This is a genomic window from Streptomyces mayonensis (assembly GCF_018982965.1).
Lineage (GTDB): Bacteria > Actinomycetota > Actinomycetes > Streptomycetales > Streptomycetaceae > Streptomyces > Streptomyces mayonensis.
This window is the reverse complement of sequence record NZ_JACBYP010000009.1, coordinates 57672-114782: the sequence shown is the minus strand read 5'-3', so window position 1 is coordinate 114782 and position 57111 is coordinate 57672. Positions and strand designations below refer to the sequence as shown.

The window sequence follows — 57111 nt, the reverse complement described above, 5'->3', positions numbered from 1 at the left end:
GGGCCAGCGGTCGGCGCCGAAGCGGGCGACCGCGGACCAGTACTGCTGGCTCAGCTCCCAGCGCAGGCGCAGCATCTCGGCGAGCTTCTGCTGGTCGGCGTCGAGCAGGCCGAGGGTGAGGGTGCGGTCGGAGAACAGGTCCTGGATGCCGTCGAGGGCGGTGACGGTGAAGTAGACGTAGGGCAGCCGGTCGGCGATGCCGTCGGGCTGGCCGGGGGCCGGGGTGTTGAGGTCGGTGATCTCGGGGGCGTCCTTGACGATGCCCCAGGCCCAGCCGCATTCGAAGAGCTGGCTCTCGTCGCGGATGCCCTCGTCGACCTGGATGCCGCGGGAGAGGCTCTCGATGATGGTGGCGCGCAGTGGGCGCAGCCTGCGGGAGAACTGCTGGAGGACGAGGCGGTCGGACTGTCCGCCCTGGCCGATGACCTCGATGAGCCGCTTGCCCTGCTCCGACTCGGCGTCGAAGACGTTCACGGTGAAGGAGCGCAGCAGGCTGATCATGGCCGCGGTCAGCCGGGCGTTGGTGGCGTCGCGCAGCTCGGCGATGGCCTTCAGGACCTCGGGGCGGGTCGTGGTGTTCTCGTAGACCTTGAGGAATCCCAGGGTGGCGAGGCACAGCGTGACGGACATGGAGTAGGAGTCGACCACGCCCAGCTGGCGCTGTTCGTGGGTGACCGTGCCGCCGGGTTCGGCGGGGCGGAAGTAGTGGCCGCCGGAGAAGGTGGGGCTGTCGTCCGTGGCGGTGTGGGTGCGCATGAACTGGGTGAGCGCGGCTATCAGGTTGGGCGGGATCTCCAGGCGGCTGCCGACCCGTTCGAGAGCGCGCAGGACGTCGCGTTCGGTGGTGTCCGGCTGGTCGAGGCGGAAGGCGGGCACCTCGGTGGCCGGGTAGAGGAGGCAGAGCAGGCGTTCTGCGTCGGCGACGCTGCTGAGCCCGTCGGTGTCCCCCCGGACGAGCTTGCCGTCGTCGAACGAATGACGCGCCATGGCCTGCCAGATGTCCAACAGGTGCTGGCGTGGCTTGATCTGCATCCCCGTACCCCTCGTACAGACCTCGTTGCCCTGTGTGGACAACGTCCCCGTTGTGCATGTCCCCGTTCCTAGGGGGCGGCAATCTCCGCGTTGCGCCGTCCCAGGGCGAGGAGCATTCCCTCGTGCCCCGGCCGCACCGAGTGGTGCAGGTCGTGGATCTCCAGCTCACCGGTGAACGGCGCCAGGCTCTGTGCGACCGTTTCCTCGTTGACCCGGTAGGCCGGGTAGTCGTGGTCGCCGACGCGGTACCCGACGGACTCCTTCATGAAGGCGGCGGCGAACGGCGCCCCTTCGCCGAGCGCACCCATGAAGCACCGCACGCCGCGGTGGAACTCCTCGGACGCCTCCGACATGGAGTCGGCGACGAAGAACATGGTCCCGAGGTCGAAGCGCCGGGTGCCGCCCTCCAGGTCGAAGAGGCTGCCCCGCTCCACCCGGGCGACCTCGCCGATCCGGTCCCTGGGCCGGTCGACGGCCCCGTAGGCGGGCGCTTCGCGCAGTACGTCCCAGAAGGGGTCCCAGGCGATGTCGTACCCGGCCGGGGAGACCTGCTTCTCCAGGTACTCGACGTTCAACGGGGCGAACTCCAGCAGGACCAGCTTCTCGCACCAGGGGAGCATGGACAGGCCCGGGTACAGGTTCGCACCGGCGCCGACGTCGATGCCGCGCGCCGAGCGCGGAAGGGTCCCGTCGAAGCAGCGGGTGAGGTAGTCGCGCAGCAACCGGACGATCAGCAGGTCGACTTCGAGCGGCGTCCGGTAATTGTTGTCGACGTACACCTCTGGATCGAACTTCGACCACGGCGCGTCGGCGTTGCGATCCATAGTCACCCTGCCACGTTCCATTCGAATTTGGACAAATCCCCAGCACTGTTCACGGTAAGTGACAATGCGACTTCGCAACAGCGGGTGAATACGCCATCCTCATCCGCCCGGCGCACGTCGGGCGCATGGTCGCACACCTTAACTCGCCCTTGCATGCGGCAAGTTGGACGCTCACTCTAGCCAGAAGCAGACACTGGCCGCCACATGAGTCCTCACTCCTTCGGGTGGGCGGCCTGGGTGCCCATGATTGACGCCGTCCGACCAGGGGGTTGCATGACCGCCGAACCGCTGGAACGTTCCCTCGACCACCACGACCAGCTCACGCGACCCGACTCCCCGCCGGACGACCAGCCACTGGACCTGCGGCCGGCCCGGGAGTCCGACCTGCCGGAGCTGCGGCGGCTGGACGAGGAGGTCTTCCAGGACTTCGCCTATCCCGGGTTCCTGCTGCGCCAGCTCTTCGACATGTACGAGGAGCACTTCCTGGTCCTCGACGACGGCACGGGCCGGCTGCGCGGATACGTGCTCGCCGCCACCCGGACGCTCGGCGCGGACAGCTGGATCCTCGGCCTGTGCGTGACGCAGGACCGGCGCCGCCACGGGCTGGGCCGGGAGCTGATGCGCGAGGTGCTGGCCCGGCTGCGACGGGACGGCATCCAGGTGGTCCGCCTCACGGTGGAGCCCGCCAACCTCGCCGCCATCTTCCTCTACCGCTCGCTGGGCTTCCGCCCGGAGGAGCCCGACGGGGGGCTGCGTCCGGACTACTTCGGTCCGGGCATGCACCGCCAGATCATGCGTCTCGACCTGCCCGGGAGCTTATGAGCCGGGCCGCACCGGTCCCGCGCGGGGCCCGTGGGGGCGTGTCGGGGCCTATGAGGGCGTGCCGGCCGACTCCAGGAGCCGGGTGACGTCGTCGGAGCAGATGGTCAGGGCCGCGCCCACGGTGGCCAGGGCGTCGCGCTCGGCGGGGGTGTAGGGGCCGTCGGCGAGGGCGATGCGGGCGCCCTGGAGCAGGATCGACTCGCGGCCCGCGGCGGCGAGGTGCGGGGCCAGCGGGTCCAGCGCCTCGTGCAGCTCTATCGCCAGGCCCGGCACGCAGGGTTCGCCGCGGACCCGGCCGGTGTCCGCCTCCAGCGCCTCGACGAGCGCGTCCAGCTGGTCCTCGGTGCAGTCGTCGAAGCCGGCCGCGCGCACGGCGACCGCCGCCGTCTCCAGCGACGTGCGGGAGCAGGTGCCGCCCGCGGTCAGGACCGCGAGGGCGACGGTGTGGACGGCGTCGCGGAGCATCGCGGAGAAGCGCGTGGTGGTCGGGTGGTCGAGGACGTCGGTGCCGTAGTGGCGGCGGCAGGCCGCGCACTCGACGGTCGGCGCGGACTCGCCGCGCGGCAGCACGGGCACACCGAGCACGGTGAACCGGCGGCGGCCGGTGAGCCGCGTGTAGTTGCGGTCGCCGCCGCAGCCGGGGCAGAAGAACTCGCCGTCGCCGACGGGCGTCCACGCGGTGCGGGTGCCCAGGATGCGTGGCAGCCGGGCAGCTCGGCTGTTTCGTCCCCGTCCAGGCAGCACGTCCCACCTCCGTAACGGCGCGACAGCATCGTCGCGCTGGCGTGATGTTAGCCACATCACCCACGTGGAGTCAGTACCCAGGACGAGACCTTTCCGTGACCATCACGGATATATGGCCGGTATATGACGGGGTCCCGCCCGCAGATTTCCTGCGGGCGGGACCCCAAACCGCCGATTCGGCTGGTCAGCGCGCCGCGCGGTTGACGGCGGAGACGACCGCCTTCAGTGAGGCGCGCGTGGTGTTCGCGTCGATTCCGATGCCCCACAGCACCTTGTCGCCGATGGCGCACTCGATGTAGGAGGCGGCCTGCGCGGAGGCACCCTCGCTCATCGTGTGCTCCTGGTAGTCCAGCAGGCGTACGTCGATGCCGACGCCCTGCAGCGCGTGGAAGAACGCCGAGATCGGTCCGTTGCCGGAGCCGACCAGGGTGGTCTCCTCGCCGTCGACCGTGGCCTCGACGGTGAGGGTGTCGACGCCGTCGCGGTCGGTGGTGGTCTGCCCGTTGGCCACCTGGATGCGGCCCCAGGGGTTGTCCGGGTTGGGCAGGTACTCGTCCTGGAAGACGTCCCAGATCGCGGTCGGCGTGATCTCGCCGCCCTCGGCGTCCGTCTTGGCCTGGATGGTCTTCGAGAACTCGATCTGCATCCGGCGCGGCAGGTCCAGGCTGTGGTCGTTCTTCAGGACGTAGGCGATGCCGCCCTTGCCGGACTGCGAGTTGACGCGGATGACCGCCTCGTAGGAGCGGCCGACGTCCTTCGGGTCGATCGGCAGGTACGGGACGGCCCACTCGATGTCGTCGACGGTGACTCCCTTGGCGGCCGCGTCGGCCTCCATGGCGTCGAAGCCCTTCTTGATGGCGTCCTGGTGGGACCCGGAGAAGGACGTGTAGACCAGGTCGCCCACGTAGGGGTGGCGCGGGTGGACGTCCATCTGGTTGCAGTACTCCCACGTGCGACGGATCTCGTCGATGTCGGAGAAGTCGATCTGCGGGTCGACGCCCTGGGAGAACAGGTTCATGCCCAGGGTGACCAGGTCGACGTTGCCGGTGCGCTCGCCCTGTCCGAACAGGCAGCCCTCGATGCGGTCGGCGCCGGCCATCAGCGCCAGCTCGGCCGCGGCCACCGCCGTACCGCGGTCGTTGTGCGGGTGGACGGACAGGCAGACGTGCTCGCGGCGGGACAGGTTGCGGCCCATCCACTCGAAGCGGTCGGCGTGCGTGGAGGGCGTGGAACGCTCCACGGTGGCGGGCAGGTTGAGGATGATCTCGCGGCCGGGGCCGGGCCGGTAGGTGTCCATCACCGCCTCGCAGACCTCCAGGGCGAAGTCCAGCTCGGTGTCGGTGAAGATCTCCGGCGAGTACTGGTACCCGAACTCCGTCTCGGGGCCCAGCAGTTTCTCGGCGTACTCCATGACCAGCCGGGTGCCGTCGACGGCGATCTGCTTGATGTCGTCCTTGGAGCCGCGGAAGACGACCCGGCGGAAGACCGGGGCGGTGGCGTTGTACAGGTGGACGGTGGCCCGCCTGGCGCCCTTCAGGGACTCCACCGTGCGCTCGATCAGGTCCTCGCGGCCCTGGGTCAGCACGGAGATCGTGACGTCGTCCGGGATGGCTTCCGGGTCCTCGATGATGGAGCGTACGAAGTCGAAGTCGGTCTGGCCGGAGGCCGGGAAGCCGACCTCGATCTCCTTGTAGCCCATCTTGACCAGCAGGTCGAACATGGCGCGCTTGCGGACGGGCGACATGGGGTCGATCAGTGCCTGGTTGCCGTCGCGCAGGTCGGTGGAGAGCCAGCGGGGAGCGGTGGTGATCCGCTGCTGCGGCCAGGTGCGGTCGGGGATGTCGACCTGCTCGTAACCGCGGTACTTGGCGATCGGCATGGGGCTGGGCTGCTGACGGTTGGCCATGATGGCGTGGGCTCCTCGTGATGTCCGCGGTGTCAGCGGGTGACAGGGGTGTCCGCGTCGTCCGCGTGTCCGGAAGGACGGCCGACGGCACCACCAAGCTCCGCGGGGAGGGAGTCGGCCTCTACAGGCCCTCGCCGCGGCAGCTAAGGAGAAGCAGCCCGAATCGCATGGTGCCCAGCACCTTAGCCGAGTCGCGCGAGACACGCGGGTCCGTCCCAGTATGCGGGACCACGGGCGGAACCGGGGCAAATGGTGCTCCATACCACTCGACCACGACGGAAGGACAGCCCGCGGACCGGTTTTTCATCAATCATGGTTGCAGCTAGTGACATTGACATTACTCAGTGCAATGGTTCTGGCATGACGACCCACGGGGGCTTCGAGCCCGTCTTCTGCACCATCGTGCCGCCGCACGTCCTCGACAAGCTCGCCCGGGACGCGAATCCCGTCCGGGCCGACCGCGCCCGCCGCACCATCCAGCGCGACGCCGCCGAGCGCACCCGCCGCGGTCTGACGACCGTGGCCGGCGCCCCGGCCGTCGCCCCACGCGCCGGCGCCGAGCCCGGGAAGCCGCACCGCACGGTCTACGACGCCCGGGGCGGCACCGACCTGCCCGGCACCAAGGTGCGCGCAGAGGGCGAGGACCCGGGCCAGGACGCCACCGTGAACCGCGCCTACGCGGGCCTGGGCGCCACCTTCGAGCACTACCTCACGGTGTACGGACGCGACTCCATCGACGGCGCCGGCCTGCCCCTCGACGCGACCGTGCACTACGACCGGGAGTACAACAACGCGTTCTGGAACGGCGAGCAGATGGTGTTCGGCGACGGCGACGGCGAGGTCTTCCTCGACTTCACCAGCTCCCTGGACGTGATCGGCCACGAGCTGACCCACGGCGTCACCCAGCACACCGCCAACCTGACCTACTACGGCCAGCCCGGCGCCCTCAACGAATCGGTGTCCGACGTCTTCGGCTCCCTCGTCAGGCAATACGCGCAGGGCCAGAGCGCCGCCGAGGCCGACTGGCTGATCGGCGCCGAACTCCTCGGGCCGGACGTGACGGGCGAGGCCCTGCGCTCCATGAAGGCACCGGGCACGGCGTACGACGACGACGTGCTCGGCAAGGACCCGCAGCCCGCCACGATGGACGACTACGTGCGCACCGGCCGCGACAACGGCGGCGTCCACATCAACTCCGGCATCCCCAACCACGCCTTCTACCTGCTCGCCACCGAGCTGGGCGGCAACGCCTGGGAGCGCGCCGGCCTGATCTGGTACGACGTGCTGACCGGCGGCGAACTGGCCCAGGACGCGTCGTTCACCGACTTCGCCAAGCTGACCCTGAAGGCCGCCCGGGAGCGCTTCGGGGACGCGGCGGAGCTGGAGGCGGTGGGCAAGGCCTGGGAGCAGGTCGGGGTGCGCACGGCGTAGTTCCGTACTAGACACGGGTCCATGCGGATTCAGGTGAGGCGCACAGGAGGCTTCGCGGGCATCGAACGCCACGCGGAGGTCGACACCTCGGGACGGCCGGACGCGGCCGAGTGGCACGCGCTGGCCGAGCGGGCCGTCGCCGACGGCCGGACCACGCCGCCGGTCGGAGTGCCGGACGGGTTCAGCTACCAGATCACGGTGGACGGCGAGACGGTGTACGCCGCCGACCCCCGGCTGACGGACGAGCAGCGCGGGTTGATCTCGCGGGTGCTGAAGGAGGGGGCGTAATCAGGAGGGGGCGTAACACCGCCCGCGTGCGCGGGCGTTGACTTCCCTCGCCGGGGGTGCGGATGATCCGCGCATGGCGACTGACGCGATGCCCCGGTTCCCGGACGGCTTCCTGTGGGGCGTGTCGACCTCGGCGCACCAGATCGAGGGCGCGGCCGAGCTGCGGGGTCCGTCCGTGTGGGACGTCTTCGCGGCCGAGCCCGGGCGGGTGAAGGACGGCTCGACGGCGGCGGTGGCCTGCGACCACTACCACCGCTACCGGGAGGACGTGGCCCTGCTCGCCGGTCTCGGCGTGGACGCGTACCGCTTCTCGGTCTCCTGGCCCCGCGTGGACTCCCCCGGCGGCCTCGACTTCTACGACCGCCTGGTGGACGAGTTGTGCGCGGCGGGCGTGCGGCCGGTGCCGACGCTCTTCCACTGGGACCTGCCCGCGGGACTCGACTGGCTGGAGCGGGACACAGCGGCCCGGTTCGCGGAGTACGTGTCGGTGGTGGCGGGGCGGCTCGGCGACCGGGTCGGCAAGTGGATCACCCTGAACGAGCCCGCCGAGCACACGCTGCTGGGCCATGCCCTCGGCACCCACGCGCCCGGCCGCGGGCTGCTGTTCGACGCCCTGCCGGTCGCCCACCACCAGCTCCTCGCACACGGCCTGGCGGTACGGGCGCTGCGCGCGGCGGGCGCCACGGACGTCGGCATCGCCAATTCGCACGGCCCGACCTGGCCCGCCTCCGACGGGCCGGCCGACCGGGAGGCCGCGGACTTCTACGACCTCCTGCTGAACCGCCTGTTCGCCGACCCGGTCCTGACCGGGCGGTACCCGGAGGGCGTCGGTGAGCTGATGCCGGGCTCCCCCGCCAGGATCGAAGCGGACCTGGAGGTCGTCGCCGAGCCGCTGGACTGGTACGGCGTGAACTACTACGCGCCGGCCCGGGTGGGCGCCCCGCAGGGCGCGGAGATCGAGTTCGGCGGGGTGACGCTCCCGGCCGAACTGCCCTTCTCGGTGCGCGCGATCGAGGGCAGGCCGCTGACCGACTTCGGCTGGCCGGTGGTCCCGGAGGGCCTGACGGAACTGCTGACCGGCTTCCGCGACCGCTACGGCGACCGGCTCCCGCCGGTCGTGATCACGGAGAACGGCTGCTCCTACGAGGGCCTGGACGACCGGGACCGCATCGCCTACCTCGACGGTCACGTGCGCGCCCTGCACCGGGCGGTCGAGGCGGGTGTGGACGTGCGCGGCTACTTCGTGTGGTCGCTCCTCGACAACTTCGAGTGGGCCGAGGGCTACGCCCGGCGCTTCGGACTGGTCCACGTGGACTTCACGACGCTGGAGCGCACCCCGAAGGCGTCGTACGGGTGGTTCCGGGACCTGGTCGCGGGCCAGCGGTGACGGGCGATGAACGGCGGGCGGCCGGCGGGGTACGGACGGTGAGCAGCGGGTGAAGGGCGCGGGCGGCGGGCGGGGGCGGCCGACGCCGGTCGGATAAAAGCCTCGGTGCTGTCGGCGGGGAGTCGTACGCTGGAGTCAGCAGACACACCCGTCACGCGGCGCACGCCGCAGAGGAGGACGAGCAGGCCTAGAGCGCCGGCCCATGACTCAGACACCCTCAGGCCACACCCCCGCGCAGGGGCAGGCGAGAGCACAGATCACCGTCCCCGCCCAGCACCCCATGGTGACCGTACTGGGCTCCGGAGACTCCCTCCTGCGCGTGATCGAGAAGGCCTTCCCGGCGGCCGACATCCACGTCCGGGGCAATGAGATCAGCGCCGTCGGCGACACGCACGAGGTCGCCCTCATTCAGCGCGTTTTCGACGAGATGATGCTGGTGCTCCGCACGGGGCAGCCGATGACGGAGGACGCAGTGGAACGCTCGATCGCCATGCTCAAGGCGAGCGAGAACGGGGAGAGCGACGGCCAGGAGACCCCGGCCGAGGTGCTCACGCAGAACATCCTGTCCTCGCGCGGCCGCACGATCCGCCCCAAGACGCTGAACCAGAAGCGGTACGTCGACGCGATCGACAAGCACACCATCGTCTTCGGCATCGGCCCCGCGGGCACCGGCAAGACCTATCTGGCGATGGCGAAGGCGGTGCAGGCCCTGCAGTCCAAGCAGGTCAACCGCATCATCCTGACCCGCCCGGCGGTCGAGGCCGGCGAGCGGCTCGGCTTCCTGCCGGGCACGCTGTACGAGAAGATCGACCCGTATCTGCGCCCGCTGTACGACGCGCTGCACGACATGCTCGACCCGGACTCGATCCCGCGTCTGATGGCGGCGGGGACGATCGAGGTCGCACCGCTGGCGTACATGCGCGGCCGCACGCTCAATGACGCGTTCATCATCCTGGACGAGGCCCAGAACACCAGCCCCGAACAGATGAAGATGTTCCTGACCCGCCTCGGCTTCGACTCGAAGATCGTCATCACGGGTGACGTGACGCAGGTCGACCTGCCCGGCGGCACCAAGTCGGGGCTGCGGCAGGTGCAGGAGATCCTGGAGGGCGTCGAGGACGTCCACTTCTCCCGGCTCACGTCCCACGACGTCGTCCGGCACAAGCTGGTGGGCCGTATCGTCGACGCCTACGAGCAGTACGACAACAGGAACGGCACCGAGAACGGCGGCCACAACGGCGGCCGGACACCGAGACGCGGTGCCAAGGCCAAGGGGAAGTAGACCAGCACGACCATGTCGATCGACGTCAACAACGAGTCCGGAACCGAGGTCGACGAGCAGGCGATCCTCGACATCGCCCGCTACGCGCTCGCGCGGATGCGCATCCACCCGCTCTCCGAGCTCTCGGTGATCGTCGTGGACGCCGGTGCCATGGAGCAGCTGCACATCCAGTGGATGGACCTGCCGGGGCCCACCGACGTGATGTCCTTCCCGATGGACGAGCTGCGCCCGCCCGCCAAGGACGAGGACGAGGCCCCGCAGGGGCTGCTCGGGGACATCGTGCTCTGTCCGGAGGTCGCCGTGAAGCAGGGCGCCGAGGCGCCGACGCAGCACTCCATGGACGAGGAGCTCCAGCTCCTGACCGTCCACGGGGTGCTGCACCTGCTGGGGTACGACCACGAGGAGCCGGACGAGAAGGCCGAGATGTTCGGCCTGCAGGCGGCGATCGTGGACGGCTGGCGTGCGGAGCGCGGCCTGACCGGCCCGTCCCCGGCCCCGACGGTCTCATGAGCCTGCCTCTCGTCGGCGGCGCCGTCGCCCTGGTGGTGGTCGCCTGGCTGGCCGCCTGCGCGGAGGCGGGACTCGCCCGGGTCTCCAGCTTCCGCGCCGAGGAAGCCGTACGGTCCGGGCGGCGCGGCGCCGAACGGCTCGCCAAGGTCGCCGCCGACCCGACGCGCTATCTGAACGTGGCGCTGCTGGTCCGCGTGGCCTGCGAGATGGCCGCGGCCGCGCTGGTCACGTACGCGTGTCTGCGGCAGTTCGACGGCACGGGCGAGGCGCTGGTGATCGCCATCGCGGTGATGGTGCTGCTGTCCTACGTCGCCGTCGGGGTGTCCCCGCGCACCATCGGCCGCCAGCACCCGCTGAACACGGCGACCGTCGCGGCGTACGTGCTGGTGCCGCTGGCCCGGGTGATGGGTCCGGTGCCGTCGCTGCTCATCCTCATCGGCAACGCGCTCACTCCCGGCAAGGGCTTCCGCCGCGGCCCCTTCGCCTCCGAGGCGGAGCTGCGGGCGCTGGTGGACTACGCGGAGAAGGAGTCCCTGATCGAGGCCGAGGAGCGCCGGATGGTGCACTCGGTGTTCGAGCTGGGCGACACGCTCGTGCGCGAGGTCATGGTGCCGCGCACCGACCTCGTGGTCATCGAGCGCTACAAGACCATCCGCCAGGCCCTCACCCTCGCCCTGCGCTCCGGTTTCTCGCGGATACCGGTGACCGGTGACAGCGAGGACGACGTGGTCGGCATCGTGTACCTGAAGGACCTGGTCCGCAGGACGCACATCAGCCGGGACGCGGAGAGCGACCTGGTGTCCACCGCGATGCGGCCCGCGTCCTTCGTGCCGGACACCAAGAACGCGGGCGACCTGCTGCGCGAGATGCAGAAGGAACGCAACCACGTCGCCGTCGTCATCGACGAGTACGGCGGCACGGCCGGGATCGTCACCATCGAGGACATCCTCGAGGAGATCGTCGGCGAGATCACCGACGAGTACGACCGGGAGCTGCCGCCGGTGCAGGAGCTGGGCGGGGACCGCTTCCGGGTCACCGCGCGCCTGGACATCGGCGACCTGGGCGAGCTGTACGGCCTGGACGAGTACGACGACGAGGACGTGGAGACGGTGGGCGGCCTGCTGGCGAAGGCCCTGGGCCGGGTCCCGATCGCCGGGGCGTCGTCCGTCGTGGAGTTGCCGGACGGCCGCGAGCTGCGGCTGACGGCGGAGGCCGCGGCCGGCCGCCGGAACAAGATCGTGACGGTGCTGGCGGAGCCGGTGGGTGCCGCGGAGCCCGCCGAGGAGGCAACTCCCGAATGACCCCGGCCGAGCTGCGCGCCTTCTGTCTGTCCTTCAACGCGGCGGCGGAGGACTTTCCCTTCGGGCCGGAGATCTCGGTCTTCAAGGTGCTGGGCAAGATGTTCGCGCTCACCCGCCTGGACGGGGACCCGCTCACGGTCAACCTGAAGTGCGACCCGGACGACGCGGTCCGGCTGCGGCACGAGCATCCCGGGCTGATCGTCCCGGGCTGGCACATGAACAAACGGCACTGGAACACGGTGACCCTGGAAGACGGGGGCTGCGGCCTGCCGGACCGGGTCGTGCGGGAGCTGGTGGAGGACTCCTACGACCTGGTGGTGGCGGGTCTCCCGCGCGCGGAGCGGCTCCGCCTCGACCGCCCCTGAGGCCGGGCGGACGGGCGGCGCTCCGTATGCTCGCCCCATGACCGAGACTCCCGACCTCGACCCCGAGGACCGCAAGATCGTCACCCTGGCCCGCTCGGCCCGGGCCCGCAACGGTGTTCCCGAGGGCGCCGCCGTACGCGACGAGACCGGCCGCACGTACGTCGCCGGGACCGTCGCGCTCGACTCCCTCCGCCTGAGCGCCCTGCGTACGGCGGTGGCGATGGCGGTGGCGTCCGGCGCGAAGTCGCTGGAGGCGGCGGCCGTCGTGACCGACGCGGAGTCGGCGTCTGCGGAGGACCTGGCGGCGGTACGGGACCTGGGCGGGCCCGCGACGCCGGTTCTGGTCGCCGGTCGCGACGGCACGGTCCGCGCCTCGGTGAGCGCGGGCTGAACGCCGCCGGCCCGGCGGGCGACCGTGGTACGGCGGGGGTTCGGGGATCAGGGACAATGGGCGCCATGAGCGTTCGTACCCAGTCATCCGAAGAACCGGCCGAGACTGTTCACCGGGCCGGCTTCGCCTGCTTCGTGGGCCGTCCCAACGCGGGCAAGTCCACTCTCACGAACGCTCTGGTCGGGCAGAAGGTGGCGATCACCTCCAACCGTCCGCAGACGACCCGGCACACCGTGCGGGGCATCGTGCACCGCGAGGACGCCCAGCTGATCCTGGTGGACACCCCCGGCCTGCACAAGCCGCGCACGCTGCTGGGCGAGCGGCTGAACGACGTGGTGCGCACGACGTGGGCCGAGGTGGACGTCATCGGCTTCTGTCTGCCGGCCAACGAGAAGCTGGGCCCCGGCGACCGTTTCATCGCCAAGGAGCTGGCGGGGATCAGGAAGACCCCGAAGGTCGCGATCGTCACCAAGACCGACCTGGTGGACTCCAAGACCCTCGCCGAGCAGCTGATCGCGATCGACCGGCTCGGGGAGGAACTGGGCATCACCTGGGCGGAGATCGTCCCGGTCTCGGCCACGGCGAACCAGCAGGTCGACCTGCTCGCCGACCTCCTGACCCCGCTGCTGCCCGAGGGCCCCGCGCTCTACCCCGAGGGCGACCTGACCGACGAGCCCGAGCAGGTCATGGTCGCCGAGCTGATCCGGGAGGCGGCCCTGGAGGGCGTACGGGACGAGCTGCCGCACTCCATCGCGGTGGTCGTGGAGGAGATGCTCCCGCGCGAGGACCGCCCCGCGGACAAGCCGCTCCTGGACATCCACGCCAACGTTTTCATCGAGCGCCCCAGCCAGAAGGGCATCATCATCGGCCCCAAGGGCAAACGCCTGAAGGACGTCGGCATCAAGTCCCGCAAGCAGATCGAGGCACTGCTCGGCACGCCGGTCTTCTTGGATCTGCACGTGAAGGTCGCGAAGGACTGGCAGCGCGACCCGAAGCAACTGCGGCGACTGGGGTTCTGAGGACGCCGCAGACCGAAGGCCCAGACCTCAGCACGCCGCCGCGCGGCGGTAGCCGCACATTGATACAGCCTGGATCTGCACGTGAAGGTCGCCAAGGACTGGCAGCGCGACCCGAAGCAGCTGCGACGACTGGGGTTCTGAGGACGCCCCGGGGCAACCGCAGGCCCAGGCACCGAAACCGCCCACCCGTCCGCCCCCCGGGCGCCGCACCCCGCGCCCGGTCCCCCGTCAGGGCGTCGGGGGGCGGAAGCCGATGGTGGGGACCGCGCGGCGCTGGGGCCAGGGGCCGGGGAGGTCGTCGGGGACGAGGCCGGCGAGGAACGCGTAGCGGCGCAGGGCCGGGTCCTCGCCCTGGACGGACTGGACCTTGCGCCACCAGGTGGCGATCTCGCCCCAGCCGGGCGCCGACAGGGAGCCGCCGAACTCCTGGACGGAGAGGGCCGCGGTCAGTCCGGCGAAGGCCAGCCGGTCGGCCAGCGGCCAGCCGGCCAGGGTGCCGGTGACGAACCCGGCGACGAAGACGTCCCCGGCGCCGGTCGGGTCGAGGGCCTCCACCTCGATGGCCGGGACCTCGGCGCTCTCCCCCGTACGCCGGTCCACCGCGTAGGCGCCCTCCGCGCCGAGCGTCACCACGGCGAGCGGCACGTGCTCGGTCAGGGCGTGCGCGGCGGCGCGCGGGCAGGTGGCGCCGGTGTAGCGCATGGCCTCCTCCGCGTTGGGCAGGAAGGCCTCGCAGTGCGCGAGGTCGGGCAGGCCCGCGAGGTCCCAGGCACCGGTGTCGTCCCAGCCGACGTCGGCGAAGACCCGGGTGCCGCGCGCCGCGGCCTGGGCGATCCAGGGGGCGCGGACGCCGGGCGCGAGGGAGGCGACGGCCGCGCGGGCGCGGGGCGGGCAGTGCGGCGACGGCTCCTGGGGCGGCGGCTCGTGGCCGTGGGAGACCATCGTGCGCTCCCCCTCGTACGCCATGGAGACCGTGACCGGCGAGTGCCAGCCGGACACGGTGCGCGAGGGGCCGAGGTCGATGCCCTCGCCCTGGGCGAGGGCGTCCCAGCAGTAGTCGCCGTAGTGGTCGTCGCCGAAGGCCGCGGCCAGCGAGGTCCGCAGGCCGAGGCGGGCCAGCGCGGTCGCCATGTTGGCGATGCCGCCCGGACTCGACCCCATCCCGCGGGCCCAGGACTCGGTGCCGCGCACCGGGGCGGAGTCGAGCCCGGTGAAGACGACGTCGAGGAAGACGGTGCCGGTCAGATACACGTCCCACGGCGGGTCCTGCGGGCCGCGCGCGGCGGCGAGGGGATCGACCAGAGGGTGGCTGTGCGCTCCCTCGGCCTGGGTGTGGCGATGCGTTCTCACGGCGGCCGGCATGGGTGGCGCGGCAGGCGCGTCGGACGCTGTGGACACGGTGGACGCTGTCACGGGCGCTCCCTGGCATGGTGCGGATCAGGCCAGTGTGCACCACGCCGCCGACAGTCCGCGGGCGTCCCGGCGCGCTAGGAGAACGTGTAGGCGTCCACCTCGGCCAGGCAGCGTGCCCGCAGTTCCTCGTCGTCCTCCAGGAAGGAGGCGAGGAACGAGTTGCGGGCCAGTTCCCGCAGCCGTTCGTCGCCGAGGCCGAGGGCACGGCGCACGGCGTCGAAGTTGTCGCCCGCGTAGCCGCCGAAGTAGGCGGGGTCGTCGGAGTTGACCGTGCACATCAGCCCGGCGTCGAGCATCGCGGGCAGCGGGTGGTCGGCGAGGGTGTCGACCGTGCGCAGCCGGACGTTGGAGAGCGGGCACAGGGTGAGCGGGACGCGCTCGCGCACCAGCCGCTCCACCAGCGCCGGATCCTCGACCGAGCGCAGTCCGTGGTCGATCCGCTCGACGCCGAGGACGTCGAGGGCCTCGACGACGTACTCGGGCGGGCCCTCCTCGCCGGCGTGCGCGACCCGGCGCAGGCCGAGCGCGGCGGCGGCCTCGTACACCTCGCGGAACTTGGCCGGCGGGTGGCCGGCCTCGGCGGAGTCCAGGCCGACGCCGGTGATCCGGTCGAGGTACGGCTTCGCGGCGTCCAGGGTCGCCAGCGCCGACTCGGCGGAGTCGTCGCGCAGGAAGCAGAGGATCAGCCGGGTGGAGACGCCGTGGTTCTCGCGGCTGCTGCCGAGCGCCCGCCACAGCCCCTCCACGACCGTGCCCATCTCCACGCCCCGGGCGAAGTGGGCCTGCGGGTCGAAGAAGATCTCGGCGTGCCGGACGCCCTGGGCGGCGGCGCGGGCGAGGTAGGCGTTGGCGAGGTCCTCGAAGTCCCGCTCGGTGCGCAGGACGGCCATCAGTTCGTAGTACAGGTTCAGGAAGGACTGGAGGTCCTCGAAGCGGTATGCCTCGCGCAGGGCGTCCTCGTCCGCGTACGGGAGGGCGACGCCGTTGCGGGCGGCCAGCGCGAAGGCCAGCTCGGGTTCCAGGGTGCCTTCGATGTGGAGGTGCAGTTCAGCTATGGGCAGGGGCATCAGAGCATCGTACGGCGGTTTCACCGACGTTTCGGAACCGGGATGCGGGTGAGGTCGCGGGCCACGGTCAGCTCGCCGTCGAATCCGGCCGCCCTCGCCTGCCGCTCGAACTCCCCGGGGTCGGAGTAGCGCTGGCTGAAGTGGGTCAGGACGAGGTGCCGTACGCCGGCGTCCCGGGCGGCGCGGGCGGCCTGGCCCGCGGTGAGGTGGCCGTGGTCGGCGGCGAGGGTCTCGTCCTCGTCGAGGAAGGTGGACTCGATCACCAGCAGGTCGCAGCCCTCGGCCAGCGCGTGCACGCCCTCGCAGAGCCGGGTGTCCATGACGAACGCGAACCGCTGGCCGGGGCGTACCTCGCTGACCTCGTCGAGCGGTACGCCGTTCAGCGAGCCGTCGCGCTGGATGCGGCCGACGTCGGGGCCCTTGATGCCGTGCGCGGCGAGGCGGTCGGGGAGCATGCGGCGGCCGTCGGGCTCGGTGAGCCGGTAGCCGTACGACTCGACGGGGTGCGAGAGCCTGCGCGCGTCCAGGGTGTAGGCGGGGGTGACGGCGAGGGGGCCGTCCGTCTCGACGGGGGCCTCGGTGAGGGCGACGGTCTCGCGGTAGGCGGTGGCGTACCGCAGGCGCTCGAAGAAGCGCTGCCCGGAGCGCGGGTAGTGGGCGGTGACCTGGTGCGGGACCCGGTCGAGGTTGACGCGCTGGATGACGCCGGCGAGTCCGAGGCTGTGGTCGCCGTGGAAGTGCGTGACGCAGATCCGGTTCAGGTCGTGGGCGGCGACCCCGGCGCGCAGCATCTGGCGCTGCGTGCCCTCGCCGGGGTCGAACAGGATGCCCTCGCCGTCCCAGCGGAGGAGGTAGCCGTTGTGGTTGCGGTGCCGGGTCGGGACCTGGCTGGCGGTGCCGAGGACGACGAGTTCGCGTACGGACACGGGTCTGTTCCGTCCCGGGCTATCCGGGGGGCCATTCGAGGCCGCGGCCGCCGAGGACGTGGGCGTGCGCGTGCCAGACGGTCTGGCCCGCGCCGGCGCCGGTGTTGAAGGTGGTGCGGTAGCTGTCCAGCTGCTCCGCGTCGGCGACGGCCTGTGTCTCGCGCAGGACGTCGGCGGCGAGCTGCGGTGCGGCGGCGGCGAGGGCGGCGGCGTCCTTGTGGTGGGCCTTGGGGATCACCAGGACGTGGGTGGGGGCCTGGGGGTTGATGTCGCGGAAGGCGACGGTGGTGTCCGTCTCGCGGACGATCGTCGCCGGGATCTGGCCTGCGACGATCTTGCAGAACAGGCAGTCGTCCTGGGGTTCCCCTGCCATGGGGTGCTCCTCACGCCGGTGATCTTCTGACGGGCATCGTATCGGCCGCGCTGTCGCGTCCGCGCAGCTGCGGTGCGCTCCGGGGCGGGCGGCCCCGCCGCTCCGGAGCGCACCGCAGCCGCGGGCAGTCGTGCCGCCCCGGGGGCAACTCCCAGGCCCTTGGGGCACTTGGGAGAGGCACGGCTGCCCGCGGCTGAGCGGCCGCAGGCTACGGCAGGCTCGGCGGGGTCTTCGCCGGGGTTTCCTCCAGGGCCGCCAGGGCCAGCGCGATCGCCTCGTCCAGTTGCGGGTCGCGGCCCGCCGCGTGGTCCTGGGGGCGCTGGGGGACCTCCACGTCCGGGTCGACGCCGTGGTTCTCCACTCCCCAGCCGTAACCCTCCAGCCAGAACGCGTACTTCGGCTGCGTGATCAGTGTGCCGTCGACCAGCCGGTAGCGGCTGTCGATGCCGATGACGCCGCCCCAGGTGCGCACGCCGACGACCGGTCCGATCCCGAGTGCCTTGATGGCGGCGTTGACGATGTCGCCGTCCGAGCCGGAGAACTCGTTGGCGACGGCGACGACCGGCCCGCGGGGCGCGTCCAGCGGGTAGCTGGACGGCCGCATGCCGCGCGGCAGGTCCCAGCCGACGATGCGCCGGGCCAGCTTCTCCACGACCAGCTGGGAGGTGTGACCGCCGCGGTTCTCGCGCACGTCGACGACCAGGCCCTCGCGGGCCACCTCGACGCGCAGGTCGCGGTGGATCTGGGCCCAGCCGGGCGCCTGCATGTCGGGGACGTGCAGGTAGCCGAGCCTGCCGCCGGACTTCTCGTGGACGTAGGCGCGGCGGTCGGCGACCCAGGCGTGGTAGCGCAGCGGCTCCTCGTCGGCGAGCGGGACGACGACGGCGTGCCGCACCTCTCCCCCGCCGGACGGGGAGATGGTCAGCTCCACCGGCTTGCCCGCCGTGCCGACGAGCAGCGGCCCCGGCCCGGTGACCGGGTCGACGGCCTGTCCGGCGACCGCGACGATCGCGTCGCCGGCGCGCACGGCGACACCGGGCGCGGCGAGCGGGGAGCGGGCGTCGGGGTCGGAGGTCTCGGAGGGCAGCACGCGGTCGATGTGCCAGGCGCCGTCCTCGTGGCGGGAGAGGTCGGCGCCGAGCAGGCCCTGCCGGGCGCCGGAGCCGTGGCCGCCGCGCGGGGTGACGTAGGCGTGCGAGGTGCCGAGTTCGCCGTGCACCTCCCACAGGAGGTCGACCAGGTCGTCGTGGGTGGCGACGCGGTCGAGGACGGGCCGGTAGCGGTCCAGGACGGCGTCCCAGTCGACGCCGTTCATGTCGGCCCGCCAGTAGTGGTCCCGCATGATGCGGCCGGTCTCGTCGAACATCTGCCGCCACTCGGCGGCCGGTTCGACGGTCTGCCGGATCCGCCCCAGGTCGACGGTGATGTTGGTGTCGCTGTCCTCGTCGCCGGAGGCCCGCCGGTCGCTGGGTACGACCTTGAGCCGTCCGTCGGTCCACAGCAGCACCCGCTTGCCGTCGCCGCTGACCTCGAAGTGGTCGGCGTCGCCCCCGAGGTGCTCGACGCGCTGCTGGGCGAGGTCGTAGCGCTCCAGCTCGGTGTTGGGGTCGGGGTCCTCCGGGTTGGCGCGGGAGGCTCCGAGGACGCCGGTGAGCGGGTGGCGCAGCCACAGCACGCCGTCCTTGGCCGCGCGCAGCCCGGAGTAGCGGGCGGCCTCCACCGGGAACGGCACGATGCGGTCGGCGAGGCCCTCGATGTCGATCCGGGTGGTGGGGGTGCCCTCGCTGTCGGGGGTCTCCTCGCGGTCCGGCGTCTCGAAGGGACGCCCGTGGCGCTGCGGCCCGAAGGGCGAGGGGGTGGTCGCGGCGAGGGTGATCAGGTAGGGGCGGGCGCCCTCGACGAAGGCGAGGTCGAAGACGTGCTCGTCGTAGACCGGGTCGAAGGAACGGGCGGAGAGGAAGGCGAGGTGCTTGCCGTCCAGGGTGAAGGCGGGCGCGTAGTCCCTGAAGCGCAGCGGTGTCGCCTCGCTCACCGACAGGTCGGTGGTGTTGGCGAGTTTGAGCTGGCGCAGCGGGTCGGGTCCGGGGTGGGACCAGGCGAGCCAGGCGGAGTCGGGCGAGAAGACCAGGCCGGAGGCGTCGCCGTTCTCGCTGCGGTCGACCTCGCGGACCTCGCCGGTCTCGCGCTCCACGAGCAGGACCCGTCCGTCGTGCGAGGCGACGGCGGCCCGGCTGCCGTCGGGGGCCACGGCGAGGTTCAGCACCCGGCCGAGCTGTCCGGCGGCCAGCCGCCGCGCGGTGGCGCCGGGCGCGAGGCCGGTGGCGGGCGCGAACTCCAGGGCGTCGTCGCCCTCGGCGTCCGTCACCCACACCACCCACTCCTCGCCCTCGGCGCGGAAGGTGCGCGGCAGCCGGGTGCGGACGCCGGGGGTCGCCGCGAGGGCGCGGGCGGGTCCCGAGCGGTGGGTGACCCAGTGCACGCCGCCGCGTACGGCGACGGCGCTGCCGCGCGCGGTGTGGTCGGGGGACGCGGACCCGAACCAGCGGGCGGCGTTGACGGGGTACGGCTGGAGGTCGACGCGGGCGCCGCCGAGCCGGATGTCGAGCCGGCGGGGCTCGGCGCCGTCGAGGTCGTCCAGCGTCCACAGTTCACCGGCGGACGCGTAGACGACACGGGTGCCGTCGGTCGTGGCGTGGCGGGCGTAGAAGCCCTCGAGGGGAGTGTGGCGGCGCAGGTCGGAGCCGTCGGCGAGGGAGGAGTAGAGGGCGCCGGTGCCCTCGTGGTCGGAGAGGAACGCGATCCGGTCGCCGACCCAGAAGGGGTACTCGATGTTGCCGTCGAGGTCCGCGTGCAGGCGTACGAACTCGCCGTCGTCCTCGCGGTCGATCCACAACTTGCCCGCGGTGCCGCCCCGGTAGCGCTTCCACCAGGCGGCCTCGCGGCCCATGGGCGCGGAGAGCAGCACGGTGTGCGTGCCCTGGGCGACGTCGCCGACGGGGCCGTAGGGCAGGGTGGTGGCCGGTCCGCCGTCGAGCGGGACGGCACGGGCCCAGCTGCGGCGCAGGCTGGCCTGGCCTTGGGTGCTGAGGGCGAGGACGCGGCCGTCGGCGGTCCAGCCGCGTACCTGGGTCCGGTTGCTGCCCCAGTGGGTGAGGCGCTTGGCGGGGCCGCCGTCGACGGGAGCGACGTGCACCTCGGGGGCGCCGTCGCGGGTGGAGGTCCAGGCGACCGCGGTGCCGTCGGGCGAGATGCGCGGGTGGTTCACCGGCACGTTGTCGGCGCTGACCCGCCAGGCCCGGCCGCCGTCGAGCGGGGCGAGCCACACGTCGTCCTCGGCGGTGAAGGCGACCAACTCGCCGTGCGGGTGCGGAAAACGGAGATAGGCAGGCGCTACGGGCTGTGTCACCCCCTCACCCTATGCAGGGGCGCCGCCCGCCGACAGAGGTTTGGATCACTTACCGGCCACCGGCCACCGGCCACCGGTGGCCGGTGCACGACGGCCGCGCGCTACTTGCCCTCCACCGGACGGCAGTGCGGGTCGTCCGGGCACCAGATGGTGCGGGTGACGGTCACGGTGGGCCCGGGCCGCTGCGGTGAGGGGCGGTCGGCGGGCGGGGTGCCGGCCGTATCGCAGTTGCCCAGTCCGTCGACGTGGAAGACCTGTTTGCCGCCCACCTCGGCGGTGAGGTCGCCGCGTACGCAGGCGCCGTTGACGACGCGGGTGACCTTGCCGTGGACGGTGATGTCCTTGTCGTCGTCGGTCTTGCCCTCGCAGTCGACGGTGACGAGGGTCTTCTCCGCACCGGCCGGGGCGGTGGCGCGTGCACCCGTGCCACTGCCACCGTCGCTGTCGCTCTTGTCGCCGTCGCCCTCGCCGTCGCCGTCGCCGTCGCCGTCGCGGGAGGCGGTGCAGGTGAGCCACCGCACCTGTGTCTGCTGCCGGTCCAGTTCGCGGGTCGCGGTCTGGTCGGTCGTGTACGACACCGTGGCCGTACCGATCCCGCCCGGCTCGCACGCGGCGAGTCCGCCGACGGCGACGGCCGCGCCGACGGCCACCGGTGCGGTGCGCAGGATCCGCCTCAATGCCCCCATGGACGGCAGCGTGCCACCGGTGCGCGGCGGACGAAAGGGCGCATACGGCCACTCCTCACCACCCCCGGGCAGCGCGCGGGCCGTCGGGCGCCGTCAGGACCAGCGGCCGGTGCGGGTCAGCAGTGCGGCGGTGGCCGCGGTGCCCGCGGTGGAGGTGCGCAGGACGCTGCGGCCCAGGCGGTAGGGGCGGGCACCGGCCTCGGCGAAGAGCGCCAACTCGTCCGGGGACACGCCCCCTTCGGGACCGACGACCAGCACGATGTCGCCGGAGGCGGGGAGTTGGGCCGTGGACAGCGGGGCGTCGCCGCTCTCGTGGAGGACGGCGGCGAAGTCGGCGTCGGCGAGAAGTGAGGCAACCTGTTTGCTCGTCGCCGCGTCCGCGACGTCGGGGAAGCGGACCCGGCGGGACTGCTTGCCGGCCTCCCGGGCCGTGGCCCGCCACTTGCCGAGTGCCTTGAGGCCGCGTTCGCCCTTCCACTGGGTGATGCACCGGGACGCCGCCCACGGCACGATCGCGTCCACACCGACCTCGGTCATCGTCTCGACGGCCAGCTCGCCCCGGTCGCCCTTGGGCAGGGCCTGGACGACGGTGATGCGGGGCTGCCCGGGCGGCTCCTCGTGGACCTGGTCCAGCTCCGCGACGACGAGGCGGTCCTTGCCCTCGGCGGCCTTCACCACGCCCTCGGCCCAGTGCCCGCGCCCGTCGGTGAGGACCACGTCCTCTCCGGCGCGCAGCCGCTTGACGGAGACGGCGTGCCGCCCCTCGGGGCCGTCGACGACGTACTCCCCGCCGGGCAGGTCCCGGGGGGTGAGGGAGCCGACCACGAACACCGGTGCCGTCATCGGCCGGCGCCCCCCGTCGTGTAGGTCGCGTAGCCCGACAACGCCGTCCCGGCGGCGGCGAGTTCGGCCACCAGCACCTCGACCAGCTGTCCGGCGGGCAGCTCCCGGGCCATCCGGTGGCCCTGTCCCGCCCAGAGGGCCATGCCCTGCGCGTCGCCCGCCTTCGCCGCCGCCTTGCGCAACGGCGAGGTGAGGTGGTGGACGTCGGGGTACGCGGCGGGCGCGTAGGGCCCGTGCTCGCGCAGGAAGCGGTTGACCAGGCCGCGGGCGGGGCGGCCGGAGAAGGCGCGGGTCAGTTCGGTGCGGACGAACAGCGGGTTGGTCAGCGCCTGTTTGTGCACGGCGTGCGCGCCCGACTCGGGGGTGGCGAGGAAGGCCGTGCCGAGCTGGGCCGCGCTCGCTCCGGCGGCGAGGACGGAGGCGATCTGGCCGCCGCGCATGATGCCGCCCGCGGCGACGATCGGCAGGCTCACCGTCTCCCGTACCTGGGCGACCAGCGACAGCAGTCCGGTGCCGGATCCGCCGGTCTCCGCGCTGTCGCGGTGGGTGCCCTGGTGTCCGCCGGCCTCGGCGCCCTGCGCGATCACCGCGTCGGCGCCGGACTGCTCGACGGCCCGGGCCTCCTCCGCCGTGGTCGCGGCGACCAGGGCGAAGGTGCCGACGCGGTGCAGGGAGTCGACGACCTCGGGGCTCGGGACGCCGAAGTGGAAGGAGACCACCGGCACCGGGTCGTCGAGGAGTACGGCGAGCTTGGCGTCGTAGCCGTCGTCCCGGCCGCTGTCGGGGTCGCCCAGTTCCGTCTCGTACCAGGCGGCCTCGCCGGCCAGCTGGTGGGCGTAGACGCCGACGGCGGCGGGGTCGGCCGTCTCCGGCTGCGGCAGGAAGAGGTTGACGCCGAAGGAACGGGAGGTGAGGCTCCGCAGCTGTTTGATCTCCTGGTACATCCCGTCGGCGGTCTTGTAGCCGGCGGCGAGGAAGCCCAGCCCGCCCGCCTCGCAGACCGCGGCGGCGAGCGGCGGCACGGAGACGCCTCCCGCCATCGGCGCCTGCACGATCGGGTAGGGGAAGAGATCGGTCAGTGCGGAGGACATGACCGCATGGTGTCACGTCCTCCACACCCGTCCGAATCCGGGCTTCCGTTGGCATACGCCAGAGTCATCCGCATCCCGGGGGACGCGGCCTCCGCCGGCCGGCCGCCGGTCAGCGCCCGTTGAAGGCGTCCTTCAGGCGGGAGAAGAGCCCCTGCTGCCCCGGCTGGAACTGGCCCGTCGGCCGTTCCTCGCCGCGCTGCTGGGCCAGTTCGCGCAGGAGGCGTTCCTGTTCGGGGTCGAGCTTGGTGGGCGTGGTGACCTCGACGTGGACGATGAGGTCGCCGCGGCCGCCGCCGCGCAGGTGGGTGATGCCCCGGCCGTGCAGCGGGATCGACTGGCCGGACTGGGTGCCCGGCCGGATGTCGACCTCCTCCATGCCGTCGAGGGTCTCCAGCGGCACCTTCGTGCCGAGGGCCGCCGCCGTCATCGGGATGGTGACCGTGCAGTGCAGGTCGTCGCCGCGGCGCTGGAAGGTCGAGTGGGGCAGTTCGTGGATCTCGACGTACAGGTCGCCGGCGGGGCCGCCGCCGGGGCCGACCTCGCCCTCGCCCGCGAGCTGGATCCGGGTGCCGTTGTCGACACCGGCCGGGATCTTCACGGTCAGGGTGCGCCGCGAGCGGATCCGGCCGTCGCCCGCGCACTCCGGGCACGGGGTCGGGACGACGGTGCCGAAGCCCTGGCACTGCGGGCAGGGCCGGGAGGTCATGACCTGGCCCAGGAAGGAGCGGGTGACCTGGGAGACCTCACCGCGGCCGCGGCACATGTCGCAGGTCTGGGCAGAGGTGCCGGGCGCCGCGCCCTCGCCGTTGCAGGTGTTGCAGACGACGGCCGTGTCGACCTGGATGTCCTTGGTCGTGCCGAAGGCCGCCTCGTCCAGCTCGACCTCGATGCGGATCATCGCGTCCTGGCCGCGGCGGGTGCGCGAGCGCGGCCCGCGCTGCGACGCCGTACCGAAGAACGCGTCCATGATGTCCGAGAAGTTCCCGAAGCCGCCCGCGCCGAAGCCGCCCGCACCGCCGCCGCCGGCGGCCTGCGAGAGGGGGTCGCCGCCGAGGTCGTAGACCTGCTTCTTCTGCGGGTCCGACAGCACCTCGTAGGCGGCGTTGATCTCCTTGAACCGCTCCTGGGTCTTCGGATCGGGGTTGACGTCCGGGTGCAGCTCGCGGGCGAGCCTCCGGAACGCCTTCTTGATCTCGTCCTGGGACGCGTCGCGGCGTACGCCGAGTACGGCGTAGTAGTCCGTGGCCACCTACGACTCCGCCAGGATCTGTCCGACGTACCGTGCCACTGCGCGTACCGCTCCCATCGTTCCCGGGTAGTCCATGCGGGTCGGTCCGACCACGCCGAGCTTGGCAACCGCCTCGCCGCCCGAACCGTAACCGACCGACACGACGGACGTTGAGTTGAGTCCTTCGTGGGCGTTCTCGTGACCGATCCGTACGGTCACGCCCGGATCCTTCGCCTCGCCGAGGAGCTTGAGGAGCACGACCTGCTCCTCCAGCGCCTCCAGCACCGGCCGGATCACCAAGGGGAAGTCGTGCCCGAAGCGGGTCAGATTGGCGGTGCCGCCGATCATCAACCGCTCCTCGTTCTCCTCGACCAGCGTCTCCAGGAGAGTGGAGAGCACGGTGGAGACCGTACCGCGATCCTCGGCCTCGAAGGCCTCGGGCAGTTCCTCGACCAGACCCGGCACGTCCGTGAAACGGCGCCCGGCGACACGGCTGTTGAGCCGTGCGCGCAGGTCGGCGAGGGCGGCCTCGCCGAACGGTGCCGGACAGTCGACCATCCGCTGCTCGACCCGGCCGGTGTCCGTGATCAGCACGAGCATCAGGCGGGCGGGCGCGAGGGCCAGCAGCTCCACGTGCCGCACGGTCGAGCGGGTCAGCGAGGGGTACTGCACGACGGCGACCTGCCGGGTGAGCTGCGCGAGCAGCCGCACCGTGCGGGCCACGACGTCGTCGAGGTCGACGGCGCCCTCCAGGAAGTTCTGGATGGCGCGCCGCTCGGGCGCGGTCATGGGCTTGACGCCGGCCAGCTTGTCGACGAAGAGCCGGTAGCCCTTGTCCGTCGGGATGCGCCCGGCACTGGTGTGCGGCTGGGCGATGAAGCCCTCGTCCTCCAGGGCCGCCATGTCGTTGCGCACGGTGGCCGGCGAGACGCCGAGGTTGTGCCGCTCGGTGAGGGCCTTGGAGCCGACGGGCTCCTCGGTGCCGACGTAGTCCTGGACGATGGCGCGCAGCACCTCGAGCCTGCGTTCACTGAGCATCGCGCGCACCTCCCGGAGTCGTCCGCCCGTGTCCTGCTGTTTCGTCTGTCCTGCCGTTTTGTCCTGGCACTCATGGTGTGCGAGTGCCAGACTTCCCCGGCCCAGTGTACGGCCGTGGGGTACGCCCACGGCAAGGCCGGTCGCGGTACCGCGCCGCCGCGCCCGGGGACCCCGGGATGCCCGGGCCGATAGCGTCGTCCTCATGAATGGGGCGTGGGAAGAGGCGGGCTGGGAGCGGCTGGCTGCCGGGGTGGGCCGGTGCCGGCTGCCGGGCTGGGACTGCACGGCCGGTCTGGTCGTCGGCGCGGGGGCGGCGCTGATGGTCGACGCGGGCTCCGACCTGGGCGAGGGCGCCCGGTTGCGTGCGGGGGCGCAGCGGCTCGCGGGGCACCGTGTGACACATCTCGCGCTGACCCACCCGCACTTCGACCACGTCTTCGGCGCCGCGGCGTTCGCGGGCGCCCGGGTGTACGGGGCGGTGGGCACGGACGCGTTGTTCGCGGCGGGCGGACACGGGCGGGAGGCGCTGCGGGCGGACGCGGTGGCGGAGGGGCTGGACGCGGGGCGCGCGGAGGAGGCGGCCGACGCGCTCGTGCGGGTCCCGCACGAGGTGAGCGGCGAGTGGACGCTCGACCTGGGCGGCGGCCGGCAGGTCCTGCTCGCGAACGTGGGCCCCGGGCACACCGGACACGACCTCGCGGTGCTGGTGCCGGGCAAGGTGGAGGTCGTCTTCTGCGGGGACCTGGTCGAGGAGTCCGGTGAGCCGCAGGCGGGCCCCGACGCCGTGCCGTCGCGCTGGCCCGCTGCCCTGGACCGGCTGCTGGAGCTGGGCGGGCCCGACGCACGGTACGTCCCCGGTCACGGAGCGGTGGTGGACGCGGCCTTCGTCCGGGCCCAACGGGACGCGCTGGCCGCCCGTTTCAGCGTGTCGCGTTGATCGGCGTGTCGCACTGATCGGCGTGTCGCGCTGATCAGCGGGCGCGCGTTCCTCGTATCGTCGGCAGAATGCGCCAGTACTCCGCCGACCTGACCCCTCCGTGGAAGAAGCCGCAGCCCGTACCCGAGGTACCGGCCGATCCCGGCCTGGTCGTCGAGGAGCCCGGCACCGGCTTCTGCGGCGCGGTGATCGGTTGCGAGGCGGGCACGGTGACCCTGGAGGACCGCTTCGGCAAGCACCGGGTGTTCCCGATGGAGCCGCGCGGCTTCCTGCTGGAGGGGCGTGTGGTGACGCTGGTGCGGCCGTCGTCCTCCTCCGGCCCGGCGCGGCCGTCCCGTACGGCGTCCGGTTCCGTCGCCGTCCCGGGCGCCCGCGCACGGGTCGCGCGCGCCGGGCGCATCTATGTCGAGGGGCGGCACGACGCCGAGCTGGTCGAGAAGGTCTGGGGCGACGACCTGCGCGTGGAGGGCGTGGTCGTGGAGTACCTGGGCGGCGTGGACGACCTGCCGTCGATCGTCGCCGACTTCGCGCCGGGACCGGACGCGCGGCTGGGCGTCCTGGTGGACCACCTGGTGCCGGGGTCGAAGGAGTCGCGGATCGCGGAGTCGGTGACGAGCGAGCACGCGCTGGTGGTCGGCCACCCGTACATCGACATCTGGGAGGCCGTGAAACCGGCGTCCCTCGGCATCGAGGGCTGGCCACGGGTGCCGCACGGCCAGGACTGGAAGACGGGGGTGTGCCGGGCGCTGGGCTGGCCGCCGGAGAACACCGGCGCGGTGTGGCAGGCGATCCTGGCGCGGGTCAACTCCTACAAGGACCTGGAGCCGGCGCTCCTTGGACGGGTCGAGGAACTGATCGACTTCGTCACGGGTAGCGGTGGGGCCTGACGCCGGTGAAGGTGGTGAGGTCGCTGGTGTCGAGTTCGGTGCCCAGAGCCTCCAGCGGTAGCTGCTGCTCGTTCACGTATGCAGACTACGGACCGGCGCCGGAGTGAACCCCCGTCCGACACCGATTCACTCCCCCCCCCCCGAGTGATCAGTCCACGAGGTCCCGCACCACCGCGTCCGCCAGGAGCCGTCCGCGGAGAGTGAGCACCGCGCGGCCGTCGTCGTACGGTGCCTGCTGGAGGAGGCCGTCGGACAGAGCACGGCGGGACGCCGCGAGGCCGTCCTCGCGGAGGAGCGAGAGCGGGACGCCCTCGCGCAGGCGCAGTTCCAGCAGGATGCGCTCCACACGGCGGTCCTCGTCGTCAAGGATCTCCCGCCCGGCGCCCGGCGACTTCCCCGCCGCCAGCGCTCCCGCGTACGCGCCGGGGTGCTTCACGTTCCACCAGCGCACGCCGCCCACGTGGGAGTGCGCGCCCGGGCCCGCGCCCCACCAGTCGGCCCCCCGCCAGTACAGCTCGTTGTGCAGGCAGCGGCCCGCGTCGGAGGTGGCCCAGTTGGACACCTCGTACCAGTCGAAGCCCGCCGCGGACAGGGTCTCTTCGGTGATCAGGTAGCGGTCGGCGTGGACGTCGTCGTCGGTCATGGGGACCTCGCCGCGCCGGATGCGCCGGGCGAGCTGCGTGCCCTCCTCGACGATCAGCGCGTACGCCGACACGTGGTCGGGTCCGGCGCCGAGCGCGGCGTCCAGCGAGGCGCGCCAGTCGTCGTCGGACTCGCCGGGGGTGCCGTAGATCAGGTCGAGGTTGACGTGGTCGAAGCCGGCCGCGCGGGCCTCGGCGACGCAGGCCTCGGGACGGCCGGGGGTGTGGGTGCGGTCCAGGACACGCAGGACGTGCTGCTTGGCGCTCTGCATGCCGAAGGAGATCCGGTTGAAGCCGCCCTCGCGGAGGGTGGCGAGGTAGGCCGGGTCGACGGACTCCGGGTTGGCCTCCGTGGTGATCTCCGCGTCGGGGGCGAGGCCGAACTCGTCGCGGATCGCGCCCAGCATCCGTACCAGGTCACCCGCGTCCAGCAGGGTCGGCGTACCGCCGCCGACGAAGACGGTGCGGACCTCGCGCGGGTCGTCGCCGAGCACCTTGCGGGCCAGGCGGACCTCGTCGGCGACGGTCTCCGCGTAGTTGTCGCGGGAGGCGAGGACACCGCCGGTGCCGCGCAGCTCGGTGGCGGTGTAGGTGTTGAAGTCGCAGTAGCCGCAGCGGGTCGCGCAGTAGGGCACGTGCAGGTAGAAGCCGAGGGGCCGGTCGGCGGCCCCGGCGAGCGCGGACGCGGGCAGGGCACCGTCGGCGGGGACGGGCTCGCCGTCGGGGAGTGCGGAGGGCATGCGTTCCATTGTCCCGTACGGCCACTGCTGCTCGGCTGTCGGCGTTCTCGGCCTCTCTCAGCCTTTCTCGGCCTACTCGGCCTGCAGTACCAGCAGCGCCAGGTCGTCCTCCGGGGGCCGGGGGCCGAACTCGTGCACCAGGCGCCTGATGCGCTCGGCGACCAGGTCGGCGTCCAGGCCCGCGCACCCGGAGAGCGCCGCGGCCAGCCCGTCGCCGTCGTCGAACTGGAGGGAGCCGCTGCGCCGCTCCGTGACCCCGTCGGTGACGCACAGCAGGGTGTCGCCGGAGCGCAGCTCGAAGGTGTCACTGACGTACGTCGCGCCCTCGACGACGCCGAGCAGGGTCTGCGGGGCCGCGACCGCCCGGACGGCGCCGTCGGGTCCGAGGAGCAGCGGCAGCGGGTGCCCGGCGGAGGCGAGGGTGCAGCGGACGCCGCCGTCGAAGGGGGCCAGCTCGCCGTAGAGCAGGGAGAGGAAGCGGGTCTGCGGGCCGTCGCCCGGGGCAAGCGGCGGGCCGCCCGCGACGACCAGTGCACGGGCGGCGGCGTCCGCGGCCTCCGTGGCGTCGTCGAGGAGGAGCTGGTTGAGGCGGTCCAGGACGTCGGGGACGCCGTACTCCTCGCGGGCCAGCAGCCGCAGCCAGGGCCGGGCGAGCCCGATGACGACGGCGGCCTCGGGGCCCTTGCCCTGGACGTCGCCGACGGCGAAGCACCAGCGGCCCTCGCCGGCCGGGAAGAGGTCGTAGAAGTCGCCGCTGGGGCCGCCCTTGTCGCACGGTTCGTAGACGAGGGCACTGCTCACGCCGGGGATCACGGCGACGGCACCGGGGAGCAGGCCGCGCTGGAGAACGGCGCTGATGGTGGCCTGCCGGGCGTACTGACGGGCGGTGCCGAGGGCGAGCGCCACCCGGCGGCTGAGGTCTCCGACCAGGCCGGTGATCTCGTCGGGGAAGCCGGAGGAGACGGGGGGATCGAGGGTGCCGGGGGAGCTGGTGGTGCTGATGGTGGCGGAGGTGCTGATGGTGGCGCTTGGGGTGTCGGGGGCGCCGGTGGTGTCCGCCCGGCCGATGACCAGGGTGCCGAGTGGGCGGCCGTCGGCGACCAGGCGGTAGGCGAGCGCGACGCCGCGGGTGCCGTCAGAGCCGAGCGCGTCGCCGGGCCAGGGGTGGTCGACGGGGCCGGAGCGCCACGGGTCGCGCGATCGGGGCGGGTCCTTCTCCAGGGCCAGGCGCAGCTCGTCGAGGTGGCCCTCCCCCGCGTACCGCACACGCGCCAGCCGGGCGCCGACGGCCGCGCCCGGGTCGCCGCTCCAGGCGCCCCGGCCCAGCGACTCGTCCTCCAGCCACACGCCGCACCAGTCGGCGAGCCGGGGCACGATCAGCTGTCCGGCGAGGGAGGCGACCCGTTCCTCGTCCAGCTCTCCGGCCAGGAGGCCGGAGGCCTCGGCGAGGAAGGACAGGGCGTCGCGGCCCAGCCACTCGCGGTCGCGCGGGGAGCGGTGGGCCCCCTCCCCGGCCACCGCTCCGCTCCCTGCGGGCGCACGGTCAGTGCCGTCGGGGCGTTCGACGCCCTCCGCCCCGCCGGGCAGCGCACCGTGGTGGACCGTTTCGGCATATGCGCCCGCATGCTTCGCGGTTCCGGACGGCTCTGCCTCAGCCGCGTCACCGGCCCGGGCTGCCGCCCCGGCGGCCCCGGCACCCGCCCCGGTGCCGTCGGCGGCCTCCGTGCCCCCTGCCGGCAGGCGCGCCCACACCGTCTTGGCGCCCGGCCGGAAGGTGATCCCCCAGGACTCCGAGAGCGCGGCGACGAGCGGCAGCCCGCGCCCGTACTCGGCAGGCTCCTGCGGCGTCTCGTGGTCGCCGCCCGTCGGCGTGCGGGAAGGGCGGTGGTCGGTGGCCTCGATGACGAGTGCGCCGGTCTCCTCCACCCGGCAGCCGACCTCGACGTCGGTACCGGCGTGCACGACCGCGTTGGTGACCAGCTCGCTGACGACGACGAGGGCGTCGCCGGCCCGGTGCTCGGTCAGCCGTTCCGTGCCGGGCAGGCCCAGCTCGGTCCAGTCTGCGAGGGCGTCCCGCACCATCGCGCGGGCGGCGCCCGGTGCGAGGGAGCTGCCCAGCAGGGTCACGTGCGCCCGCGCGCACTCCCGGGCGGACGGATCGGCGGATGCCTCGGCGTGCGCGGGCGCCGTGCTGGCGCGGAAGGCGGTCTCCCGCTGCGTCGGAATGGCCCCCATGGACGCTCCCTGGGCAGTTCGTGCGACGTACTCGCAGTCGATGCCGACAGAGTGACAGACAGGCCCTTGTCCCAAGCGCGGAGTTACCGAAGTGGGCCGTCATGAGGGAGAACCGTGGTAGGTGACTGCCCGAACCCGGCCGGAGCACGGGCGAATTCGAGCATTTCACCCCACGGACCGCGAGGCCCACGGACGGCGACGCCCGCGGTCCGGGCTGCCCCACCCCGCGCGCCGCGTACACCGGTAGCGCGCGGCGGGGCCTTCCGGGCCCCCGCGCCCCGGCCCCGTGCCGCCCCGGGCCCGGGGTGCGGGGGCTCGTGGCAGCACGGGCCCCTGGCCCGACTAGGCCTCGCGCGAACCCTCGTACATCTCCTCGATCAGGTTCTTGTACTCCCGTTCCACCACCGGCCGCTTCAGCTTGAGGCTCGGGGTGATCTCGCCGTGTTCGACGTCGAGGTCGCGGGGCAGCACGCGGAACTTCTTGATGGTCTGCCAGCGCTGGAGCCCTTCGTTGAGCTGCCGGACGTAGCCGTCGACCATGTCGACCGTCGCGGGCGCGGCGACGATCTCCGCGTACGGCCTGCCGCCCAGGCCGTTCTCCTCGGCCCACTCCGTGATCGCGATCTCGTCGAGGGCGATGAGCGCGGTGCAGAAGTTCCGGTCGGCGCCGTGGACCAGGATGTTGGAGACGTAGGGGCAGACGGCCTTGAACTGGCCCTCGACCTCGGCCGGTGCGATGTACTTGCCGCCGGACGTCTTGATGAGGTCCTTCTTGCGGTCCGTGATGCGCAGGTAGCCGTCGGGCGACAGCTCGCCGATGTCGCCGGTGTGGAACCAGCCGTCGGCCTCCAGGACCTCGGCGGTCTTCTCGGGCAGCTTGTGGTAGCCCGCCATGATGCCGGGGCTGCGCAGCAGGACCTCGCCGTCGTCCGCGATGCGCACCTCCGTGCCGGGGAGCGGCTTGCCGACGGTGCCGGTGCGGTAGGCCTCGCCGGGGTTGACGAAGGACGCGGCGGAGGACTCGGTGAGGCCGTAGCCCTCCAGGATGTGGATGCCGGCGCCGGCGAAGAAGTAGCCGATCTCGGGTGCGAGGGCCGCCGAGCCCGAGACGCAGGCGCGCAGGCGGCCGCCGAAGGCCTCCCTGATCTTGGCGTAGACGAGCCGGTCGGCGACGGCGTGCTTGGTGCGCAGGCCGGCGGGGGCGCTCGCGGTGCCCGTGCGCTTGAAGTTGTCCTGGGTGACCTTGGCGTACTCGCGGGCGATCCCGGCGGCCCACTGGAAGATCTTGTACTTCGCCCCGCCGCCCGCGCGGGCCTTGGCGGCGACGCCGTTGTAGACCTTCTCGAAGATGCGGGGCACGGCCGCCATGTAGGTCGGCTGCACGACCGGCAGATTCTCGATGATCTTGTCGACGCGGCCGTCGACGGCGGTGACGTGGCCGGCCTCGATCTGGCCGGAGGTGAGGACCTTGCCGAAGACATGGGCGAGCGGCAGCCACAGGTACTGCACGTCGTCCTTGGTGACGAGGCCGGTCGCGGCGATCGCCTTGGCCATGTAGGACCAGCAGTCGTGCGGGAGGCGGACGCCCTTGGGCCGGCCGGTGGTGCCGGAGGTGTAGATGAGGGTGGCGAGCTGGTCCTTGGTGAGCGCGCCGACCCGCTCCTTGATCAGCTGCGGGTCCTTCTCCAGCCGGGCCGCGCCCCGGCGCTCCAGCTCGTCGAGGGTGAGGACCCAGTCCTCGCCCGTGTCGGCACCGGCCGCGTCGATGACGACCACGTGGGTGAGATCGGGCAGCTCGGCCCGTTTCGCCTTCGCCTTGGCCAGCTGCGCGGCGTCCTCCGCGATCAGCACCCGGCTCTCGGAGTCGGAGAGGATGTACGCCGACTCGTCGGAGTTCGTCTGCGGGTAGACGGTGGTCGTCGCCGCGCCCGCGCACATGATGCCGAGGTCGGTGAGGATCCACTCCAGCCTCGTCGAGGAGGCCAGCGCCACCCGCTGTTCCGGCTGCACGCCCAGTTCGATCAGACCGGCCGCGATCGCGTAGACCCGCTCGGCGGCCTGCGCCCAGGTGAGCGACTTCCAGTCGTCGGGGCCCTCGCCCGTGGCCGGCGGCACCGGGTGGCGGTACGCCTCGGCGTCCGGCGTGGCCGCCACCCGCTCCAGGAAGAGTCCCGCCACGGAGGGCGGACGGTTCTCGATCAGTGTCTGTGTGTCGCTCACGACATCCTCCGGGCCCGCGACGGTGCGGCTGGCTCGTTGCGGCTGGCTCAGGTGTGGCTGGCTCAGGTGTGACTGGTTCACTCTCGGGCGGTGTTCGGGCCTTGACTCGGACGGTTGCCCGATCACTTGTTTAACTCACGAGTAACTACGGGGCAGGCATCAGGGTAAAGGGCGACCGGCCACCGCGTAAGGGCCCGCGCCCTGTCATTTCCTCCAGACGGCGGCCCGTGACATGCGAAGAGGCCCGCCGCACTTTCGCACGACGGGCCCCCCGGTGCCTGTTTCGCCCCGATATGGCGGGCGGTCCGGCAGCTGCTTCCTGCCTTCGACGGCTACTTCTTGCCCTTGCCCGACCCCGCGCTGTCGTCACTGGACAGGACCGCGATGAACGCCTCCTGCGGAACCTCCACGGAACCCACCATCTTCATCCGCTTCTTGCCCTCCTTCTGCTTCTCGAGCAGCTTCCGCTTCCGGGAGATGTCACCGCCGTAGCACTTGGCGAGGACGTCCTTGCGGATGGCGCGGATGGTCTCGCGGGCGATCACCCGGGAGCCGATGGCGGCCTGGACCGGCACCTCGAAGGCCTGCCGCGGGATCAGCTCCTTGAGCTTGGCGACGAGCCGGACGCCGTACGCGTACGCCTGGTCCTTGTGGGTGATCGCCGAGAAGGCGTCCACCTTGTCGCCGTGCAGCAGGATGTCGACCTTGACCAGGCTGGAGGTCTGCTCGCCGGTGGGCTCGTAGTCCAGCGAGGCGTAACCGCGCGTCTTCGACTTCAGCTGGTCGAAGAAGTCGAAGACGATCTCCGCGAGCGGCAGGGTGTAGCGGATCTCCACCCGGTCCTCGGAGAGGTAGTCCATGCCGAGCAGGGTGCCGCGACGGGTCTGGCACAGCTCCATGATCGCGCCGATGAACTCGGTCGGCGCCAGGAGCGTGGCGCGCACGACCGGCTCGTAGACCTCGTCGATCTTCCCCTCGGGGAACTCGCTGGGGTTGGTGACGTCGACCTCGGTGCCGTCCTCCATGATCACCCGGTAGACCACGTTGGGCGCGGTGGCGATGAGGTCGAGGCCGAACTCGCGCTCCAGCCGCTCGCGGATCACGTCGAGGTGGAGCAGGCCCAGGAAGCCGACGCGGAAGCCGAAGCCGAGGGCCGCGGAGGTCTCCGGCTCGTAGACCAGTGCGGCATCGTTGAGCTGGAGCTTGTCCAGGGCCTCGCGCAGCAGCGGGTAGTCGGAGCCGTCCAGCGGATACAGGCCGGAGAAGACCATGGGCCTGGGGTCCTTGTAGCCGCCGAGGGGGTCCTCGGCGCCCTTGTGCTGGCTGGTGACGGTGTCACCGACCTTGGACTGGCGGACGTCCTTCACACCGGTGATCAGGTAGCCCACCTCGCCGACCCCGAGACCGTCGGCGGCGAGCATCTCCGGCGAGTTGGTGCCGATCTCCAGCAGCTCGTGCGTGGCGCCGGTGGACATCATCCGGATCCGCTCGCGCTTGTTGAGCTGGCCGTCGACGACACGGACGTACGTCACGACACCGCGGTAGGAGTCGTAGACGGAGTCGAAGATCATCGCGCGGGCGGGGGCGTCCTTGACGCCGACCGGGGCCGGGACCTCGGCGACGACCTTGTCGAGCAGCGCGTCGACCCCGAGCCCGGTCTTGGCCGAGACCTTGAGCACGTCGTCGGGGTCGCAGCCGACCAGGTTGGCCAGTTCCTCGGCGAACTTCTCGGGCTGCGCGGCCGGCAGGTCGATCTTGTTCAGCACGGGGATGATCGTGAGGTCGTTCTCCATCGCCAGGTAGAGGTTGGCGAGGGTCTGGGCCTCGATGCCCTGGGCGGCGTCGACGAGGAGGATCGTGCCCTCGCACGCGGCGAGCGACCGCGAGACCTCGTAGGTGAAGTCGACGTGCCCCGGGGTGTCGATCATGTTGAGGATGTGCGCGGTGCCCTTGTCGTGGGTCGGGGCCCACGGCAACCGCACCGCCTGGGACTTGATCGTGATGCCGCGCTCGCGCTCGATGTCCATGCGGTCGAGGTACTGGGCGCGCATCTGCCGCTGCTCGACCACACCGGTCAGCTGGAGCATCCGGTCGGCGAGCGTGGACTTGCCGTGGTCGATGTGCGCGATGATGCAGAAGTTGCGGATCAGCGCCGGGTCGGTACGGCTCGGCTCGGGCACATGGCTGGGGATCGCGGGCACGCAGGGTCCTGATTCTTGAGGCGTCCGCAGTCTCTGCGGTCTCGGGTCTCGGGTCGGATCGATACGTAGCCTCCATCGTCCCATGGGCGGGGAGCCGCGGTGGGGCTGGGACGGCACGAGGGGCGGCGGAGAACCGGTGGAGGGCGGAGGCAGGGGCGCGGACGGGACCGCCGGTGGGGCCGTGTTTTGGGCGCTCCACGCCCCGCTGGTACTGTGGGGGGCTGTGTCTCATGCCCTCTCAGCGCGAGGCACTCCTTCAGAAAATCACCGGTACGGGACCCTTGCGGCCTCGTACCTGAACCTGCAAAGGCTCATTCGTGGCGAACATCAAGTCCCAGATCAAGCGGAACAAGACCAACGAGAAGGCCCGGCTGCGCAACAAGGCCGTCAAGTCCTCTCTGAAGACCGCGATCCGCAAGGCCCGTGAGGCCGCCGCCGCGGGTGACGCCGAGAAGGCCACCGAGTACCAGCGCGTCGCCGCGCGCGAGCTCGACAAGGCCGTCTCCAAGGGCGTCATCCACAAGAACCAGGCCGCCAACAAGAAGTCGGCGCTGGCGCAGAAGGTCGGCGCCGTCAAGGGCTGAACCCCTCATCTGGTCTGATCGCCGGGTGGACCCAGAGCGGGCCCTCTCTCATCCGCTCCCGTCCGGCACCCAGGATCCATGCGCGGCCTGCGTTCGCCACGCGGGCATGGATCCGCGAGCTTGAAAGCGTGACCCGAGGGCCCCGGCGGGCCGTCCTTCCCCAGGACGGACGCCGGGGCCCTCGGTCTGTTCCGGGGTCTGCACGGGCTCCCGTTCCGGGTCTGTATCAGTGCCTTTTCCGGGTCCGTACCGGTTCGCGCGGGTCGGCTTCAGGCCCGCCCTCTCGACCGCGCGGCGCGGGCGACGGTCACGACGGCCTTTTCCAGTGCGTACTCGGGATCGTCCCCGCCGCCCTTCACGCCGGCGTCCGCGTCGGCCACCGCGCGCAGGGCGACGGAGACGCCGTCCGGTGTCCAGCCGCGCATCTGCTGCCGGACGCGGTCGATCTTCCAGGGCGGCATGCCCAGCTCACGGGCGAGGTCGGCGGGGCGTCCGCCGCGGGCGGAGGAGAGCTTGCCGATGGCCCGTACGCCCTGTGCGAGGGCGCTGGTGATCAGCACCGGTGCCACGCCGGTCGCCAGGGACCAGCGCAGCGCCTCCAGGGCCTCCGCGGCACGTCCCTCGACCGCGCGGTCGGCGACGGTGAAGCTGGAGGCCTCGGCCCGCCCGGTGTAGTACCGCCCGACGACCGCCTCGTCAACGGTGCCCTCGATGTCGGCGACCAGCTGGGACACCGCCGAGGCCAGCTCCCGCAGGTCGCTGCCGATCGCGTCGACCAGTGCCTGGCACGCCTCGGGGGTGGCCGACCGTCCGGCCGTGCGGAACTCCGAGCGCACGAAGGCCAGCCGGTCGGCGGGCTTGGTCATCTTCGGGCAGGCCACCTCGCGCGCGCCCGCCTTGCGGCCGGCGTCGAGCACGCCCTTGCCCTTGGCCCCGCCCGCGTGCAGCAGGACCAGGGTGATCTCCTCGGCGGGGGCGGCGAGGTAGGCCTTGACGTCCTTGACGGTGTCGGCGGACAGGTCCTGGGCGTTGCGTACGACCACGACTTTGCGCTCGGCGAAGAGCGAGGGGCTGGTGAGCTCGGCGAGGGTGCCGGGCTGCAGCTGGTCGGGCGTGAGGTCGCGTACGTCCGTGTCGGCGTCGGCGGCCTTCGCGGCGGCCACCACCTCCTGCACGGCACGGTCGAGCAGGAGGTCCTCCTGGCCCACGGCGAGGGTCACCGGGGCGAGAGGGTCGTCGTTCGCAGTCTTCCTGGCCATCGCGACAAGCATCGCACGCGCCACTGACAACGCCCGCCCGCGACCGCCTCTCCCGACTCCCGACTCCGGCTGCCTACGGTTCCTCGCGCCAGCCCTCCCACTCCCCCGCGAACGCGTCCAGCTCGCCGGGGTCCAGCGACTCGCGCTCGTCCCGCAGGACGACCAGCCACTGCGCGTCCTCGGCATCGTCCTCGCCGGCCAGGGCGTCCCGTACGAGCTGTGGTTCCTCGTCGATCCCGAACCGCTCCCCGAGCGCCTGGGCCGCTTCCTCCGCGGCGTCGCGGTCGGGCAGCACCAGTACATGTCTCACGTCGCTCACGGGACCATTGTCGGTCAGCCCTTGGGCACGATCTGCACGTCCAGGTCGATGCGGATGCTGGGTCCGACGACGGCGATGCCGCGGGCCAGCATCGTCTGCCAGCTCACCGTGAAGTCGTCGCGGTGCAGTTCGGTGGTGGCCCGGCAGGCGGCCCGGGTCTCGCCCTCCATGCCGTTGCCGAGCCCGAGGTACTCGGTGTCCAGCGTGACCGTCCGGGTCACGCCGTGCAGCGACAGGGCCCCGGTGACGGCCCACCGGTTGCCGCCGCGGTGCGTGAAACGGTCGCTGTAGAACTCCAGGGTCGGGAACCGCTCCACGTCCAGGAAGTCGGCGGACCGCAGGTGGTCGTCGCGCATCTTGACGTTGGTGTCGATGGACGCCGCGTCGATCACGACGTGCATCGCTGACTGCTCCATGTCGTCGGCGATCCGTACCACGCCTGCGAAGGAGTTGAACCGGCCGTGGATCCGGGCCAGTCCGATGTGCCGCGCGGTGAAGGCGAGGGAGGAGTGCGCCGGTTCGATCTCCCAGTCTCCCGACGCGGGCAGCTCCGGCGGCTGGGTCACCTGGAGCGTCACGTCGCCGAGCGAGGCCAGTGCGTCCTCGGTGACCGTCACGGAGGCCCGGTAGGGCGTGTAGCCCTCGGCGGACACGGCGAGCCGGTACTCCCCCGCGGGCACCGTCGCCACGAACGACCCGAAGGGGTCCGTACCGCCGCCGACCACCTTGCGCCCCATGGTGTCGCTGACCGCGAACTCCGCGTTCGTGACGGGAGCGTTGACAGGGTCGAGGACGCGGCAGCTCAGCACTCCGGCGTCCGGCGGGGTCCGCACCGCCGCCAGAGGGTTCGTCCGCTGCATCCGCTTCGTTCGGTTCCCCAGCAAGCGGCCGATCATCTGCGACACCCTCTGCACGACATGAGAAAATAGTTGACGGAGTAACATTCGATCACCGATGTGGCTTTCGAGGCAACACGGGACCACATCACGGGAAACCGTCATATGTGCGGGGAGTACGCGGGAGTGGCCCCGTGTGATGCCATCACCGCGACCGGCAGCTTTTCGCGCCGTATCCCGCCGCATCTCGCCGTATCCCGCCGCATCTCGCCGCATCTCGCCGCATCTCGCCGAGGAAGAATTCACGGATTCACCTCGGGGAAATGGCCGCCGGACACCGACGGCGAGGGCCGCCGCATCCGTGGCGGGGTCCAGCACCGCCTGCGACGCCTGCTGCGCCGCTAGGACGGAACCCGGACCCCCACTTCGGACCGCCCCGTCAGTCACCCGCCACCCGCAGCTCCCCGCTCGTGCCCGCGACCGCCAGTGCCCCGTCCCGGTCCGTGCGCAGCACCCTCGCGCCGCCGGCACGCAGAGCCGCGACCGTGTCGGGAGCCGGGTGACCATACGTGTTGTCCGCGCCGCAACTGATGAGCGCCAGGCGGGGAGCGATGTGACGTATGAGGGCGAAGTCCTGGTGGGCCGAGCCGTGGTGGGCCACTTTCAGGACGTCGACGTCGTGCAGTTCCGCTGCCGCCGGGGAGCGGGCCAGCTCTCGCTGGGCCGGGGGCTCCAGGTCGCCGAGCAGGAGCAGGCGCAGTCCCGCCGTCCGGACCAGGAGGGTGACGCTGGCGTCGTTGGGGCCGCCTTCCGTGCCGGGTGCCGTGGTCGTCGGGGGACTCGGTGGGGGCCACAGCACCTGCCAGGAGAGGGGGCCCGCACGGCGCTGTTCTCCCGCTGCGGCCCGTCGTACGGGGATCCCGTGGGCCGCCGCCTGGTTGCGGACCGCCGCCGCCTGGTCCGCGGGCTCTTCCAGGGCCGTCGTCTCGATCGCGCCCACCGAACGGCCCCGCAGCACTCCCGGCAGCCCCGCGACATGGTCGGCGTGGAAGTGGGTCAGCAGGACCAGGGGGACACGGGTGACGGCGAGTGAGCGCAGGCAGTGGTCGACCAGGGTCGGGTCGGGGCCCGCGTCCACGACCACGGCCGTCCCCTCCCCCGCCGCGAGGACCAGCGCGTCGCCCTGCCCCACGTCGCACATCACCATCCGCCAGCCCGGCGGGGGCCACCCCTTGATCATCCGGGTCAGGGGTGCCGGCTGCACCACGGCGAGGACCAGCAGCAGTGCGCAGACGCCGCACCACCACGGGTGCCGCAGCAGCCGTCGGCCTGCCAGGAGCAGACCCGCCGTGGCGACCGCGAGCAGCGCCGCCCCGGTCCAGCTTCCCGGCCAGTCCACTCCCGCGCCGGGCAGCGCGGCCCCGGTCCGGGCGATCCCCGCGATCCATCCGGTCGGCCAGCCTCCGCACCAGGCCAGGGCTTTGGCCAACGGCATCGCCACCGGTGCCGTCGCGAGCGCCGCGAACCCCAGCACCGTGGCCGGGGCCACCGCGAACTCCGCCAGCAGGTTGCACGGCACGCCCACCAGGCTGACCCGCTCCGACAGCACGACGACGACCGGCGCGCACAGGGCCTGCGCGGCACCCGCGGCGGCCAGCGCCTCCGCGAGCCGGGGCGGCACCCGGCGGCGGCACAACGCCGCGCTCCACCGCGGGGCGATCGTGAGCAGCGCGCCCGTGGCCAGCACCGAGAGCAGGAAGCCGTAACTCCGGGACAGCCAGGGGTCGTAGAGGACCAGGAGCAGGACCGCCGTCGCCAGGGCCGGGAGGAGTGATCTGCGGCGTCCGGTGGCCAGGGCGAGCAGGGCGACGGAGCCGCAGGCCGCCGCCCGCAGGACGCTCGGGTCGGGGCGGCACACGACGACGAAGGCCAGCGCGAGCAGCCCGCCGAGCAGCGCGGTGGTGCGCAGGTGCAGGCCGAGGCGGGGGGCCAGACCTCGGCGTTCGCTGCGCTGGGCCAGGCCGGGCGGGCCGAGGAGCAGGGCGAGCACGATCGTGAAGTTGGCTCCGGATACGGCCAAAGTGTGCGTCAGGTCGGTCTCCTTGAACGCCTCCTCCAGTTCGGGCGTGACGCGCGAGGTGTCGCCGACGACCAGGCCCGGCAGCAGGGCCCGCGCGTCCGTCGGCAGGTCCTCGGTCGCCTCGCGCAGGCCGGTCCGCAGCCGTCCCGCCAGGCGCTGCGCCGCCGAGGGCTCCGCCACCACGTCCGGTGGCTGTCGACCGGCCCGGACGCGCAGCACCGCGGCGATGCGGTCCCCGCGCTGCCGCGGGGGTGACGACCGGGCGGTGACGTGGAGCCGTGTGGTGGGCAGCAGGCCCAGCCAGCGGGAGGTCCCGGGGCCCGTGCGGGGCGCTTGCGCGTCCTTCGGGGTCTTGTCCAGGCCGCCGTCCCCGGCCTGCGCGCCGACGTCCACCAGGAGCAGCACCGGCGTCCGGGTGGCCGTGGTCGCACCGCCCGTCTCCGTCACCTGTCGCACGTCCGCCTCGATCAGCACCGTGGGCGGCACGGCGCGGTTGCCCCGGACGCCGGGCCGGGTGAGACGGGGGTCGGCGGTGACCTCCACCTCGGCGGTGACGGTGGCGTACTCGCGGGCCAGCGTCGGCACGGGCCCCCTGCGCAGGTCCGCGCCGTGCAGCGCGGCCGAGGCGGTGGATGCCGCGACGCAGAGGAGGAGGGCGGCGAGCGCGACGCGGTGGCCTCCGCGCGGCCGCCCCCGTCTGCGGTCCCGCGCCGGCCTCAGGAGCAGGGCCCCGGCCAGGAGCAGGCTGCCGGATGCCACGCCCACCGCCCAGCCGGCCGGCACGTCCAGCATCAGTGCCGCCGTTGCCCAGGCGGCGAGCGCGGGCGGCACCAGGCGCAGGTCGGCGGGGCCTTCCTGGCGCGGATGGGCCGCGCCGAGCCGATGGCCGGATGCGGCGTGTACGGGAGTCCGGGTGGAAGGCGTGCTTCTGGTGGGGTCTCGCGGTGCTCCTGACGCTCCCTGCCCGTCCGGCCGACCGGCATCGGTACCCCCGTCGGCGCCCGCCACGGTGCTGCTCCCCGGGCCCGTGTACGTGCTCATGGCCGTACGAGGTCCCGCAGGTCGGCGAAGCGGCGTTCGCCGATGCCGTTGACCTCGCGCAGTTCGTCCACCGAACGGAAACCGCCGTGCTGGGTGCGGTAGTCGATGATGTGCTGGGCGAGGACGGGGCCGACGCCCGGGAGGGTTTCGAGTTGGTCGGCGGTGGCCGTGTTGAGGGAGATCGGGGCCGCGGGTGCCGCTCCCTCCGCCCCCGCCGACCCGAGTGATCCGGGTGATCCGGGTGATCCGGGTGATCCGCCTGCCGTCGTTCCCGCTCCGGGCGGGGGTGCGGACGCTCCGACGATCACCTGCTCGCCGTCCACCAGGAAGCGGGCCCGGTTCAGCCCGTCGGTCTTCGTGCCGGGTCGTACGCCTCCGGCGGCGCGCAGGGCGTCGGCCACCCGTGATCCGGCCGGGAGGCTGTGGACGCCGGGCTTGCGCACCTTGCCGCCGACGTCCACCACGATCTCCGCCCCCGCCGAAGCCGTGGCCGCGGCGGTGGGGACGCCGGCCGGGGTTCCGCTCCCGGTCGTCGGCCCCGGCTCCTTCGCTCCGTACGCCGCCGCCTCCCGCACCACCTCGGGCGCCGCCACGGACTGGGTGCGGCCGGACCAGAAGTGCTGGACCGCGAAGACCGCCGCGACGACGAGCAGTGCCGTGAGCGCGACCACGCTGCGCCGTTCCAGCCCGCAGCGCGTCTGCAGCCACACCGGCAGCCGCTCCCGCAGTGCCTGCCCGGCCCGCTCCCGCCGGGGCACGTCGGCCCCGGCAGGGTCTGGGGCGGGCGGCGGCCCCTTCCCCGACTCCTGCTGCCGGCCGTCGCCCGCGGCCGCGTCGGCGGGTCCTGCGGGTCGGGGGCGGCCGGCGAACAGCGCTTCCGCCCTCCTGCGCAGCTCCTCCTCGGGCGGAGGCCGGCGCCCGTGGCCGGCCCGGCGGTACGGGTGGGTGCGGCGGTGGCGCAGGCGGCCGTCGGTGGCCGGGGCGCGGCCCGGACCGCTGGTCGCGGATGCCGGGCGGGTGCGGATGCCTGTTCCTGTGCCTGTGCGTGTGCCTGGTCGAAGAGCCATGCGACGAGGATCCGGCAACCCGGCGCATCCGCGATGATCATGCTCAATTTCCGGGGACTACTCACGGGTTGTGGAAATCCCGGCCCCTCTTGCGGGTGACCCCGCCCTCGTCCGTGCGGCACTGGTGCCAGACGCCGTGCGTCCCTGTGGCGAGACTCCCTGCATCACCGCGGCGAGACGCCCTGCGTCACTGCGTCCCTACGTCACCGCGGCGAGACGACGACCCCCAGCAGCCCGGGCCCCGTGTGCGCCCCGATCACCGCGCCGACCTCGCTCACGTGCAGGTCGGCCAGCCCGGGCACCCGGTCCCGCAGGCGGTCCGCAAGGGCCGACGCACGGTCGGGGGCGGCGAGATGGTGGACGGCGATGTCGACGGGCGCGCTGCCCGCCCGGTCGGCGGCGATCTCCTCGAGCCGGGCGATGGCCCTGGACGCCGTCCTCACCTTCTCCAGGGGTTCGATGCGGCCTTCCTGCAACTGCAGCAGCGGCTTCACGGCCAGCGCGGAGCCGAACAGGGCCTGTGCCGCACCGATCCGGCCGCCGCGGCGCAGGTAGTCGAGGGTGTCGACGTAGAAGTAGGCGGAGGTGCCCGCGGCGCGCTTCTCGGCCGCCGTGACCGCTTCGTCCACCGTGGCGCCCGCCTCCGCCGTCTCGGCCGCGGCGAGCGCGCAGAACCCGAGGGCCATCGCGATCATTCCGGTGTCCACCACCCGCACGGGGACCGCCGCGTCACGCGCCGCGACGACGGCCGCGTCGTGGGTGCCGGACAGCTCGGCGGAGAGGTGGAGCGAGACGATGCCCTCGGCGCCGTTCTCGGCGATCCTGCGGTAGGTCTCGGCGAAGAGCTCCGGGCCGGGGCGGGAGGTGGTGACCGAACGGCGTTTCTGCAGGGCCTGGGCCAGGGACCGGGTCGAGATCTCGGTGCCCTCCTCCAGCGCCCGGTCACCCAGGACGACGGTCAGGGGTACCGCGGTGATGCCGTGCCGCTCCATCGTCCGGGCCGGAAGGTAGGCCGTTGAATCCGTGACGATAGCGACATGGCGGGACATGAGCTGGAGGTTACCTGGCGTAGCGTCCGTACGGCAGTCCGGCCCCGGCGACCGGGCGTTCACAGGGCCGCGCCCGGGCCGGCACCACCCGTCGGGGCACGCACGTTCCACCCGTCGGGTCACGCGCGTCAGACGGTCAGGTGGTGCTCTCCGGGCGGGCCTTCTTCTGCCAGGGGTACACGGGACGCGGGCCGGACGGATCGATGGCGGGACGGGCGGGGCCCTGCCCCGGCTGCCCCTGCCCCGACCCCTGCTCCGGGGCCGAAGCGGGAGCAGGCTGCTGCGGCGGGTCGTGAGCCGGTGCTCCCGGCCAGGGCGGCGGAGCGGGCATGGGCTCCGTCTCCGTCCAGTGCCGCAGGGCGCCGGCCTCCATGTCGATCTGTGCGCTCAGCGAGTCGAGGTCGTCGTCCTCGAAGCGGCGGGCCCGGTCGCGGGCCGCCCAGCGCAGGGCGTCCGCCGAGCGGGTGATGCGCTCGGTGCGCTCCCGCAGCGCGGGGAGCCGCTCGGTGAGCGTGGCGCGGTCCGGCTCGGTCTCCAGCCGCCGCAGCTCGCCGTCCAGTTCGTAGCCGTGCGCGTTGAGCCGCTCGAAGAGAGCGAGGGACTCCTTGAGGGACTCGTCCTCGGACACGCGCGCGCGGAGCGCGTCCTGCGTGGCCCGCATGGACGTGCGCAGGGAGAGGCGCAGCTGGGCCAGCTCCGCCGCCGGGCCCACCTGGACGAGGGAGCGGGCCCGCAGGGTGTGGTCCTCGACGGTGCGGCGGGCCTGGGTGATGCCGCGGTCGACGGTGCGCTTGGCGGCGCCCACGGCCTTCACCGTCGCGTAGACACCCAGCACGACGGCGAGCAGGAAGAGCACGGCGAAGACTGTGAGCGCTGTTTCCACGAAGCTCCTCCTCCGGACGTCCCCCGGCGCCCGCGCACCGACGGTTCACGCGGCCCGCGCACCACCGGTCCGCACCCTTCGCAGGGTGTCCACGCGGTGCCGCACGGTCGCGCGGTCCCGCACGGTACGCGTCGCGCCGCTCTTCCACGGTAAACGCAGCAGGCAGGCCCGGGGTTCCGGTGGAACCCCGAACCTGCCCGTACCGGCCCGGAGGCCTCCCCCTAAGGGGCGCCTCAAGGGACGCCCCGACCCCGCCTACGCGCCGGCCTGCGCCGCCCTACGCCGGAACGATGTTCACCAGCTTCGGCGCCCGCACGATCACCTTGCGGATCCCGGCCCCGCCCAGTGCCGCCACGACCTTCTCGTCGGCCAGTGCCGCCTTCTCCAGGTCCTCCTCGGAGACGGACGGCGAGACCTCCAGCCGCGCCTTGACCTTGCCCTTGATCTGCACGACGCAGGTCACGGTCTCGTCGACGACGTAGGCCGGGTCGGCGACCGGGAAGTCCTCGTGGACGACCGACGAGCTGTGCCCCAGCTTGCGCCACAGCTCCTCGGCGACGTGCGGGGCCAGCGGCGCCACCAGCAGCACCAGGCGCTCGGCGACGGACCGCGGTACCGGGCCTCCCGCCCGTCGCCCGCCACCACCCTCAACCGAGGGGCCTGCGGCCCCGCCCCCGAAAACCTTGGTCAGGTGGTTGTTCAGCTCGGTGACCTTGGCGATGGCGGTGTTGAACCGCATGCCCTCCAGGTCCTGCCGTACGCCGTCGACGGCCTTGTGCAGGGCGCGCAGCGTGTCGGCGTCGATGTCGCCCTCCGCGACGTCCGCCACCGACAGCTCGCCGGTGTTCTCGTCGACGACGTTGCGCCACAGCCGCTGCAGCAGCCGGAACTGGCCGACCACCGCGCGGGTGTCCCAGGGCCGTGAGACGTCCAGGGGGCCCATCGCCATCTCGTACAGGCGCAGCGTGTCGGCGCCGTACTCGGCGCAGATCTCGTCGGGGGTGACCGCGTTCTTCAGGGACTTGCCCATCTTGCCCAGCAGCCGGGAGACCTTCTCGCCCTGGTGGAAGTACGCGCCGTCGCGCTCCTCGACCTCGGCGGCGGGCACCGCGATGCCGCGGCTGTCCCGGTAGACGTAGGCCTGGATCATGCCCTGGTTGAACAGCTTGTGGAACGGTTCGGCCGAGGACACGTGCCCCAGGTCGAACAGGACCTTCGACCAGAAGCGCGCGTACAGCAGGTGCAGTACGGCGTGTTCGGCGCCGCCGACGTACAGGTCGACGCCGCCGTGCGGCAGGCCCTCGCGCGGGCCCATCCAGTACTGCTCGATCTCCGGGTCGACCAGCTGCTCGCTGTTGTGCGGGTCCAGGTAGCGCAGCTCGTACCAGCAGGAGCCGGCCCAGTTGGGCATGGTGTTGGTCTCGCGGCGGTACTTGCGCGGGCCGCGGCCGTCGCCCAGGTCCAGGGTGACGTGGACCCAGTCCTCGTTGCGGGACAGCGGGGTCTCGGGCCTGGTGTCGGCGTCGTCGGGGTCGAAGGTGCGCGGTGAGTAGTCCTCGACCTCGGGCAGCTCCAGCGGCAGCATCGACGCGGGCAGGGGGTGGGCGATGCCGTCCTCGTCGTAGACGATCGGGAAGGGCTCGCCCCAGTACCGCTGGCGGCTGAACAGCCAGTCGCGCAGGCGGAAGTTGACGGTGCCCTCACCGGCGCCGGTGCGCTCCAGCCACTCGGTGATGCGCTCCTTGGCCTCGACGACACCCAGGCCGTCCAGCGCGACGCCCTCGCCCTCCGAGGAGCCGGCGCTGACCGAGTTCATGATCTTCGCGTCGTAGGAGGCGAAGGCGCTGTCCCACGTGGAGGTGTCGGTGCCCCGGCCGTCGGTCGGCTCGACGATGCAGCGGACCGGCAGTTCGAAGGCACGGGCGAACTCGAAGTCGCGCTGGTCGCCCGCCGGGACGGCCATGATCGCGCCGGTGCCGTAGCCCATCAGCACGTAGTCGGCGATGAAGACGGGGATCCGCTCGCCGTTGACCGGGTTGGTGGCGTGGGCGCCGATGAAGACGCCGGTCTTGTCCTTGGCCTCGGCCTGCCGCTCGACGTCGGACTTGGAGGCGGCCTGCGCGCGGTACGCGGCGACCGCCTCGGTCGGCGTGGCGTGGCCGCCGGTCCACGCCTCGCGGGTGCCCTCGGGCCAGGCGGCCGGGGTGAACTTCTCGACCAGCGGGTGCTCGGGCGCCAGCACCATGTAGGTCGCGCCGAACAGGGTGTCGGGGCGGGTGGTGAAGACGGTGATGCGCTCGCCGTCGACGGGGAAGTGGACCCGGGCGCCCTCGGAGCGGCCGATCCAGTTGCGCTGCTGCAGCTTGATCGCCTCGGGCCAGTCCAGCTGGTCCAGGTCGTCCAGCAGCCGGTCGGCGTAGGCCGTGATGCGCATGTTCCACTGACGCAGCTTGGACTTGAAGACGGGGAAGTTGCCGCGCTCGGAGCGGCCGTCGGCGGTGACCTCCTCGTTGGCCAGTACGGTGCCCAGGCCGGGGCACCAGTTGACGGGCGCGTCGGAGGCGTAGGCCAGGCGGTACTCGCCCAGCAGGTCGGCGCGCTCCGCCTCGGTCAGCACGCTCCAGGTACCCCCGCCGGGCACCGCACGCTCGCCGGAGTCGAACTGCGCGACCAGCTCACTGATCGGGCGGGCCCGCTTCGCCTCGTCGTCGTACCAGGAGTTGAAGATCTGCAGGAAGATCCACTGGGTCCACTTGTAGTACTCGGGGTCGATCGTGGCGAACGACCGGCGCTTGTCGTGGCCCAGGCCCAGCCGGCGCAGCTGGCCCACCATGTTCTTCATGTTGGCCTCGGTCGACGCGCGCGGGTGCGTGCCGGTCTGCACGGCGTACTGCTCGGCGGGCAGGCCGAAGGCGTCGAAGCCCAGGGTGTGCAGGACGTTGTGGCCGGTCATCCGCTGGAAGCGGGCGAAGACGTCGGTGGCGATGTACCCCAGGGGGTGGCCGACGTGCAGGCCCGCGCCGGAGGGGTAGGGGAACATGTCCATGATGAACTTCTTGGGCCTGGCGACCAGTTCCGGGTCGCCCGCCAGGTCGCCCTTGGGGTTCGGTGCCGCGTACGTCCCCTCGGCGTCCCAGAAGTCCTGCCAGCGTGCCTCGATCTCGGCGGCCATGGCGGCCGTGTAGCGGTGCGGCGCGGCGTCCGCCGTCACGGGGGCGGTCGCCGCGGGGTTCGTCTCGCTCATGATCCTCAAAGCTCCATCGATCGTCTCTGCCAGCGGCTGCGACATTCAAGACCAGCGGCTGCGATTGCCGGGAAATGAAAAATCCCCTCGCACAGGAGGGGACGCCGCGCCGATTCCGGCCTCCGGACTACGACCGGGGTCGGGACTGATCAGCGCGGCTCGCTAAGCAGAAGGCGTACGGCACGCATGGCGTCAGGGTACCGCAGCCGTCGAGCGGGCCGCGACGCGCTTCCGGCCACCGGACGGCGACGCACCGCCCACCGACCGGGACGGGGTTGAACGACAGGATTGAACGACAGTCAAAGGTTACTTCGCGTAACGACTCCTATAGGACATCATCACAAGCGCACTGTCGTTTGATAACGACGCAATAACTCAAACCTCGTACCCACGGGTATGGCGCCACTTAGAGTGCGGCAGCGGGACCGCTTTCCCGAACCGCTCCGGAGTTGCCCCCATGAACCCTCCCCTGATCCACCCTCGGCGCACCAGTTCGCCGCCTCCCCGCGCGTCCCTGACGTGGGGAGGCCTGCCGTCATGACGGACGACAGCACGGTGGACGACACCTTCGCGGAGTTCCTCAACTTCGGCGCCGGTGTCCTCTCCCTGGTCTTCCTCAGCTGCTCGGTGATCTGGGGCCTGCTCGCCCAGGACCGGATCGTCCTCGACACCCGGCAGCGGATCCTGGCGCAGGCGGTGCACCGGACCACCGCGGTCGCCTCCGTCGTGTTCCTGCTGGTGCACATCGGGGTCAAGCTCGCCCTGGACCACACCACCTGGGTCGCCGCGGTGCTCCCCTTCGGGCTGCTCGCGACGGACGACGAGTCCTTCGGCGGCCGGGCCGTCCTCATCGGCTTCGGCACCCTGGCCAGCATGCTCATGATCTTCGTGGGCGTCACCGGCGCCCTGCGCCGCCGCTTCGCCTCCCCGGCCCCCGTGGCCGCGCGCTGGCGGGCCATGCACATGCTGGCCTACCCGGCCTGGTGCCTGGCCCTGGTGCACGGGCTCTACGCGGGCCGCGCGGCGAAGCCGGTCTTCACGATCCTCTACGGCCTGTCCGTGTTCGGCGTGATGGCGGCCCTGGCGCTGCGCGCGGCGCCCCGCCCGGTCAAGCGCAAGGTCGCCGACCGGATCACCGGCCTCCTGGGGACCGCGGAGCGGCCGGTCGGCGAGGAGGCCGGACAGAGCCGGAGCAGGGGCCGGAACCGGGGCCGGGCGAAGGAGACCGGCGCCCTGCCGGGCTACGAGCGGGCGGGCGGGGCGATACCGCCGCCGCGCGAGGCGCCGATCCACGAGTCCGCCGAGCGCCTCACCGCCCCGGAGCCCGCCGACGGCTTCGCCGCCGCCTACCGCGCGGTGTCCGGTCCGCCGGGTGCGGGGCGCCCGCCGCTGACGGCGGACGCGACCGCGTCCACGCCCGTGCCGCCCGACATGCGGCCCACCCAGGCGATGCCCTTCGTGAACGGCGCCGGCGGCCCTGCGGGCAGCTGGCCGATACCCTCGCCGCCGCCGGTCGGCGAGGCTCCGCAGTCGGTCTACGACCCGCTGAACGACACCGGGCACACCATCCCGGTCTACGGCAGCGCCGAGGCCCCGGCGCAGGCCTCCGGCTACGGTTCAAGTGACGTGTACGACACCCGTGAGACGAACGCGGTCTACGACACGTACTACCCCACTGACACGTACAACAGCGGTCCCGCAACCGAACCACCCCCCGGTGCGCCGTCGCCGTCCTACGACTTCGACGCACCGGGTTCCGGCGAACCCTGGAACACGCCTTCCGGAGGTTTCAAGTGAACGAGCGCCTTAAGTGAACGAGCGGAGGCTCTAAGTGAACGAGGCCCTGCCCGACGTCCCCGAAGTCCGTGTGGTCGGGCTTCCCCAACTCACGTCGGGCTTCGACCTTGTCGAGCGCCTGGACCTGCCGATGCACCTCAAGGTGCACGGCCCGCTCGAACCGCTGGGCGGCGAACAGCTCGCGCAGCTGGCAGAACGCATCAACCTGAAGGGCCGCGGCGGCGCGGGCTTCCCCTTCCACAAGAAGCTGCGCTCGGTCGCCGAGGCGGCGATCAAGCGCGGCGTACGGCCGGTCGTGGTCGTCAACGGCAGTGAGGACGAACCGGCCTGCCGCAAGGACACGGTGCTGATCAACCGCGCCCCGCACCTGATCCTGGACGGCGCGCTGCTGTGTGCCGAGGCCATGGGCGCCCGCACGCTCGTCATCGGGGTCACCCGCGAGTCGACGCAGCGCTCCATGGAGGCCGCCCTCGCCGAGCGCGGCCTGAGCAACGGGCGCCGGTCCGCCCTCCGCGCGCGCGTGCAGCGCAACCCGGTGCGCATGGTCACCGGCGCGGCGGCCTCGCTGATCCGCTCCATCGACGGCGGCCCGGCGATCCCGCCCGGCCGCAAGGTCAGCGCCTCCAGGAGCGGCGTCGGCGGCGCCCCGACCCTGCTGTCCAACGCCGAGACCTTCGCCCAGCTGGCCATCGCCGCCCGCATCGGTCCGGAGCGCTACGGCAACACCGGCCTGTACGACGAACCGGGCACCGTGATGCTCACGGTCTCCGGCGCGGTGGCCCGCCCGATGGTGGTCGAGGTCCCGACGGGCGTGCCGCTGCGCTACGTCCTGCAGCTGGCCGGCGCCCCGCCGATGCCGCAGGGCGTGCTGACCGGCGGCTACCACGGCAAGTGGATCGACGCGGCCACCGTCGACGAGGCGGTCGTCTCCCGCAACTCCCTGCAGGCGGTGGGCGGCGCGCTCGGTGCGGGCGCGATCCTGCCGATCAGTCAGGACACGTGCCCACTGGGCGAGTCGCTGCGGGTGGCGCAGTGGCTGGCGGAGGAGAGCGCGGGCCAGTGCGGTCCCTGCTACCTCGGTCTGCCGGCCGCCGCGCGGGGCCTGGAGGACATCCTGAACGGCGGCGGCCCGGCGGCCCTGGAGGCGGTCAAGCAGGTCGCGAAGAACGTGAAGCGGCGCGGCGCCTGCTCGCACCCGGACGGCTCGGCGATGTTCCTGGAGTCGACCGTCAAGGCGTTCACGGACGACCTGGCCGCCCACGTCCTCGGCAACGGCTGCGGACGGCCGGTCGAGGGCGTCCTGCCGCTCTTCGAGGGGGGCAAGGCCCCCACCGGCATCCCGGGCGGCGGCGGGGAGGAGACCGGCCCCAGCCGCCAGAAGATCTACGTCGACTGGACGCTGTGCCGTGGCCACGGGCTGTGCGCCGACATCCTCCCGGAGGTCTTCCAGCTGGGCGCCGACGGCTTCCCGACCGTCGCGCAGGCCGACGTGCCGCGCTACGCGGAGGCCAAGGCGGTGCGCGCGGTGCGGCGGTGCCCGGCACTGGCCCTGCGCATCGAGGAGGACACCCGCGGTCAGGCGCCGTCCTCGCGCACCAACCTGCCGGTGCTGTCCCAGGGCCGGGGGCGCCGGGCGCTGGGCCGCTGACGCCGAGAAGACCGCGAACACAGGGAACAGCGAGTACACCGAGAACACCGGGAACGACGACAACACCGAGAACGGAGAAACCCCCCGGATCAAGGATCCGGGGGGTTCTCGTGAAGACTCAAGACGCTGTGGAGCTAAGGAGAATTGAACTCCTGACCTCCTGCATGCCATGCAGGCGCTCTACCAACTGAGCTATAGCCCCTTGTTGTCCGCCGCCCGGTCTCCCCGGCGGCGACGCCAACATTACACGGTCGACCGGGTGCAGCACCAAATCGTTTCCGGTTTGCCCGTTCCGTCCCCTCGTGGGCATGCAAGGGGGCATGCAAGCCGGGTCGTGGCTAGGCCGTCACGAACGAGTAGAACCGCTTGAGCGTGCAGTGCTCCTCCAGGAGCCGGCCGTAGATCGGCTCGCCCTCGAGTTCGCGGTAGGTCTCGATGGGGTCGCCTTTTATGATCAGCGCCCGCGCGCATTCCTCGCACCAGTACTGGTAGTCGGGGTTGACGGGCTCCATGTCGCGCACGATGGGCGTGCCGCTGCCGCACCAGTCGCACTTCCGCCTGTGTGCACCCATCGATCAGCTCCAGCTGTGGCCGCAGGCCGTGCACACGTACGAGACGCCTCCGTTGTCGCCGAGGACCTGGGCCACGTGCAGGGAACCGCAGGAGGGGCACCTGAAGCGGGTGGCCGTGCCACGCGCCACCGCTCCGCCGAGGAGGTGACCGACCTCCTCGAGGATGCTCGCAGGCATCGCCACTCCCTCCCGTCGGGCCGCGGTCCCCTTCCGGCCGTTTGATTCTGCCACGACCGGGCCAATACGGTCAGCGACGCATGAGTACCAGTCCGGACACGGAGTTCCACAGGGATATACGCCTGCGGAACGCCTGTTGCTCAAGCAGGCGTACGAAAAATCCCGCCCCCCGAGGGGGACGGGATTCGTCCGTGGGCTGTGGAGCTAAGGAGAATTGAACTCCTGACCTCCTGCATGCCATGCAGGCGCTCTACCAACTGAGCTATAGCCCCTGGTGCCACGCGACCGGAGTCGCATGGTCCTTCTCTTCGTCCGCTCCGCCCGGCGGGGCGAACAAGAAGAACTTTAGCCTGCGACCTGCCGGAAAGTGAAATCCGGGTCCGCGCCCCCGGCCGCGGGCTCGGGCACCGGCTCCGGCCCCTGCCCCGGCCCGGCTCAGACGTCGTCGCCGATCACCGGTTCCGGCAGTGTGCCGGCGTTGTGCTCGAGGAGCCGCCAGCCGCGGGCGCCCTCGCCGAGGACCGACCAGCAGCAGTTGGTGAGGCCGCCGAGGCTCTCCCAGCTGTGCGGTTCCAGACCGAGCAGGCGGCCGATGGTGGTGCGGATGGTGCCGCCGTGGCTGACCACCACGAGGGTGCCGTCCTCGGGGAGCTTCTCGGCGTGCCGGAGCACCACGGGGGCGGCGCGGTCGGCGACCTCGGTCTCCAGCTCGCCGCCGCCGCGGCGCACGGGCTCGCCGCGCTTCCACGCCGCGTACTCGTCGCCGTACCTGGCGATGATCTCCTCGTGGGTCAGCCCCTGCCAGGCACCCGCGTAGGTCTCCCGCAGGCCCTCCTCCGGGGTCACCTCGAGGCCGGTGAGCACGGCCAGCTCGGCGGCCGTGTTCGCCGCGCGCACGAGGTCGGAGGCGACGATGGCGTCGGGCTTCAGGTGCACGAGCAGCTGCGCCGCGCGGCGGGCCTGGGCGACGCCCGTCCCGGTCAGCTCGACGTCCGTGCTGCCCTGGAAGCGGCGCTCCACGTTCCACGAGGTCTGGCCGTGCCGCCAGAGGATGACGCGCCGGCCGCGTCCGGGCCGGCCCGCCGTGACCTCGCCGGTGGCGCTCATCGCCAGTCCCCGTCGGTCCCGGTCGCCTCCTCGGCGGCCTGGCGCCTGGCGTGCTCCTCGGCCTTGCCGCGGGTGTCCCTGGCGTCGGCGGGCAGCTCCAGCTCGGGGCAGTCCTTCCACAGCCGCTCCAGCGCGTAGAAGACGCGCTCCTCGCTGTGCTGGACGTGGACGACGATGTCGACGTAGTCGAGCAGGACCCAGCGGGCCTCGCGGTCGCCCTCGCGGCGCACCGGCTTGGCGCCGAGCTGCTTGTTCAGCCGCTCCTCGATCTCGTCGACGATCGACTTGACCTGGCGGTCGTTGGGCGCGGAGGCGAGGAGGAAGGCGTCCGTGATCGACAGCACGTCGCTGACGTCGTAGGCGATGATGTCGTGCGCGAGCTTGTCGGCCGCCGCCTGGGCGGCCGTGTTGATGAGTTCGATGGCGTGGTCGGTCGCGGTCACTGCCTGGCTTTCGGGTCGGCGGTCGGTTGACCTCAAGGGTCTCACGACCGCCGCCGACGGCCCACGCGGTTGCAGCCCGAGGGCTCCCCGGTCCCGCGGGACCGGGGAGGCCTCAGGACGCCGGCTGGTAGTCCTGGCCGAGCACCACCGAGACCCTGGCGTTCGAGGAGACCTTGCCCTGCGAGACGGCGCCGTCGGACAGGCCCAGGGTCTTGGCGACCTGGACGGCGTTCTCCTTGTCGGCCTCCTCCGCGTAGACGACCTTCGAGGCCGCCTCGGTGCCGGAGGCGGTGCCGCCCGAGACGAAGGTGAAGCCGCCGTTGACGAGGACGACGCGGGCCTTGCCGGTGCGGTCCTCGTCGCCGGTGGCGTTGCGGACCGAGACGCTGACGGCCGCGTCCTGGTCGGGACTCTTGGCGGTGCCGCCGAGGACGTCCTTGACGACGCTGTCACTGGCCTCGGCGCTGAGCGAGCCGCCGTTCTCGACGGGGAGCAGCGCGGTCTTGAAGTCGCCGCCCTTGGCGCGGTCGGAGAGCCCGGCGAGGAAGGAGCCGAGGTCCTTCTCGGTCAGCGGCGGGTCCAGGATCAGCCCGAGGGTCTGGACGGTGGTCGTCGCGCCCTGCGGGTCGGAGGACAGCTTGCGCAGCACCCCGTGCAGGACCTGCCCGAACCGCTGGAGCTGGGCGTTCGCGTCCTCGCCCTTGCCGCTGTGGGTGGCGTAGGCGACGGCCATCTTGCCGCTGAGGGTCTGCCCCTCGCCCTTGCGCACGAGCGGCGTGGAGCCCTTGTCCTCGGCCTCCGGGTCGGGGACGTCGGTGTCGGTGTCGATGTCGATGTTGCCGACCAGATCGACGAGGATCTGCAGGTACGGCGTGTCCAGGCGCCAGGTGCCCTCGATGTCGGTGCCGAGGGCGGAGTCGAGCGAGGTGCGGGTGGCGTCGGGGCCCTGGTCGTCGACGGACTTGGCGAGCGTGGTGGTGCTGCCGTCGTCGCCGGTCAGGGCGAGCGAGTTGGGCACGAGCACGGTGGTGCCCTGCTTGGTGGTGGTGTTGTTCACGAGCAGCGCGGTGGAGGTGCCGCCGCCGTCGGTGTCGTGCAGGTGGACGGCGATCACGTCGCGCTTCTGGGCGCCGGCGGTCGTCGTGTCGCCCGTCCTGGCGTCGGAGGAGGACACGCCGGGCAGCTTCCCAGCGTACCAGAGGTAGCCGACGCCGCCGGCCGCGACCAGGGTGAGGACGACGACCAGGGAGACCACGCGCGCGCGTGCGCGCCGCCGGGCCTCCTCGCGGCGCTCGGTGCGGTTCTCCGTGAACTTCATCCAGTCGATGACGTCCTCGGAGTCGTCGGCCGGCTCCTCTACGAAGGCGAACTGCTCGGTGTGGTACTCGCGGTCGCCGCCCTCGTCGCGGGCCGCCGGTTCCTGGTCCTCGCGCGGGCCCGCCTGCTGCGGGATGTGCGCGGTCTGCTCGGCCACGCGGGGCTGCGTGCCGCTGGTGGCGGCCCGGCCGTACGGGTCGTGGCCGTACGGCTGCGGCTGCCCGTCCTGACCGCCGTAGGGGCCCTGGTCGGGGACGGGGGGCTGCCGGCCGGTGTCGTAGCCGCCGGGGACCGGAGCCTGCTGACCCGTGTCGTAGTCCTGGACGGGCGGCTGCCGGCCCGTGTCGTAGCCGCCCTGCTGCCCGTAGGGGTCGTACGGCTGCTGGGGGATCTGGTGGCTGCCGGAGGCGTACGGGTCGTAGCCGTAGCCCTGCTGCTGCCCGTACTGTCCGCCCCCGTGCTGGGGGTAGGAGTCGTACGGGTCGTACTGCTGCTGCCCGCCGGGTCCCGCGGCGGACCCGCCGCCCCGGCCCTGGGCCTGGCGGTAGACCGGCCGGCCGTACTCGTCGTAGCCGACCAGTTCGTACTGGTCGTCGCCGCCGTAGCCCGCGTCGTATCCGTCGTTCACCGGTGCCCCTCTCGGCTCACTCGCCGCGGTACAGCTGGCGTTTGTCGATGTAGCGCACGACTCCGTCGGGCACCAGGTACCAGACGGGATCGCCCTTGGCGACTCTCGCACGGCAGTCCGTGGAGGAGATGGCGAGGGCGGGAACCTCGACCAGCGAGACGCCGCCCTTGGGGAGTCCGGCGTCCGTGAGCGTGTGTCCGGGCCGGGTGACGCCGATGAAGTGGGCGAGGGAGAACAGCTCCTCGCTGTCGCGCCAGGTGAGGATCTGGGCGAGGGCGTCGGCGCCGGTGATGAAGAACAGGTCGGCGTCGGGGTTGAGGGCGCGCAGGTCGCGCAGGGTGTCCACGGTGTAGGTGGGGCCGCCGCGGTCGATGTCGATGCGGCTCACCGAGAACTGCGGGTTCTCGACGGTGGCGACGACGGTCATCAGGTAGCGGTCCTCGGCGGCGGAGACCGTGCGGTGGCTCTTCTGCCATGGCTGCCCCGTCGGTACGAACACCACCTCGTCGAGCTGGAACTGCGCGGCGACCTCGCTGGCCGCGACGAGGTGCCCGTGGTGGATCGGGTCGAAGGTGCCACCCATGACGCCCAGGCGGCGCTTGCCCGACGACGGGCCGTGGCCCTGGCCTGCGGCACGGGCGGGCACCGCGTTCTGCGTGCCGCGCGCCGGCGCGTGCGCCGTGTTGTGCGCCGGGCCGGTAGGCGTGTCCTGCTCTCCCATGCGTGCAGACCCTACCGGCCCGCGCGGTGCGCCCCGGCCGCCCCCGCGGCCCCGGGCGCTCAGCGGTCGCGGTTGAACCGGGTGGTGATCCACAGCAGGAGCATCAGGACGACGAACGCGCCGATGCCGGTGACGTAGGGGCTCAGGCTCTGGTGGTTGCCACCGTGCTCCTCGCCCTCGGCGGCGAGGGTGACGAACTGGGCGGCGCTGAGGGGAAGGCTCATCTTCGGCAGGACCTATCCGGTGTGGGCGGGACAAGGACGTCCGCTCATCGTATGCGGGCGCCGCGCGGGCGATCACGCCGACTCCGCCGTCGGGGCAGCGCCGCCGGGTCCCGGAGGGAACCTTCGGGCCGCCTCAGTCGTCCTTCTGCCTGTACCCCCGGAGCAGGAACCACGCGGTGAGCACGCACCCCACCACCATGACGACCAGGACGATCCGGAGCAGATTCCCCGGCCCCTGCTGCTCGGCTGCGGTGGCGGCCCCGGCGAGCCAGTCGGTGTGGGGGACGTGCTGCATGGCGTGGACTCCTTCGATGTACTGCCCGTCCACGGTATCTCCGCCTAGGCTGGGCCCGGCTCGGGGGGCACAAGGACCGCACAAGGGTTCGCAGAGGCCGGACGCGCGCCGGAAGGCGCGCACCGGCCGGGAACCAGACATCCGCAGGCCAGGAATACGTACCGGCCACCCACGCACCTGGGGGAAGACATGTCCGACGGCCACGAGCACGACGGGCACGAGAACGTGCCCGGCAGGCAGCGCAGGCGCTTCCCCGGGATCTCCTCACGGGCGTACGAGCATCCGGCCGACCGCAGCGCGCTGGTGGCGCTGCGCAAGCTGAGCGGCTTCGACACGGTCTTCAAGGCGCTGAGCGGGCTGCTGCCCGAGCGGAGCCTGAGGCTGCTGTTCCTGTCCGACTCGGTGCGCGTCTCGGACCGGCAGTTCTCCCACCTGAACGTCATGCTGCGCGACGCCTGCTACATCCTGGACCTGGAGAAGGTCCCGCCGATGTACGTCAACCAGGACCCGACGCCGAACGCGATGTGCATCGGTCTGGACGAGCCGATCATCGTCGTGACCACGGGCCTGGTCGAACTGCTCGACG

At 72.3% G+C, this 57111-nt stretch carries 50 protein-coding genes and 2 tRNA genes (2 of these 52 running past the window's edge); 16 read left to right on the top strand and 36 right to left on the bottom strand.

Annotated elements, in window-relative coordinates; genetic code table 11:
- Both HZS56_RS05565 and HZS56_RS05560 read right to left on the bottom strand, forming a co-directional pair.
- A protein-coding gene (locus HZS56_RS05565) for an SCO2524 family protein (protein WP_216719559.1) crosses the window boundary here: on the bottom strand, positions 1 to 1032 show its 5' portion. It extends 813 nt beyond the left edge of the window; the window shows 1032 of its 1845 coding nt (coding positions 1-1032); it begins with the start codon at positions 1030 to 1032; its stop codon lies beyond the left edge, outside the window.
- 68 nt (positions 1033 to 1100) lie between these two features.
- On the bottom strand, positions 1101 to 1877 hold the full coding sequence (locus tag HZS56_RS05560) for an SCO2525 family SAM-dependent methyltransferase (protein WP_216719558.1): 777 nt from the start codon (positions 1875 to 1877) through the stop codon (positions 1101 to 1103).
- 252 nt (positions 1878 to 2129) lie between these two features.
- Here HZS56_RS05560 and HZS56_RS05555 point away from each other — a divergent pair, with 252 nt between their 5' ends.
- On the top strand, positions 2130 to 2678 hold the full coding sequence (locus HZS56_RS05555) for a GNAT family N-acetyltransferase (protein WP_216719557.1): 549 nt from the start codon (positions 2130 to 2132) through the stop codon (positions 2676 to 2678).
- Positions 2679 to 2726: 48 nt separating this feature from the next.
- Here the strand turns inward: HZS56_RS05555 and HZS56_RS05550 are convergent, their stop codons facing one another.
- Both HZS56_RS05550 and leuA read right to left on the bottom strand, forming a co-directional pair.
- A complete protein-coding gene (locus tag HZS56_RS05550) occupies positions 2727 to 3422 on the bottom strand; it encodes a tellurite resistance TerB family protein (RefSeq protein ID WP_216719556.1) in 696 nt (231 codons plus the stop codon).
- Positions 3423 to 3606: 184 nt separating this feature from the next.
- Entirely contained in the window at positions 3607 to 5328 is a 1722-nt protein-coding gene (leuA, locus tag HZS56_RS05545) for a 2-isopropylmalate synthase (RefSeq protein WP_216719555.1), read from the bottom strand.
- Positions 5329 to 5688: 360 nt separating this feature from the next.
- Between leuA and HZS56_RS05540 the strand changes: the two genes are divergently transcribed.
- The 9 genes from HZS56_RS05540 to era all read left to right on the top strand — a co-directional run bounded on the left by HZS56_RS05540 (position 5689) and on the right by era (position 13302).
- Positions 5689 to 6759, top strand: a complete 1071-nt coding sequence (locus HZS56_RS05540; protein WP_216719554.1) for a M4 family metallopeptidase — start codon at positions 5689 to 5691, stop codon at positions 6757 to 6759.
- A gap of 21 nt (positions 6760 to 6780) precedes the next feature.
- Positions 6781 to 7047, top strand: a complete 267-nt coding sequence (locus tag HZS56_RS05535; RefSeq protein ID WP_216719553.1) for a protealysin inhibitor emfourin — start codon at positions 6781 to 6783, stop codon at positions 7045 to 7047.
- 73 nt (positions 7048 to 7120) lie between these two features.
- Entirely contained in the window at positions 7121 to 8434 is a 1314-nt protein-coding gene (locus HZS56_RS05530; protein WP_216719552.1) for a GH1 family beta-glucosidase, read from the top strand.
- A gap of 202 nt (positions 8435 to 8636) precedes the next feature.
- Positions 8637 to 9716, top strand: a complete 1080-nt coding sequence (locus HZS56_RS05525) for a PhoH family protein (protein ID WP_216719551.1) — start codon at positions 8637 to 8639, stop codon at positions 9714 to 9716.
- Positions 9717 to 9728: 12 nt separating this feature from the next.
- Positions 9729 to 10226 carry an rRNA maturation RNase YbeY gene (ybeY, locus tag HZS56_RS05520; RefSeq protein WP_216719550.1) on the top strand — a complete coding sequence of 166 codons (498 nt, stop codon included), beginning with the start codon at positions 9729 to 9731 and terminating at the stop codon, positions 10224 to 10226.
- The gene (locus tag HZS56_RS05515) at positions 10223 to 11527 is read left to right on the top strand and encodes a hemolysin family protein (protein ID WP_216719549.1); all 1305 of its coding nucleotides are present in this window, start codon (positions 10223 to 10225) and stop codon (positions 11525 to 11527) included. The genes ybeY and HZS56_RS05515 overlap by 4 nt, the downstream gene beginning before the upstream one ends.
- The gene (locus HZS56_RS05510; protein WP_216719548.1) at positions 11524 to 11892 is read left to right on the top strand and encodes an MmcQ/YjbR family DNA-binding protein; all 369 of its coding nucleotides are present in this window, start codon (positions 11524 to 11526) and stop codon (positions 11890 to 11892) included. The genes HZS56_RS05515 and HZS56_RS05510 overlap by 4 nt, the downstream gene beginning before the upstream one ends.
- 37 nt (positions 11893 to 11929) lie before the next feature.
- Positions 11930 to 12283, top strand: coding sequence for a cytidine deaminase-like protein (locus tag HZS56_RS05505; RefSeq protein WP_216719547.1), 354 nt, complete (start codon positions 11930 to 11932; stop codon positions 12281 to 12283).
- 65 nt (positions 12284 to 12348) lie between these two features.
- The gene (gene era, locus HZS56_RS05500) at positions 12349 to 13302 is read left to right on the top strand and encodes a GTPase Era (protein WP_216719546.1); all 954 of its coding nucleotides are present in this window, start codon (positions 12349 to 12351) and stop codon (positions 13300 to 13302) included.
- A 228-nt stretch (positions 13303 to 13530) separates the two neighbouring features.
- Here era and HZS56_RS05495 read toward each other — a convergent pair whose 3' ends face one another.
- The 10 genes from HZS56_RS05495 to hrcA all read right to left on the bottom strand — a co-directional run bounded on the left by HZS56_RS05495 (position 13531) and on the right by hrcA (position 25373).
- Positions 13531 to 14664, bottom strand: coding sequence for a carbohydrate kinase family protein (locus tag HZS56_RS05495; protein ID WP_253913785.1), 1134 nt, complete (start codon positions 14662 to 14664; stop codon positions 13531 to 13533).
- A gap of 125 nt (positions 14665 to 14789) precedes the next feature.
- Complete coding sequence (locus HZS56_RS05490; protein ID WP_216719544.1) at positions 14790 to 15782, bottom strand: adenosine deaminase; 993 nt, start codon at positions 15780 to 15782, stop codon at positions 14790 to 14792.
- A gap of 20 nt (positions 15783 to 15802) precedes the next feature.
- Positions 15803 to 16708 (bottom strand): ribonuclease Z, encoded by a 906-nt coding sequence (locus HZS56_RS05485; protein ID WP_216719543.1) that lies wholly within the window; start codon positions 16706 to 16708, stop codon positions 15803 to 15805.
- 19 nt (positions 16709 to 16727) lie between these two features.
- Positions 16728 to 17081, bottom strand: a complete 354-nt coding sequence (locus HZS56_RS05480; RefSeq protein ID WP_216719542.1) for a histidine triad nucleotide-binding protein — start codon at positions 17079 to 17081, stop codon at positions 16728 to 16730.
- 208 nt (positions 17082 to 17289) lie between these two features.
- Positions 17290 to 20487, bottom strand: coding sequence for a S41 family peptidase (locus HZS56_RS05475; protein WP_216719541.1), 3198 nt, complete (start codon positions 20485 to 20487; stop codon positions 17290 to 17292).
- A gap of 101 nt (positions 20488 to 20588) precedes the next feature.
- On the bottom strand, positions 20589 to 21173 hold the full coding sequence (locus HZS56_RS05470) for a hypothetical protein (RefSeq protein WP_216719540.1): 585 nt from the start codon (positions 21171 to 21173) through the stop codon (positions 20589 to 20591).
- Between the two features lie 93 nt (positions 21174 to 21266).
- Complete coding sequence (locus HZS56_RS05465) at positions 21267 to 22016, bottom strand: 16S rRNA (uracil(1498)-N(3))-methyltransferase (protein WP_216719539.1); 750 nt, start codon at positions 22014 to 22016, stop codon at positions 21267 to 21269.
- Complete coding sequence (locus tag HZS56_RS05460; RefSeq protein ID WP_216719538.1) at positions 22013 to 23107, bottom strand: nitronate monooxygenase; 1095 nt, start codon at positions 23105 to 23107, stop codon at positions 22013 to 22015. Before HZS56_RS05460 ends, HZS56_RS05465 begins: the two co-directional genes overlap by 4 nt.
- Before the next feature lie 109 nt (positions 23108 to 23216).
- Positions 23217 to 24356: a molecular chaperone DnaJ gene (gene dnaJ / locus HZS56_RS05455; protein WP_216719537.1), complete on the bottom strand. Its 1140-nt coding sequence runs from the start codon at positions 24354 to 24356 to the stop codon at positions 23217 to 23219.
- The gene (gene hrcA / locus HZS56_RS05450) at positions 24357 to 25373 is read right to left on the bottom strand and encodes a heat-inducible transcriptional repressor HrcA (RefSeq protein ID WP_216719536.1); all 1017 of its coding nucleotides are present in this window, start codon (positions 25371 to 25373) and stop codon (positions 24357 to 24359) included.
- Positions 25374 to 25575: 202 nt separating this feature from the next.
- On the opposite strand from hrcA, the gene HZS56_RS05445 reads away from it, so the two are divergent.
- Positions 25576 to 26310: an MBL fold metallo-hydrolase gene (locus HZS56_RS05445; RefSeq protein ID WP_216719535.1), complete on the top strand. Its 735-nt coding sequence runs from the start codon at positions 25576 to 25578 to the stop codon at positions 26308 to 26310.
- A 68-nt stretch (positions 26311 to 26378) separates the two neighbouring features.
- A complete protein-coding gene (locus tag HZS56_RS05440; RefSeq protein WP_216719534.1) occupies positions 26379 to 27197 on the top strand; it encodes a DUF3097 domain-containing protein in 819 nt (272 codons plus the stop codon).
- A 148-nt stretch (positions 27198 to 27345) separates the two neighbouring features.
- Here the strand turns inward: HZS56_RS05440 and hemW are convergent, their stop codons facing one another.
- From hemW to lepA, 4 genes are all read right to left on the bottom strand, one after another.
- Entirely contained in the window at positions 27346 to 28578 is a 1233-nt protein-coding gene (gene hemW / locus HZS56_RS05435; protein WP_216719533.1) for a radical SAM family heme chaperone HemW, read from the bottom strand.
- 72 nt (positions 28579 to 28650) lie between these two features.
- Complete coding sequence (locus HZS56_RS05430; protein ID WP_216719532.1) at positions 28651 to 30813, bottom strand: ATP-binding SpoIIE family protein phosphatase; 2163 nt, start codon at positions 30811 to 30813, stop codon at positions 28651 to 28653.
- Positions 30814 to 31155: 342 nt separating this feature from the next.
- A complete protein-coding gene (locus tag HZS56_RS05425; RefSeq protein ID WP_216719531.1) occupies positions 31156 to 33033 on the bottom strand; it encodes an AMP-dependent synthetase/ligase in 1878 nt (625 codons plus the stop codon).
- A 332-nt stretch (positions 33034 to 33365) separates the two neighbouring features.
- Positions 33366 to 35234: a translation elongation factor 4 gene (gene lepA, locus HZS56_RS05420; protein ID WP_216719530.1), complete on the bottom strand. Its 1869-nt coding sequence runs from the start codon at positions 35232 to 35234 to the stop codon at positions 33366 to 33368.
- Between the two features lie 317 nt (positions 35235 to 35551).
- Between lepA and rpsT the strand changes: the two genes are divergently transcribed.
- Positions 35552 to 35818, top strand: a complete 267-nt coding sequence (rpsT, locus tag HZS56_RS05415) for a 30S ribosomal protein S20 (protein ID WP_216719529.1) — start codon at positions 35552 to 35554, stop codon at positions 35816 to 35818.
- 269 nt (positions 35819 to 36087) lie between these two features.
- Here the strand turns inward: rpsT and holA are convergent, their stop codons facing one another.
- From holA to leuS, 8 genes are all read right to left on the bottom strand, one after another.
- Entirely contained in the window at positions 36088 to 37077 is a 990-nt protein-coding gene (holA, locus tag HZS56_RS05410; RefSeq protein ID WP_216719528.1) for a DNA polymerase III subunit delta, read from the bottom strand.
- A 73-nt stretch (positions 37078 to 37150) separates the two neighbouring features.
- A complete protein-coding gene (locus HZS56_RS05405; RefSeq protein ID WP_216719527.1) occupies positions 37151 to 37396 on the bottom strand; it encodes a hypothetical protein in 246 nt (81 codons plus the stop codon).
- Positions 37397 to 37410: 14 nt separating this feature from the next.
- Positions 37411 to 38292 (bottom strand): YceI family protein, encoded by an 882-nt coding sequence (locus tag HZS56_RS05400; RefSeq protein WP_216719526.1) that lies wholly within the window; start codon positions 38290 to 38292, stop codon positions 37411 to 37413.
- 379 nt (positions 38293 to 38671) lie between these two features.
- Positions 38672 to 41353, bottom strand: a complete 2682-nt coding sequence (locus tag HZS56_RS05395; protein WP_216719525.1) for a ComEC/Rec2 family competence protein — start codon at positions 41351 to 41353, stop codon at positions 38672 to 38674.
- Positions 41350 to 42420 (bottom strand): ComEA family DNA-binding protein, encoded by a 1071-nt coding sequence (locus tag HZS56_RS05390; RefSeq protein ID WP_216719524.1) that lies wholly within the window; start codon positions 42418 to 42420, stop codon positions 41350 to 41352. The genes HZS56_RS05395 and HZS56_RS05390 overlap by 4 nt, the downstream gene beginning before the upstream one ends.
- Positions 42421 to 42623: 203 nt before the next feature.
- Positions 42624 to 43469, bottom strand: a complete 846-nt coding sequence (locus HZS56_RS05385) for a DegV family protein (protein WP_216719523.1) — start codon at positions 43467 to 43469, stop codon at positions 42624 to 42626.
- A gap of 136 nt (positions 43470 to 43605) precedes the next feature.
- Positions 43606 to 44352 carry a hypothetical protein gene (locus HZS56_RS05380; RefSeq protein WP_216719522.1) on the bottom strand — a complete coding sequence of 249 codons (747 nt, stop codon included), beginning with the start codon at positions 44350 to 44352 and terminating at the stop codon, positions 43606 to 43608.
- Between the two features lie 277 nt (positions 44353 to 44629).
- Positions 44630 to 47596: a leucine--tRNA ligase gene (leuS, locus tag HZS56_RS05375; protein ID WP_216719521.1), complete on the bottom strand. Its 2967-nt coding sequence runs from the start codon at positions 47594 to 47596 to the stop codon at positions 44630 to 44632.
- A gap of 537 nt (positions 47597 to 48133) precedes the next feature.
- On the opposite strand from leuS, the gene HZS56_RS05370 reads away from it, so the two are divergent.
- Complete coding sequence (locus tag HZS56_RS05370) at positions 48134 to 49393, top strand: ferric reductase-like transmembrane domain-containing protein (RefSeq protein WP_216719520.1); 1260 nt, start codon at positions 48134 to 48136, stop codon at positions 49391 to 49393.
- A 34-nt stretch (positions 49394 to 49427) separates the two neighbouring features.
- Positions 49428 to 51041: an NADH-quinone oxidoreductase subunit NuoF family protein gene (locus tag HZS56_RS05365; protein ID WP_216719519.1), complete on the top strand. Its 1614-nt coding sequence runs from the start codon at positions 49428 to 49430 to the stop codon at positions 51039 to 51041.
- A gap of 129 nt (positions 51042 to 51170) precedes the next feature.
- Here the strand turns inward: HZS56_RS05365 and HZS56_RS05360 are convergent.
- From HZS56_RS05360 to HZS56_RS05315, 10 genes are all read right to left on the bottom strand, one after another.
- A tRNA-Ala gene (locus HZS56_RS05360) sits at positions 51171 to 51243 on the bottom strand.
- Positions 51244 to 51379: 136 nt separating this feature from the next.
- The gene (locus HZS56_RS05355) at positions 51380 to 51613 is read right to left on the bottom strand and encodes a hypothetical protein (protein ID WP_003976229.1); all 234 of its coding nucleotides are present in this window, start codon (positions 51611 to 51613) and stop codon (positions 51380 to 51382) included.
- A gap of 3 nt (positions 51614 to 51616) precedes the next feature.
- Positions 51617 to 51790 carry a hypothetical protein gene (locus HZS56_RS05350; protein WP_216719518.1) on the bottom strand — a complete coding sequence of 58 codons (174 nt, stop codon included), beginning with the start codon at positions 51788 to 51790 and terminating at the stop codon, positions 51617 to 51619.
- 199 nt (positions 51791 to 51989) lie between these two features.
- Positions 51990 to 52062, bottom strand: a tRNA-Ala gene (locus HZS56_RS05345).
- 163 nt (positions 52063 to 52225) lie between these two features.
- Complete coding sequence (locus HZS56_RS05340; protein WP_216719517.1) at positions 52226 to 52897, bottom strand: histidine phosphatase family protein; 672 nt, start codon at positions 52895 to 52897, stop codon at positions 52226 to 52228.
- On the bottom strand, positions 52894 to 53340 hold the full coding sequence (gene rsfS, locus HZS56_RS05335) for a ribosome silencing factor (protein ID WP_216719516.1): 447 nt from the start codon (positions 53338 to 53340) through the stop codon (positions 52894 to 52896). Before rsfS ends, HZS56_RS05340 begins: the two co-directional genes overlap by 4 nt.
- A gap of 112 nt (positions 53341 to 53452) precedes the next feature.
- Positions 53453 to 55285, bottom strand: coding sequence for an LCP family protein (locus tag HZS56_RS05330; protein ID WP_216719515.1), 1833 nt, complete (start codon positions 55283 to 55285; stop codon positions 53453 to 53455).
- Positions 55286 to 55301: 16 nt separating this feature from the next.
- The gene (gene nadD, locus HZS56_RS05325; protein WP_216719514.1) at positions 55302 to 56006 is read right to left on the bottom strand and encodes a nicotinate-nucleotide adenylyltransferase; all 705 of its coding nucleotides are present in this window, start codon (positions 56004 to 56006) and stop codon (positions 55302 to 55304) included.
- 59 nt (positions 56007 to 56065) lie between these two features.
- Positions 56066 to 56230 (bottom strand): hypothetical protein, encoded by a 165-nt coding sequence (locus tag HZS56_RS05320; protein WP_216719513.1) that lies wholly within the window; start codon positions 56228 to 56230, stop codon positions 56066 to 56068.
- A gap of 133 nt (positions 56231 to 56363) precedes the next feature.
- Positions 56364 to 56525: a hypothetical protein gene (locus tag HZS56_RS05315; protein ID WP_216719512.1), complete on the bottom strand. Its 162-nt coding sequence runs from the start codon at positions 56523 to 56525 to the stop codon at positions 56364 to 56366.
- 189 nt (positions 56526 to 56714) lie between these two features.
- Between HZS56_RS05315 and HZS56_RS05310 the strand changes: the two genes are divergently transcribed.
- Positions 56715 to 57111 carry the beginning of a M48 family metallopeptidase gene (locus tag HZS56_RS05310; RefSeq protein ID WP_216719511.1) on the top strand. Its footprint extends 785 nt past the window's final position, so only the first 397 of its 1182 coding nucleotides appear in the window; its start codon is at positions 56715 to 56717; its stop codon lies beyond the right edge, outside the window.

Coding starts and splice junctions, on each gene's coding strand:
- HZS56_RS05510 (WP_216719548.1), top strand. CDS start 11,524: ATGACCCCGGCCGAGCTGCGCGCCTTCTGTCTGTCCTTCAACGCGGCG.
- HZS56_RS05515 (WP_216719549.1), top strand. CDS start 10,223: ATGAGCCTGCCTCTCGTCGGCGGCGCCGTCGCCCTGGTGGTGGTCGCC.
- HZS56_RS05540 (WP_216719554.1), top strand. CDS start 5,689: ATGACGACCCACGGGGGCTTCGAGCCCGTCTTCTGCACCATCGTGCCG.
- HZS56_RS05400 (WP_216719526.1), bottom strand. CDS start 38,292: ATGATCGGCCGCTTGCTGGGGAACCGAACGAAGCGGATGCAGCGGACG.
- holA (WP_216719528.1), bottom strand. CDS start 37,077: ATGGCCAGGAAGACTGCGAACGACGACCCTCTCGCCCCGGTGACCCTC.
- HZS56_RS05465 (WP_216719539.1), bottom strand. CDS start 22,016: ATGACGGCACCGGTGTTCGTGGTCGGCTCCCTCACCCCCCGGGACCTG.
- HZS56_RS05430 (WP_216719532.1), bottom strand. CDS start 30,813: ATGGGGGCCATTCCGACGCAGCGGGAGACCGCCTTCCGCGCCAGCACG.
- HZS56_RS05470 (WP_216719540.1), bottom strand. CDS start 21,173: ATGGGGGCATTGAGGCGGATCCTGCGCACCGCACCGGTGGCCGTCGGC.
- hrcA (WP_216719536.1), bottom strand. CDS start 25,373: ATGCTCAGTGAACGCAGGCTCGAGGTGCTGCGCGCCATCGTCCAGGAC.
- HZS56_RS05340 (WP_216719517.1), bottom strand. CDS start 52,897: ATGAGCGCCACCGGCGAGGTCACGGCGGGCCGGCCCGGACGCGGCCGG.
- HZS56_RS05495 (WP_253913785.1), bottom strand. CDS start 14,664: ATGCCGGCCGCCGTGAGAACGCATCGCCACACCCAGGCCGAGGGAGCG.
- HZS56_RS05320 (WP_216719513.1), bottom strand. CDS start 56,230: ATGAGCCTTCCCCTCAGCGCCGCCCAGTTCGTCACCCTCGCCGCCGAG.
- hemW (WP_216719533.1), bottom strand. CDS start 28,578: ATGCCCTCCGCACTCCCCGACGGCGAGCCCGTCCCCGCCGACGGTGCC.
- nadD (WP_216719514.1), bottom strand. CDS start 56,006: ATGGGAGAGCAGGACACGCCTACCGGCCCGGCGCACAACACGGCGCAC.
- HZS56_RS05480 (WP_216719542.1), bottom strand. CDS start 17,081: ATGGCAGGGGAACCCCAGGACGACTGCCTGTTCTGCAAGATCGTCGCA.
- HZS56_RS05440 (WP_216719534.1), top strand. CDS start 26,379: ATGCGCCAGTACTCCGCCGACCTGACCCCTCCGTGGAAGAAGCCGCAG.
- HZS56_RS05395 (WP_216719525.1), bottom strand. CDS start 41,353: ATGAGCACGTACACGGGCCCGGGGAGCAGCACCGTGGCGGGCGCCGAC.
- HZS56_RS05530 (WP_216719552.1), top strand. CDS start 7,121: ATGGCGACTGACGCGATGCCCCGGTTCCCGGACGGCTTCCTGTGGGGC.
- HZS56_RS05460 (WP_216719538.1), bottom strand. CDS start 23,107: ATGTCCTCCGCACTGACCGATCTCTTCCCCTACCCGATCGTGCAGGCG.
- HZS56_RS05445 (WP_216719535.1), top strand. CDS start 25,576: ATGAATGGGGCGTGGGAAGAGGCGGGCTGGGAGCGGCTGGCTGCCGGG.
- HZS56_RS05370 (WP_216719520.1), top strand. CDS start 48,134: ATGACGGACGACAGCACGGTGGACGACACCTTCGCGGAGTTCCTCAAC.
- HZS56_RS05390 (WP_216719524.1), bottom strand. CDS start 42,420: ATGGCTCTTCGACCAGGCACACGCACAGGCACAGGAACAGGCATCCGC.
- HZS56_RS05525 (WP_216719551.1), top strand. CDS start 8,637: ATGACTCAGACACCCTCAGGCCACACCCCCGCGCAGGGGCAGGCGAGA.
- HZS56_RS05315 (WP_216719512.1), bottom strand. CDS start 56,525: ATGCAGCACGTCCCCCACACCGACTGGCTCGCCGGGGCCGCCACCGCA.
- HZS56_RS05560 (WP_216719558.1), bottom strand. CDS start 1,877: ATGGAACGTGGCAGGGTGACTATGGATCGCAACGCCGACGCGCCGTGG.
- HZS56_RS05355 (WP_003976229.1), bottom strand. CDS start 51,613: ATGGGTGCACACAGGCGGAAGTGCGACTGGTGCGGCAGCGGCACGCCC.
- leuS (WP_216719521.1), bottom strand. CDS start 47,596: ATGAGCGAGACGAACCCCGCGGCGACCGCCCCCGTGACGGCGGACGCC.
- ybeY (WP_216719550.1), top strand. CDS start 9,729: ATGTCGATCGACGTCAACAACGAGTCCGGAACCGAGGTCGACGAGCAG.
- HZS56_RS05555 (WP_216719557.1), top strand. CDS start 2,130: ATGACCGCCGAACCGCTGGAACGTTCCCTCGACCACCACGACCAGCTC.
- HZS56_RS05535 (WP_216719553.1), top strand. CDS start 6,781: ATGCGGATTCAGGTGAGGCGCACAGGAGGCTTCGCGGGCATCGAACGC.
- leuA (WP_216719555.1), bottom strand. CDS start 5,328: ATGGCCAACCGTCAGCAGCCCAGCCCCATGCCGATCGCCAAGTACCGC.
- era (WP_216719546.1), top strand. CDS start 12,349: ATGAGCGTTCGTACCCAGTCATCCGAAGAACCGGCCGAGACTGTTCAC.
- HZS56_RS05350 (WP_216719518.1), bottom strand. CDS start 51,790: ATGCCTGCGAGCATCCTCGAGGAGGTCGGTCACCTCCTCGGCGGAGCG.
- HZS56_RS05385 (WP_216719523.1), bottom strand. CDS start 43,469: ATGTCCCGCCATGTCGCTATCGTCACGGATTCAACGGCCTACCTTCCG.
- HZS56_RS05505 (WP_216719547.1), top strand. CDS start 11,930: ATGACCGAGACTCCCGACCTCGACCCCGAGGACCGCAAGATCGTCACC.
- HZS56_RS05490 (WP_216719544.1), bottom strand. CDS start 15,782: ATGCCCCTGCCCATAGCTGAACTGCACCTCCACATCGAAGGCACCCTG.